Raw genomic sequence first — 57,671 nt, 5'->3', positions numbered from 1 at the left:
TGGAAAAGGTGTAATAATAGCTCAAAGTAAAGAAGAAGCTAAAAAAACAGTTGATGATATGTTAAGCGGAAGTAGTTTTGGAGAAGCTGGTGAAAAAGTTATTGTTGAAGAGTTTTTAGATGGTTATGAACTTTCAGTATTTGCAATTTGTGATGGTGAAAATTACAAAATACTTCCAGCTGCGCAAGATCACAAAAGAGTAGGAGATGGTGATACAGGACCAAATACTGGTGGAATGGGTGCTTATGCTCCAACTCCACTTATAAATGATGAGATTTATAAAAAACTTGAAGATAGAGTAATTAAACCTACGCTAAAAGGAATGCAAGAAGAAAATGCTCCTTTTGAGGGAGTTTTGTTTGTTGGAGTTATGGTTGTAAATGGTGAGCCAATAGTTCTTGAATATAATGTTAGATTTGGAGATCCTGAGTGTGAAATTTTAATGCCTCTTATTGAGTCAAAAGTTTCTGATTTATTCTATTATGGAGCAACAAAACAACTCGATAAACTTGATATTATAATAAAAAATGAATTTGCGGTTGGAGTTGTAATGGCTAGCGAAAACTATCCATATAGTGCTAGTGCTCACTCTATTATAACTATTGATAATATTGTGGATAGAGATTTACTTGATAACTCACATATCTCATTTGCTGGGGTTGAAGAAAAAGATGGAAAACTTTTGGCAACAGGAGGAAGAGTTTTGGTTTGTGTTGGAGTTGGAAAGAGTATAAAAGAAGCAAGAGATAGAGCTTATTTATTATCTTCGGAAGTTCATTTTGATGGAAAAAAATTTAGAAGTGATATTGCATATCAAGCTTTAAAGAACTAAAATGCAAGAGCAAAATAATACCTCAAACTTACAGTTAGCAACTCTTAGAAGTAGGGCATTGGCTTTTATTATAGATGATTTGATTGTAACTTTACTAATTTGTCTTATTTATTGGAATAGCATAGTTGCTGTAAGTGACAGTCAAGAGGCTTTAATAAATCTAATGCAAACAACTTTTGTAGTGCCTTTAATACTATTAAAGCTTATATATCATACTTTTTTTATTTGGTATTATGGGCAAACTTTAGGTAAAAAAATATTAAAAATTAGAGTAATAGATGCTAATTCTTGGGAAAGAGTTAGCTTTTTTTCATCTTTTTTAAGAAGTTTAGGAAGAGTTGTGTCTGAAATGTTTTTTTACATAGGATTTTTAATAGGATTTTTTACTGAAGGTAGAAGAACTTTTCATGATTTTACTGGTAAAACGTTGGTAGTAAATGCATAAAATAGTTATTTCATTAGCTTTAGCTTCATTTTTAATTCAAGTAAATGCACAAGAATTAAATATGGAAAAATTACAACTTGTTGCAAAAGATGTTGATACAAAAAATAACATTATAACTGCAATTGGTGATGTTGTTGCATACTCTGCAACATATTATTTAAGTTCTGATAAGATGGTTTATGATAAAGAAAAAGAGATTTTAGAACTTTTTGATAATGTATTAATTATCAAAGATAATAAAATTCAAACTCAAAGTAACTACGCTTATGTAGATATGAAAAATGATATTATAAATCAAGACCCAGTATTTTTAATGGATAATACTTCAAATATTTGGTCAAACTCAAAAGAGGCAAATAAGGATAAAGATGTAATAACTCTTGAAAACTCTATTTTATCTTCTTGTGATTGTATTGATCCAATTTGGAGCATTAGGTCATCAAGTAGTGATTATGATACTGAAGCTATGTGGATGAATACTTATAACCCTAGACTTTATGTAAAAAATGTCCCTGTTTTTTATCTTCCATATTTTGGTTTTCCAACAGATACAACTAGACGAACAGGGCTTTTACTTCCAACTATGGGATATTCAAGTAGTGAAGGTTTTTTATATTCACAACCAATATTTATAGCTCCTGCTGATGATTATGATATTGAGTTAATTCCTCAAATAAGAACACAAAGAGGATACGGAAGCTACGCAAATTTTAGATATGCCGATAGTCCTGATAGTATGCTTAATGTAAAAACAGGATATTTTAAAGAGTTTGATAACTATAGAAAAGAAGAAAAACTTGAAAATAGCGAACATTATGGTTTAGATATTGATTATGAGAGAAAAAATATTTTCGCAACAAAAAAAGAGCATCAAGATGGAGTTTTTACTTCAATTAGATACTTAAATGATATTGAATATATAACATTAAAAGAACAAGAGGATAATTTAGGGACTGATAAAAAAGTAGAGTCTAAAATAAACTATTTTTATAATACACCTGAATATTATGGTGGAGTTTATGGGAAATACTATGTAGATGCTTCAAGAAAAACAAATGATAATACTTTGCAAGAGTTGCCACAAATTCAGCTTCACTCATATAACAAAGAGTTGTTTTTAGAAAACCTTATATACTCTATAGATACAAAAGCACAAAATTTCACAAGAAAAGAGGGCTTAAATGCAAAAATCTATGATATAACTGTTCCTATTAGTTATACAAAAAATATTTTAGATGATTATATGTATTTAGGCGTTGAAAATAAAACTATCTTAACTCAGTATGATTATAGTAACTCTTTGTATAATAATTTAAGATATGAGAATGGAACTTTAATCCAAAATACAACCTCTTTTATTGTTGGGACAGACTTAATAAAGCCATATAATGACTATATTCATACTTTAAACTTAAATGCTAGTTATGATGTACCTGAAAATATAAGAAAAGATGGAGACTTGTACAATATAACAGTAAAAGAAAATCAGCCACTAAAATATGATGAATTAAGTGTTTTTCCAACTCTACAAAGTCAAAAAACAATAAAATTATCTTTAAATCAGTCAATTTATGATAAGGATAATTTAAAACAGTTTATAAATCATAAAATGTCGCAATCTATTTTATATAACAGTTTTGATGAACCAAAATTTCAAGATTTAGATAACTATGTAAAGATAAATCATGATTATGGTTCAATATCTGGAAAAGTTGTTTATAATATGAATGATAACAAAGTTGTTGAAGGAAGTTTTGATAACTCATTAAGTTACGAAGATTTAACTTTTAGTGCTGGTTATTATTATACTAAAAAAACAGATAATGAGTTTAACACAAGAGATGATTTAGAATCATATAGATTATCAACTTCTTATAAATTAGCGAAAGATTACTCTATAAAATATTATGAAAACTATGATTTACAAGAAAAAACAAGAAATAGACAAGGAATAGGGTTGAATATAGATGATAGTTGTTGGAATTTAGATTTACTACTTGAAAAAGAGATAACTCCTAGAAGTAGATATGTTGAAAGTACAAGAAGTTATGATAGTCATGAACAAACTATTGTATATGCAGTTTTAATGCTAAAACCAATTGGTGGAATAAGACAAAAATCTATAGTTAAAGATAGCGATAAGTAATAATGAGTAAAGATAATATATATTTTAAAAATAGAGAAGAAGCAGCTTATAAACTACTGGAAATATTACCAATAGATAGTATGAAGCTTGAAGAGTGGACAGTAATTGCTTGCTCATATGGTGGTTATGAAATTGCAAAAATATTAGCAGATAGTTTGGATGCAGAATTTGATATTATGTTTAATGAAAAAATTTATGCACCACAAAATGATGATTGTGAAATAGCAGTTGTAACAGAACTAGAAGAAGTTTTAATACATGAAGAGTTAGTTAAAGCTTTTAATATAAATCTTGATTCAATATATACTATGTCAAAAGAGATATATAAAAATAATATAAAACCAATAGCATATAGATTTAGAAATGGTGAGAAATTTCAAAATCTAGCTGGAAAAAATGTTTTAATTGTAGATGAAGATATAAATGTTGGTTTAGTTATGATGGCTTGTATAAAAACTATTATAACTCAAAAAGTAAAATCTATAAGTGTAGCAACTCCAATACTATCAACTGCTAGTATAAAAGCAATCGATAGTATTACAGATGATTTATACTATATAAAAAGTCTTGATCATTTTATTGAGGCAGAGTATTATTATGATACTTTTGAAGAGATAACGTATGAAGATATAAATAGAATTAAAAATGAAGGAAAAGAAAAAGAATGATAATAAAATGTGAATTAGAGCTAAATCAACAAAAAGAGATTTTTGAGTTTAATAAAATTGCTAAACAAGCAAATGGTGCAGTATTGGCAAAGATGGGTAATGCAGTTGTAATAGCTGCGGTTGCTAGTGAGTTTGATAATCCAGTAAGTGAAGATTTTACTCCGCTTACTGTGCAATATATTGAAAAAACATATGCTTCAGCAAAACTTCCTGGTGGATTTATCAAAAGAGAGGGAAAACCTAGCGATTTTGAAACATTAACTTCAAGAGTAATAGATAGAAGTTTAAGACCACTTTTTCCAAAAGGTTTTGTATATCCAACAACAATAACTGTAATGGTTGTAAGCGCTGATAAAAATGTAGATTTACAAACATTGGCACTAAATGCAGCAAATGCAGCACTTTATACTTCAAATTTACCTATTAAAAAATCTGTTTGCGGTGTAAGAGTTGGAAAAATTGATAATAAACTTGTAATAAATCCAACAAAAGATGACTTAGAAAATTCTACTTTAGATTTATATATAGCTGGTTCAAAAGATGAATTGCTTATGATTGAGATGAAAACTATTTCATCTTTAAATGATTCAATTCACTCTACTAATGAGATGGAAGAAGAAACTTTAATAGAAGCAATAGCTTTTGCTCAAGAAGCCTTAAAAAAAGCAAATATAGCTTATGAGACAAATTTTGAGAAAGCTTGTAAAATAAAAGCTAATGTAGAATTAGTTGAGTTTAAAATTGAAAAAGAAGTAATTGATTATGTAAGAAATAATTTCTCAAATGATATACAAGATGCTATCAAAAAACTAGCAAAAAGTGAAAGAGCAGTTGAGTTAAAAGAATTAGCAAAAAGTATATCAAAAAATGATTATTGCACTACAAATGAATTTGAATTTAAAATAATTTTTGAAGCTGTTAATATTGTAAAAAGAGAATTAGTTCGAGCTATGATAGTAAATGAAAAAATTAGAGCAGATGGAAGAGGTCTTAAAGATGTAAGACCAATAAGTATTGAAACAAATATTTTACCATCAGCACACTCTTCTTGTCTTTTTACTAGAGGTGAAACGCAAGCATTGGTTGTAGGAACTATTGCTGGAGCAAAAGATGGACAAATGTATGAAGTTTTAACAGATAAATCAACTTCTATGGAAAATCTTATGGTACATTATAATTTCCCTGGATTTAGTGTTGGTGAAGCAAAACCAATTTTTAATGTAGGAAGAAGAGAATTAGGTCATGGAAATCTAGCAAAAAAAGCACTAGAATCTACAATAAATAAAAACTTTAAAGATACTTTTAGAATAGTTTCAGAAATTTTAGAATCAAATGGTTCTTCTTCTATGGCAACTGTTTGTGGTGGTTCATTAGCACTTAAAGCTGCGAATATTCCAATTTCAGATCTTGTAGCAGGTGTTGCTATGGGAATGGTTGTTGAAGGTGATAAATACTCTGTTTTAACTGATATTATGGGACTTGAAGATCACGATGGAGATATGGATTTTAAAGTTGCTGGAACTTCAAAAGGTATTACAGCTTTACAAATGGATATAAAACTTGGTGGAATTGAGTTAAATGTTCTCAAAGAAGCTCTTTTACAAGCTCAAGAAGGTAGATTACATATTTTGAATATTATGGAAGAAGCTAGTACAAATATAGTTTCAAGTCCTGCTTTACCAAAAATTGAAGAGTTTGAAGTTGATAGTTCTAAAATGATGGTTATTATTGGAAAAGGTGGAGCTACAATTAAAGAGATTATTGAAAAATACTCTGTAAATATAGATTTAGATAGAGACAATGGGATTGTAAAGGTAAGTGGAGAAAATTCTTCTAAAATAACAGAAGCAAGTAATTTTATAAAAGAGTTGGTTAACAATGCAAGCTCATATAAATCACCAGCAAAAATCGATTTTGAAAAACTTTATAGTGTAGATGAAATTGTTTCTGGAAAAGTTGAAAGAATAGTTGATTTTGGTGCATTTATTCTTCTTGCAAAAGGCGGAGAAGGGCTTTTACATATATCTAAAATTTCAAAACAAAGAGTAGAAAAAGTAACTGATATTCTATGTGTTGGACAAGAAATAGATGTAAAAGTTCTAAAAATCCAAAAAGATAAAATAGAACTAGGTTTAAATTAATATTAATTAATTTTGTGTTACGATGGGAAAAATTTTAAAATGAATAAAATCAAGGGGCTCATATATGGCTAAACTTTTAATAGTAGATGATTCTACAATGCTCAGAGACATGTTAAACTATGCTTTAAATGAGGGTGGTTACACAGATGTGGTTGAAGCAGTTGATGGAGTAGATGGTCTAGCTAAGGCAAAAAATACAAATTTTGATTTAATTATTACAGATGTTAATATGCCAAATATGGATGGTTTAACCTTAATTGGTGAACTTAGAAAAATTCCTCAATATTTAAAAACACCAATTTTAGTTTTAACAACTGAAAGAAGTGATGAGATGAAAGCTAAAGGTAAATTTGCAGGAGCTACTGGTTGGATTGTTAAACCTTTTGTTCCAGATCAGCTTTTAAAAGCTGTAAATATAGTGCTAAGTAGATAAATCAAAAAGGGGAGACTTAAATTATGTCATTTGATATTTCAAAATATAGAGAAATGTTTTTAGAGGAAGCAGCAGAGCTTTTTGAGTCAGCTGATAATGTTTTGTTAGCTGCTGAAAACAATGGAAGTTTAACAGATGATGAAATGGGACAACTTTTTCGTGATGTTCATACATTAAAAGGTAGTGGTGCTTCTGTTGAATTAGCTTTTTTTGCTGAATTTACACATGATGTTGAAAACTTAATGGACAAATTAAGAAGTCATAAAATTGAATATAAACCAGAGATGGCTGAAACTTTAATAGATGGACTTGATGTAATGAAGGAAATTTTAGAATTAGAAGTATCAAACCAGATCAATAGAGAAAAATTTCAAGATCTAACAACTTCTTTACTAGAAGAGCTTAGGGCATATTCAAATGCTAGCATTACTACTAAAACAGTTGAATTAAAACAAGAACCAGCTCCTCAAAATGTTACAGTATTAGAAAAAACAAATAATCAAATTTCTGATCAAAAAGAACACTTTGGTTTCTTTAATGATGATTTAAATAATCAAAGAGATATGAAAGATATGCCTTTTGGTATTTTTGAAGATGATGATATTGATGATAAAAATATTGGCTTTTATGATGAAGAACTTGAAAATATATCAAATAATACAGATGATAATAAATTCAAAATTGATGAGAATAAAGAAAATTTTGGTTTCTTTGATGGTATGGAAAAAATTTCTCCAAATTCTGTTATGGAAACAAATGATATTGAATCTGAAATTTCTAATGATAATAAAATAGATACTCAAAATAGAAAAGAAGTAGCATCTGCACCAACTGCTAGAAGAGTTAAAGAAAATAGTGATGATGGTGAGAAAAAATCTATATCAAATAATAATAATAGTATCCGAGTAAATCTTGATAAAATTGATTTATTAATGAATAATGTTGGGGACTTAGTTATTACAAATGCTATGCTTACACAATTTTCATCAACTATCGAAGAGACTAAAACTAGAGGTTCTGTTTTAGAAAGACTAGAACTTCTTGAAAGACATATTAGAGATATGCAAGATAGTATTATGAGTATTAGAATGGTTCCTATGGATTCTATTTACTCAAAATTCCCAAAAGTAGTACGTGATATATCTAAAAAACTTGGTAAAAAAGTCGAATTTAAACATTATGGTGATAATGTTGAAATAGATAAAGCTATGATTGAAGGATTAACAGATCCTTTAATGCATATTATTAGAAACTCTTTAGACCATGGTATTGAAATGCCTGAAGATAGAGTAAAATCTGGCAAAAGTGATACAGGAACTATTAGTATTTCAGCAGAACAAGCAAATGGTCAAATGATAATTACAATTGAAGATGATGGAAAAGGTGTTGATAGTGAAAAAGTTGCTCAAAAAGCACTAGAAAAAGGTCAAATTGATGAAAATCAATTTGCTAGTATGTCTCACAATGATAAAGCTCTTTTGATTTTTGGAGCAGGGCTTTCAACAGCTGATCAAATAACTGATATTTCAGGTCGTGGTGTTGGAATGGATGTTGTAAAAACAAATATTCATAAATTAGGTGGAATAATTAAACTTGATACAGAATTAGGAAAAGGTACAGTTATTACAATTATGCTTCCTTTAACTCTTGCAATTCTTGATGGTCTTGATATAAGAGTTGGGGATCAAAAATATATCTTACCTCTTAGTTCTATTGTTGAATCACTTCAACCAACAGCTAATATGATTAAAAAAATTGGTGATGGAACTCAAGATTTGTTAATGTTGAGAGAAGAGTTTATTCCTGTAGTTAAACTTCATCAACTATTTGGGCTTAAAAAAAGTTTTGAAAAACTTGAAGATGGTATGTTAATAGTTGTAAAATCAGGAAATACTAAAGTTGCTCTATCTATTGATGAGTTTTTAAATCAACACCAAGTTGTTGTTAAACCTCTTGATAAAAACTTTAGAAGTGTTCAGGGAATTGGTGCGGCAACAGTTAGAGGAGATGGAAGTATTGGGCTTATTCTTGATGTTTTAGGAATAATAGATGCTCAAATTAAAATAGAAAAAGATATGAATGCAACAAAAAGAGCCTCTTAAGAAATAATTATGGCATATACAACACAAGATGTACATGAAAAAATAAAAAAACTTCTTTATTCTCTAACAGGAATTACTCTTACAGAGAATAAAGATATTATGATTTCAAATAGAATAGATAAACTAAAAAGAAATTGTAATAATTATGGTGATATTATGGAACTTTTAGAATCTGTTGAAAAAGGAATAAATGTTACAGAGTTTATCAATACTTTTACTACAAATAAAACTCATTTTTTTAGAGAAGAGTTTCATTTTGAAGATTTAAGAGATAGAGTTCTTCCTACTTTTTCAAAAAATAAAGAGAATATATCTATCTGGTGTTCAGCATCTTCAACAGGAGAAGAGCCTTATTCTATTGCTATGACTGTCTCAGAAGCAAATAAGGCACTATCTTCAAATATTAAAGCAAATATAATAGCAACAGATATCGATACTAGTGTTTTACAATATGGAGCTGATGGAATTTATAGATACTCGAAATCATCAAAAGAGTTCCCCTCTTGGATTAAACCTCAAAACTATTTTAAAAGAAGAGTACAGAAAAATTTATCAGGAGAAGAAGTTTTAATAAAAGTAAATGATGAGTTAAAAAGAATGATAACTTTTCATATAATGAATCTAAACAATGATAGTTATCCCTTTTCAAATCATCAATTTGATGTAATTTTTTGTAGAAATGTTTTAATATATTTTTCAGTAGAAGATCAAAATAATATTTTAAGAAAACTATTTAAACACCTCAAAATTGGTGGAACTTTATATCTAGGACACTCTGAAAATCCTCAAGATTTAATACATTATGTAAAAAGAGTAGGGCAAAATATTTTTGTTAAAGAGAAAGATTTAATATGATTACTATTGGTAGAAAAGATGGGAACATAGAAAAACTATCTTTATCAAAAATAACTCAAAAAACAAAAGGTTTTCCTACTCATACAGTTATTGGTGGTGAGTTTGCTGTAACTCCAGATAGTGATGATATTGCCTTAAAAACTCTTCTTGGTTCTTGTGTTGCCTTAATGTTTTATGATAGAAAAAAGAAGATAAAAGCAATGAATCACTTTTTACTACCTGATACAAATGATAATTCAAATGATATGAAGTATGGACTATATTCAGTTGAAGCTATGTTAAATGAGATGTATAAGTTAGGTTGCTCAAAATCTGATATTGTTGCTAAAATATCAGGTGGTGCTGATATTATGAATTTAAATCTAAAAAATTCAATAGGATCAAGAAATGTTGAATTTGCAAAAGAGTTTTGTCATAAAGAAGGTTTTAGGGTAATATCTGAGCATGTAAGAGGAGAGCATGGAAGATTGATACTTCTTGCTGATAACTTTGAAACTTTTATTAAAGTTACTCAAAAAACTGAAACAGATAGTAAAATTCTATCAAATGAGAAATCATTACAAATTGAAATCTCTAAAGCTCCAGTTATCAAAGAGTACACAGGTGCAGTTGAGCTATTTGGTACAAATAATAAGAAAATTGAACAAACTATGGAAATTGAACTTTTTTAAAAAATATTTTAGGATAAAAAATGTACACGGTATTAGTAATTGATGATTCTGCCTCTATGAGACGAATTTTAAAAGATATGATAAACTCTATTGATGAATTTGAAGTAGTTGCAGTTGCAAATGACGCTTACGAAGCTAGAGAAAAAATCAAAGAGTATGAACCTGATTTAGTTACTATTGATATAAATATGCCAAAAATGGATGGAGTTACATTTTTACGAAATTTAATGAGACTTCACTCTATGCCAGCAGTTGTAATTTCGGGAGAAAGCGTAAGGGGAAGCGATATTTTTGATGATGGTGCTGTTGGATTTATTCCTAAACCAAACTCTGGAGAGAGTATGGCATCTTTTGAATCAAGAATAAAAGATACTCTTTTAAGCCTTACTTTTTTACTAAAAAGATATACACTAAAAAAACCAGCTCCTTTAAAAAAAGATTATAAGCCAACACCAACACCCGATTATAAAGTTCATCCAGATGAAGTTATTCCTTTAAGAGCTGCAAAATTTGGAGGACAAAAACTAATAGCTATTGGTTCATCAACAGGTGGGGTTGAGAGTTTATTGAAAGTATTTAGTAGGCTACCATCTGATTTACCACCAATTGTTATGACACAGCATATTCCATATGGATTTTCAAACTCTTTTGCTTTAAGATTAAATGATCATTCAGCTGTTGAAGTTTGTGAAGCGAAAGATGGTCAAATTCTAGAATTTGGACATGCTTATTTGGCACCTGGAAATATGCATTTAACTATTGAAAAAGTAGGAAATGAGTTAAGAACAAAACTTCTTGATACAAAGAAAGTAAGTCAGCACAAACCAAGTGTTGATGTATTATTTAGATCTGTAAACAATAGTGTAGGGGGAAGTGCTATGGCTGTTATGATGACAGGAATGGGAGATGATGGAACAATTGCTATGAAAGAGCTTTTTGATAATGGAGCATATACTGTTGCACAAAATGAAGCTACTTGTGTTGTTTTTGGAATGCCTATGAAAGCAATACAAGCAGGAGCTGTAAAAGATATAGTTCCTTTAGATGAAATTGCTGATTATATAATAGCTTTTTCAAAAGGTAAAGTTAGATAAATTATTTAATATAGAACATTAACTTTAAGAGATGTTCTATTTTGAGTAAATCAAAAATATATTAGTATTGAAAACTATAATTTTCAAACTAATATTAATATCACTTTTGCTATACTCTCATATAAATTAATCCTAATATTTAGAAGGTTCTATATGAGATATGAATTAGATTTTAAGAACAGTTTTAAAGATAGTATGCTTTTTTGGATAGAGAGATTTATAAGATATAAATTAACAAGTCTATCAAATCGACAAGTATCAAATAAAGATAAACTAGCTTTTATTATTCAAAGTTTAGTAAAAGGTACAAAATCAATTGAAGAGCTTGATATTTTAGTAAAAGAAGCTAGAAATATTGGCTTAAATGGAATAAATACATATTTTAATCCTCTTTTAAAACTATATAACTATACAAATAATTTAGGTTTAGCTTCTCTTAAAGAGATTGATGAAGAGTTGTTAAGTGATTTTTTAGCTAGCCAAACTAGTTCACTATCAGATGCTTCTAAAAAAAACCATCGTATCGCCCTACTATCTTTATTTTCGTACATAGATAAACAAAATGAAAATCAAGATGGAAGCTCATATTTATTTAAAATAGAGTTAAAAAATTGGGGTGGATTAAGTGGAAAAAGTGGTTCAAAACTCCCCTCTTTTATGAATAAAGAGGAGATTGATAGATTTTTATCTGCTATTAATAATTTTGAATTTTCTGATAATACAGCTTATAGAAATCGACTTATAATAAAAATAATAATATATACTGGAATTAGAGTTAGTGAGATGTTAAATCTCAAATTAAAAGATATTTTTAATGAAAAAGATGTTTATATGCTTCAAATTCGTGGAAAAGGAAATAAACCAAGAGTTGTTATGATTAAAAAGTATATTATTGAACATGAACTACAAAACTGGCTAACTCAAAGAGTTTGCAACAGTGATATTTTGGTTTGTAATCAAAAAGGTGAACGATTAACTCAAGCTTATATTAGTCGTATTGTTGAAAGTATTTTAACAAGTGTTGGTATTAGAAAAGAGAAAAATGGAGCACATATGCTACGTCATAGCTTTGCAACTTTACTTTACTCAAAACACCATGATTTAATACTTGTTCAAGAAGCTTTAGGTCATGCAGATATAAATACAAGCAGGATTTATACTCACTTTGATAAAGAAAGACTAAGAAAGACTACAGATATTTTTTAACTTAATATTGTTTTATCAATAATTGGATAAAATAATAACTTTATTATAAAATTAACATATTTTTGGAGATTAAAATTGATTGAAATTGACTATTATGAGCTTTTAGAGATTGAAAAAACATCTGATAAAGCAACAATAAAAAAAGCATACAGAAAATTAGCTATGCAGTATCACCCTGATAAAAACCCAAATGACAAAGAAGCTGAAGAGAAATTTAAATCTATAAATGAAGCTTATCAAGTCTTAAGCGATGATGATAAAAGATCTTTATATGATAGATACGGAAAGTCTGGTTTAGAAGGTCATGGTGGACGAAGTTCTGGTTTTGGTGGTTTTGATGATTTAGGTTCTATTTTTGAAGAGATGTTCGGTTTTTCAAGAAATCATAGCAAAAAAGAGAGAAAAACTTATAACTATAATCTTGATACTGCCGTTGAAGTTAAATTAGAGTTTAATGAAGCAGTATTTGGTTGCAAAAAAGAGATAAACTATAAATATAAAACAGCTTGTAAGCCTTGTAATGGTACTGGTGCAAAAGATAGTAAGATTGAAAACTGTAAAACTTGTGGTGGAGTTGGACAAGTTCACACAAGACAAGGTTTTATGACATATGCACAAACATGTCCAACTTGTAGTGGTAGTGGACAATCAAAAGCAAACTCTTGTAAATCTTGTAATGGAAATGGTTTTGAAGAGATTAAAGGAAATTTCACTGTTGATATTCCAGAAGGTGTAAATGATGGAATGAGAATAAGAGTTTCAAATAAGGGAAATATAGCACCAAATGGACAAAGAGGAGATTTGTATCTTCAAACAAAAGTAAAAGAAGATAGTCACTTTGTAAGACATGATGATGATATATATTTTGAAGCCCCTATTTTCTTTACTCAAGTAGCTTTAGGAGCAAAAATAAAAATTCCTAGCCTAAAAGGTGAATTAGAGCTTGAAATACCGAAAAATGTAAAAGATAAACAACAATTTACTTTTAAAAATGAGGGTGTGAAAAGTGTTCAAGGATATGGAAAAGGAGATTTAATTGTTCAAATAAAAATAGAGTATCCAAAATCTTTAACAAATGAACAAAAAGAGCTTTTAGAAAAACTTCAAGATAGTTTTGGAGTAGAAAGTACTCCTTCTGAAATAAAATTTGAAGGAATGTTTGATAAAGTTAAGAAGTGGTTTTCATAAATTGTAAAATATACACAAGGAGCAAAAAATGAAATTTGAATATGTTGGATATAGACCTGTTATTAGCCACCATGGAATTACTTTTAAGCAAGGAAAAGATGATAAATTTATTTATTTACCTTATGTTTATGAAATATTAAATGCATTAAATCACGAATATACAACAAATAAAAATAAATATTCAAATAGTATAAATCTTGATAATTCAAATATTGACAAACTATATAAAGTTGTTGAAATATATTTTCCAAATATTGAAAAATCTATAGAAGATAAGCTAAAAAAATATAAAGAGCATTTAGAAGAAGAGAGAGAAAATATAATTTCAAGACCACACTTAAGTGATATAGAAAAAAATATATTTCTTTCAAATCTTGATTTAATGAAAAACTATAGAGTAAATAGAGCAAAAAATAAAATATTCTATTATTTTGCAATAGCAACTATTGCGGAAGTAATAAAAGAAAAAAGAATTAAAGAGCTAGACATTCCATACCATAATAAGTTTTGGCATGTTTTAAATACACTTCAAGGTGTTTTGAGTTCTGAAAAAATATCTAGTAATATAAAAGCTGTATATTTTGATACAAAACTAGAGCTTAAATTTACTACATCTTTATCTTAAAACTGTTTTATAATATCAAGATTTTTTTTATCTAAATCTTGATATTTTTCCATTATATTTTTATATTCTAATTCATAATTTTTATATAAAAAAGAGTATTTTTCCTCATTTTTATACTTATTTGAGCCTTTTTTTGAATTTGAATATAAAACACTTATAAAATCAAAAGAGTTTAATTCAAGTAAAATATCATCTAAATCTTCTTTTTTTATACTTGATTGGTTTGAACTATTTAATCTATATTCAATTGATTTATGAAGTAAATCAAATAAAGAGCTAGAACCAAAGCTATTTTTTGATTTTAAATAGTTATTTTTATCACTATATTTATTACTTAAATACTCAAATCCAATATCAAAAGTCTTTCCTAAAACTGTATCAAATAAAATATTTGCTAATTTTTAATCATTTGTAAAAAGTGTAGTTAATCGAAGGTTTTTTGCTAAATTTTTTTTCTCAACATCTTCAAAAAGCTCATCAATCTCTTTTAGTGTAATTCCATTTATATTTGAAAAAGTTAATGAGTCATCTCTTTTTTTATCTTTATTTAATATATTTTCAACACTATTTGAAAATATATTGTCTATATTTTTTTCTAAAATATTGTTTGCATTTGTTTTCAATATTAAAACATCGTAGTTTGAGCTTATCATTTATTAAAACCAAAATATAAAAAATGTTGCAATACTTGAAATCAAAATTGCAAAAAATATTGATATTTTTGTAGAGTTATTATTTATAAAAATAAACTTACTTGATAATTTATTTGTTACATAAATAGCAGGAGAGAGTGAAAATGCAATCAATGCCAAAATAAAAACAGAGTATATAACAACATCTATCATAAAAAAATATCCTTTATTGAAATATTATACAAAATATAACAAAAATAAAAATAAAATCCATTAATTTATATCAAGCTAAATACAATCATCTTTTTTTGATAAAAACTTAAGCTCTTCACAAGAAAATCCAGCCTCTTTTCTAGCACTAAAATTCAAATCCATTTTTCTTTTAGTACTACCTGGAAAAACCTTTTCTATAGCTTTAAAATAGGTAATTTCTGGATTGCACCCTACTTTTTCACACTCATATTTAAACCAAAAATCACCTTTTTTTACATGGCTTATCTCTTCTTCTAAAATTATTTTTAAAGCACCTATTAGCTTAATATTAAATTCATCTTTATTTGAGTTTAGTTTTTCCATAATTTTTGGATTTTGATCAAGACCATTCGCTTCTAAATACCTAGGGACACATGCCATACGGCTTAAAAAATCAGGAGTTTGTTGCATAGCTTCAAACAAATTTTTATGTACTTCAAACTCTCCATAAAAACCATTTAACTCTTCTAATAATTTTTCTAAAATCAAAAAATGTCTAATCTCATCACTAGCAACTTCTAACCAATCTTTATAGAATTCAAAAGGCATATTTTGGTATCTTAAAGCTGCATCTAAAGCTAAATCAACAGCACTATATTCAATGTGTAAAATAGTGTGTACTAAATATTTTTTTCCCTCTTTCGTTTTAAAGTTTTTTATTGGAGGAAGTTCTGTTGGTTTTACTATAGATAAAAAATCAGCATAAGATGGATTTTTTATCTCTAAAGCTATATAATTATGATTAAAAATAAGCTTATTTTCTAAAAAAAGTTTATAAAATTTATCAAACTTTATAAACTTTTCTTTTGGTAATTTTGTGAGTAAAATATCCTCTAAAATTATGAAATAATCCATGTAAATTAACCTTTTTTTAGATATAATCAGACAATTTTAGCAAATTAAGGTTTAAAATGGAAATTAAAGTTCATCCTATGGGTGATTATGCCACGAATTGTTATATTGTTACTATCGATAATAAAGATTTTATAATTGACCCCGGTGTAAATGCTACTGCTTGGATTAAACAAAATATCAAAAATCCTGTTGCTGTTTTAAATACACATGGACATTTTGATCATATTTGGTCAAATCAAGAGGTAAAAGAGCTTTTTAATATAAAGCTTTATACTCCAAAAGATGATGAATTTATGCTAACTTTAAACCCATACAATTTAGGCATGCCTCACTCAAAAGCAGATATTCTAGTAAACCCAGATGAAGAACTTGAAATTGAAGGTGTAAAAATTAAATTTCACCATTTTCCTGGACATACTCCAGGATGTAGTATGATTGAAATAAATAAAACATTTTTTAGTGGAGATTTTATTTTTAAAGGAACTATTGGAAGATTTGATTTTCCAAATTCAAGTGCAACTCAGATGAAAAAAAGTTTAAATAAAATTTTAAAATGGAAAAATAATTACAATATTTACCCAGGTCATGGTGATAAAACTACTCTTTTTAATGAAATTGATAATATTACTCTATGGGAAAAACATATAAAATGAGAAATTTCTATGAAACTATCACGCAATTATCTCATAAGCTATCAATAAGTGAAAAACAAGAGATTTTTGATGATATTTTTGAATTTCTACAGTTTAATTTTGATATAGACTCATTAAAAATTTATCTTAAAAAAAATGGTATTTCAAGTAGTGTATTTGATAATTCAAATGAAGAAAATTCAACATTTTTCTATACATATAAAACAAAACTTACAAATAGTCTTGAGCTTACTTTTGGAATTATTTTTAAAAATAAAAATAAGCTTGATGAATTAAAAAAAGACACTACAAATATTAATATTTCACTAGATATCTTATCTATGAATATCTATACAAAACATTTAGAAAATACTATCTCAGATATTTTGATTATAGATTTACTAACAGGGTGCTACAATAGAACCTATTTAAATCACTATATAAGATCAATTTTTAGTTTGGCTTTGAGAGAAGGAAAAAAAATAGCATTTTTAAAAGTTGGTGTTGATCACTTTAAAGCTGTTTTAGATGAATTTAACTATGAAATTGGTGATAGAGTAATAAAACAATTAGCACAAGTTTTACAAGCTGGAACTAGAGATTCTGATTTAGTAATAAGAGTATCAAATGATGCTTTTTTGGTTTTACTTCAAAATATACAAGAGGAAGAAAATGCTGTTTTTGTTGCAAATAAGCTAATAGATGCTTTTAAAAAAGAGAAGATAGTTATAAACCCTGATAATAATCAAATTTTGATGAAAACAATCTGTGTTGGAATCTCATTTTACCCAAAAGATGGAGAAGATTTAGATACAATAATAAAAAAGTCAGATATTGCAATTAGAGAAGCTAAAAATAAAAGTAGAGGTATTGCGTTTGTATTTAGTGAAGATGAAACAGCTAAGATTGAACTTTTTTAGGTAAGATTTATGAGAAATAGTATTATAGAGTTAATTAAACAATCTGCATTTGACAAGGTAGTATTTGAAACATTGGATAGTATTTTTAAGCTATATGAACAGCTTCAATACTCTTCAAATTTAAACCAACTTGCAAGTGATATTTTTTTATGGCTAGAAGAAGAGTTTGCTATAAAAAATATGGTATTTTCATTATTTGATATAAACAAAAATAATAAAACTGATATTTTAGCAAAAGGTGATAAATTTTATTTAGATGATGATTTATCACAATTTTTTATAATAAACACACATACAAATTTAAATGCAACTATATCTTTTTGTGCATCATCAGAAGAACACTCTTTATTTTTAGAAAATAAATATAACTCAATTGAAGCAACATTTTTTATTATTTCAACAATTGTTCAAAATGCTATTTTAAAGAAAAACTTTATTGACTCTTCTTCTCTTGATTCTGTTACAAATGTATTCTCAAGTCACTATTTTATTGAAAATCTATCTTCATACCTTAAGTTGTCAAATAACAAACAAAATGAGATTTTTTTACTTATGATAGGAATAGATAGATTTAAAGCCGTAGTTGATGAGTTTAATTATGAAATTGCAGATAAAGTTTTAATAGAATTAGCAAGAGTTATTCACTCAAATATAAATGAGTTTGATATTGTAGGAAGACTTGAGACAGATACTTTTTTAGTATCTATTTTAAGTAATGATGATGAAAATCAAGCTTGTGAAGTTGCAAAAAAAATTATTAGTGATTTCTCAAAAGCTAGAGTAATTGTAGATGAAGGAACTAGACAAACTCTACAAAAAACAGTTAGTATTGGTTTTGAAAAATTTGTCTTAAACTCAAATATGTCACTTGACGATGCTATAAAAAATGCTGATATTGCACTAGTTGAAGCAAAAAATAAAGGAAGAGGAGAGTTCTTGAAATTTTCAAAAATAAATAGTATTGATAATTTCAAGCTTTTTTAATTATATTTTTTAATTTTATAAAACTTTTTTAGCTTTTATATATACTCTTTTTGGAGCAGGATAACCTTCAACTGTTTTACTACTATCATTTGGATCTAAAAAATCTTCTAAACTCTCATCAAAACTCCAAGGAGTAGCTCTTTGTTCATCTTTTGTTGTAACAACTGTTGATAATACTTCAATATTTTCAAATCCAGCTCTTATTAACCAATTTTTTAAAGCAGGAATTGTAGGAATAAAATAGATATTTGGAATTTTAGAGTATCTTTGATTTGGAGTTAAACACATTTCATCATCTCCATCTATCATAAATGTATCTATTATAATTTCACCTTTACTATTTAATCCTTTATTTAATGCCTTTAAAGTTCCAACTGGATCAGCTCTATGATATAAAACTCCCAACATAAAAATAAAATCAAACTTATGATTATAAAATTCCAAATGCTCAACACCTAACATCTCATAAACAATATCAGACTTTACAAAAGAATTTACAAACTCAAACTGATGTAAAGTTAGAGGTGATGGATCAAAACCTACCAATCTTTTTGGTTTATCTTCAAGCATTCTAAACATATAGTATCCATTGTTACAGCCAATATCTGCAACAATTTTATCTTTTAGATTAAAGTGTGGTCTTATTAGATTATATTTTAGATTACTTTGCCACTCACTATCAATTTCAAGGTCAAAAATCTTAAAAGGTCCTTTTCTCCAAGGTATCAAAGCTTTTGCTGTTTTAACGATAGTTTCATAATCTTCATTGCTTAAATCATCTCGAGAACCAATAGTAAACCAATCTCCAAAATCAACTTTTAAATCTGTTTTTTCTATTTTTTGTGCATTTTGAAGTTCCCTATACCAAGGCTCTACATTTTTCCAAGTTCTGCACTCATTTTTTTTGTTTTTTAGTTTTTCAATATTCATAGGTGAAATTATAGATATTTAAACTTAAACTTTAAATCATATTTAAAAAACTTCAACTCTATCTCTTCCATTATTTTTAGCTTCATATAAAGCTTTGTCTGCATTTGAGATTATATCATCATAGTTTAAGTCCTTTAAACTACATGAAGCAACACCCACACTAATAGTTACACTATTTGGATAAGTACTAAATTTATGAAGCTTAATTGCCTTATTTAGTTTTATTGCTAAATCTTTTGCACCATCTTTTAAAGTTTCTGGACAAACTACTAAAAACTCCTCCCCACCCCATCTTCCTAAAGTATCGACATTTCTTATATTTTGACTTAAAATATTTGAACACTCTTTTAAAACATCATCTCCAACTTGATGTCCAAAATTATCATTTATCTTTTTAAAGAAATCTATATCTATAATAATCACAGAAAAAACATTCCCATATCTCAAAGATAGGCTCATATTCTCTTGTAATACATTGTCTAGTTTAACTCTGTTGTAAAGTCCTGTTAATTTATCTGTAATTGATAGCTTAAAAAGCTCTTCATTTTTAATATTTAACTCTTTTGTTCTTTGTTCTACTTTTTCTTCTAATGATTGTTGATACTCATAAATAGATTTTGACATATCCAAAAATGAATTTGATAAAATTGAAACTTCTAAAATAGAGCTATCCACTTTTGAAATAGAATCATATTTTCTATTTTTTATTTTTTTACTCTCTTGAACAAGTTTAAAAATAGGAGCTACAATAATTTTTGAAAAATATATTATCAAAGGTATCATAATAAGACAAACAATAAATAAACTCAATATTAAATTAAACGTTTGAGAAAAATAAGGCGCAACAGTCTTTTTATAATCTGCAAAAAGAATAATATAATCATCATTTTCTGAATTCTTCAGTTTTTCAATTTGTACAATATATTTTGTATCTTTTACATTTACAATATTTGCATTTTCAAATTTCTCTAAATCTTTATTTTCCTCAAAAAATTTAGCTAATAAATCCTCATCTTTTGTAATAGAAGAAATTATAGTTCCACCTTTTTTAAATAAAAACATATCCATAGTATCTTGATTTATATTATCTTTAAATGTATTTTTGAAATCTTCAATCAAAAAATCAACAGATACAACATTTTTGCTACCATTTAACTCTTTTGAAAAAGTAAGTCCAAAAGAGTCAATATGTGAAAATTTATATGGAGCTGTTTTTATAGCCCTATTTCCACTAGATATTGCCATCTCATACCATGGTCTTTTTGTAGGATTATAACTATTTTCTTCAACTCTTTTTGCAGTTTGATTTAAATTTTCATCATAAAGTGTTATCTCTTTTTTATTTATACTATTCCCATCTATTTTAATTAAAACCCATCTATCAAGTTCACTTGCTTTATATACTTCTTTCAATTTTTTATTAATATTTAAATTTATAAGCTCATAGAAACTTCCATCTTCATAACCTGTATAAACAGCATAAAAATTCTTTTGGATATTTAAAACTTGTACATATGCTTCAAAATTTTTATCTTGATCTACTTTATCTTTATGATTCATAATACTTAACATCTCAATCATTCTAAAGTTTTGATTATTGCTATTTTTGATTAATTCATTTAAATTATGTGAAAGATTTTTTAATTTTTCACTTATATCTCTTTTAGATTGACTGTTGTCAATATATATTAACTGAACACCAAAAATAATCAAAAGTAAAATCATAATAGATATAAAAAGAGAAAGTACCGTAGCTTTTAGTGATTTTTCCTTATTTAATACTTTTTTCATAAAATTATTATTTTTTTGCATAATACCCCAATTTTAAATATTTTAATCTATAAATTAATAGTTTCAAAAGCATAATTAAAATACCTATTTAACCTAATTATTTTAATATTAATATGGCTAAGAATACTTTTGATTTTTTAAAGCTTTTAGCATAAGCTTTTTTATAGAGTAAAATGATACCAAAAAATAACTTTTAAAAATATAAATTTTTTTGTATGATAATTTTATTTTAAAGAATATTCTTAATTAACTAAATGTTAATTTTATAATAATACAATTTCTCAAAAATGAATACAAAAAAAGGATATTTTTGAAGCTTTTAAACTTTCTGTTCTCTTTTAAAGCAACCTTGCTTTTGTTAGCTATTTTGGCAATTGGTGCTGGAGTTGCTACTTTTATTGAAAATGATTTTGGAACATCATCGGCTAGAGTTTTAGTCTACAACAACACTTGGTATGAGATAGTTTTAGTTTTAACTACAATAAACCTATCTGGAATAATCTATAAATTTAAAATGTGGAATAATCTTCCTAGGTTTTTGTTTCACTTCTCTTTTGTTGTGATACTTTTAGGAGCAATTATTACTAGATATATTGGATATGAAGGAATTATGCAAATACCACAAGGTACTACAACAAATCAGATGATTTCGCTAGAACCTTACTTACAAGTTACAGTAAAAGAAGGTGAAAAAGTTGTTGCATATAAAGAGTGGCAAAAAGAGTTTACATCTTTGCTTCCAGAATTAAACAATTTTTCTTACAAAGTTGATTTTGACAACAACAATTTAAGCATAGATTATAAAAGATTTCAGTTTGAAAAAAAAGAACAAGCAAAAATGGGCTTACTTACTGTTGACGTAACTTTAAACGATAAAAAAGAGACTATTAGATTGCCAGGTTTAAGTGGTCAATTAGGAGTTCCTAGAGATCTTGTTTTTGATAAATACACAGTTACTTTGGAGTATGGTTCTAAATTTATTGCTCTTCCTTTTTCTATTAGATTAAATGAATTTCAATTAGAAAGATACCCAGGAAGTATGGCTCCATCATCTTATGCTAGTGAAGTGACGGTTATAAAAGATGATAAAACTTATGATTATAGAATATTTATGAATAGAACTTTAAATGAAGGAAATTTCTTATTTTTCCAAAGCTCATATTTCCCAGATGAGAGTGGAACCGTACTATCAGTAAATAATGACCCTGGAAAATGGCCTACATATCTTGGATATTTTTTGCTAACTCTTGGACTATTTTTAAACTTTTTTGATAAAAAGTCAAGATTTAGAAAACTAACAAAATTTGTTGCAAACAAAAACTTAGCTATGTTTGTTTTAACTTTAGCTCTTCTTTCAACTCAAAATTTAAAAGCTAATGAGAGTGATAATGCATCAACTAAAATAGTTGATGATATAACTATGAGAATTGATTACTTAAATAAATTAAAAGATGAATCAAAAGTAACTGCAGATAAATTTGGACATCTAGTAGTTCAAAGTAGTGGTGGAAGAATGAAACCACTTGCAACTCTAAATAGAGAAATAGTTCAAAAATTAAGTGGAAAATCATCATTTATGGGAATGGATGCAAATCAGATTGTTTTAGGGATGATTACAAGACCTGATATTTGGAAAGATGTAAAGATAATAAAAATAAATACTCCAAAACTTAAAAAATTTCTAGGAGTACCTGAAAGTGAAAAATATATCTCTTTTTCAGAAGCATTTGGTGAAAAAAATGATTATTTACTTACAAAAGAGTCAGAAAAAGCTCTTCTAACAAAGCCAATTGAAAGAGGAACTTACGAAAAAGATATTATAAAAGTAGATGAGAAATTAAATATTATTTACAGTGTATTTAATGGTGCATTATTAAATATTTTCCCAAAAGTTTATGATGAACAAAGTGCAGATGATAACTTCAAATGGTACTCTCCTCTTGAAGCAATGCAAGAATTTTCAGGACAAAATCAAGCTGCTATTGGATCTGTTGTAAGAGGATTATTCAACTCAACGATGGATTTTGATTGGAACAGTGCAAATAATTATATTGATATGATAGCTTTATATCAAGACAAAGTAGGAACAGATATAAAACCTACTGCTTCAAAAGTAAATGCTGAAATAGTTTTCAATAAACTAGATATTTTCTTCAATCTAACTTTAGCTTATGTTCTTTTAGGTTTTGTAATGGTTGTTTTAGCTTTTATTGTTATTTTCAAACCAGAGTTTAAACCAGCAAAAACAACAAAAATTATACTTGCTATTTTATCTATACTTTTTGCTATACAAACTTTTGGTATGGGTTATAGATGGTATTTATCAGGGCATGCTCCTTGGAGTGATATTTATGAAACTTTAATTTATATATCTTGGTCTGCTATATTTGCTGGAGTTATATTTTTTAGAAACTCTTTATTAGCTTTGGGTGCAGCTACAATTATTGCTGGAATTTTTATGTTTACAGCTCACTTAACAGATGTTGATCCTCAAATTACAAGTTTAGTACCTGTTTTAAAATCTTATTGGCTTACAATCCATGTATCTATTTTGACTGCTTCATACGGATTCTTTGGACTTAGTGCGATATTAGGATTTTTAACTTTAATTATGTTTATTTTTAGAAAAAATAGACCACATTTGGATGATGTTGTTAGACATGTAAGTGCAATAAATGAGATTTCTCTAATTATTGGTTTAGCATGTATTACTATTGGAAATTTCCTTGGTGGAGTTTGGGCAAATGAGTCTTGGGGTAGATACTGGGGTTGGGATCCAAAAGAGACTTGGGCATATGTTTCAATAGTTGTTTATGCTTTAGTTCTACATCTTAGATTTGTAAAATCTTTAAATACACCATATGTTTTAGCAACTGCTTCATTACTAGCATTTAGCTCTATTATGATGACTTATCTAGGAGTAAACTTTTACTTATCTGGAATGCACTCTTATGCAACAGGTGATCCTGTACCTATACCAATGTGGGCTTACTTAACTGTTGCAACTGCTTTTGCTGCAATTATTTTAGCTTACAAAAATAGAGATTTAAAAAATATAGAGTAGATAAAAAGGGCTTCAAGCCCTTTTTTTATTTAAGACATAATTTTGTAAAAAAGCAAACATACTTTTTATGTAAATTGCTTTTTTTCAAGTTTTATAAAAGAGAGATAAATATGCCAAAAATTTTAGAAATATTTAAAGAGATTACAAAAATTCAAAGATGTAGTGGAAATCATAAAGCATTTATAGAATATATGAAAGAAATATCTAAAAAACTAGAATATCTTTGTCTAGTTGATGAAACAAATAATATTTTATGTAAAAAAGAGAACTCAAACGCAAATATAGTTTTTCAATCTCACTATGATATTGTTTGTTTAAATGATTTTTGTATTCCTAAAATTATTGAAGATGATACAACTTTAAAAGCAATAGATTCAACTTTGGGAGCCGATAATGGAATTGGTTGCTCATATATGATAGCTTTAATGTATGAAAATTTTGATGGTGAATTTTTATTTACAAGTGATGAAGAGATAGGACTTATAGGTGCAAATACTTTAAATCTTCCTATAAATTCTAAATATATGCTAAATCTTGATAGTGAAGAAGAAGGTAAAATTTGTATTGGTTGTGCAGGTGGAGTTGATATTATTGCAAAAAACTCAAATAAAAAAATAGTACCAAATATTGAAAATTTAGATTTATATGAGATTTCTATATCAAATCTAGCTGGTGGACATAGTGGTGTTGATATAGATAAAAACATTCCAAATGCTATAAAACTAATTGTAAAAGCTATAAAAGAGTGTGAAGGAAAACTATTGGATATAAATGGAGGTGAGAGAATAAACTCAATTCCTGCAAATGTAAAAGCTATAATTGCTTCAAAAAAGACTCCACAAAAAACTCATGATAATATGAAAATAGAGAGAATCAATACAAAATCTGAACATTTAAATATTTATGATGATGAAATTATTAATTTTTTATACAACTTTGAAAATGGTGTAAGAGATTTTAATAAAGAGTTAAATGTAGTTCAAGACTCTATAAATCTAGCATTAATTAAGACAAATATAGATGAAATTGTTATTGAATTTAGTGCTAGATCTATGAACAATGAGAACCTAAAAGAGTTAAAAGAGAAAACAAAAAAAGAGTTAATAAATAACAATTTTAGTGTAGAAACTTATGGAAAATATCCAGCTTGGAGTCCTGATATAAATGATTTCACATCAAAAGTTTTCAATATTTACAAAACTTTTAATACAAATGCATCTTTAGAAGCTATTCATGCTGGATTGGAGTGTGCTATTTTCAAAGATAAATTTCCAGATTTAAAAATAGCCTCTATTGGTCCAACTATAAAATTTCCTCACTCAAAAAAAGAGTTTGTATATAAGAAATCTGTTGAAAATGTTTTTGAAATAGTTAAAAAAATTGCAAATAGTATATAGTCTTTAAAAGTTGAGATTAATTCTCAACTTTTATTTTTTAAGAGTTTTAGAAATTTTCCCATTCATCAATATGTTTTGATGACTCTTTTTTTTCAATTTTTTCTATAGTTTGTGTTTTATTTGAAGTTGTAGCTATAGTAGATTTATGAAAATTTCTAGCTTTTGCACTATCTTTTCCTATAAACTCTTTTGAATTTGCCTCTTTTACAATCCCTTTTGCTATTTCATCTGTAACCAAAGCTATATCATGAGTTTGAGATGATACCATTGCATTTTGTTGAGTTTGACGATCAAGTTCGCTTACTGCATCATTTATCTGTTCTATTCCCATTAATTGCTCTTTAGAAGCATTTTCAATATCAGATATCAAATTCATTGTTTGAGTAATATTTTCACTTAAATCTTTGTACCCATATATCATACTTGAAGCTATTTGTTTTCCTTCATTTGCTTTTATAGTAGCTTCTTCAACAATATGTTTTATATCTTTTGCAGCTTCTGCACTTCTACTCGCAAGATTTCGCACCTCTTGAGCAACTACAGCAAATCCTTTTCCTGCTTCTCCTGCAGTTGCAGCTTCAACTGCTGCATTTAGACTTAGAATATTTGTTTGGAATGCTATTTGATCAATTACACTTATTGCTTCATTTACCATATTTACTTTTTTATTTATTTCATCCATAGCATTTGTTGTCTGATTTGCTAGATTTTCTCCATCTTTTGAAGAGCGAATAACACCATCTGATAATTTTGCCATTTTAGCAATACTTTCAGTATTGTTTCTAATATTTGAAGTAATTTGCTCTAAAGCAGCTGCTGTCTCTTCAAGACTTGCTGCTGCTTCATTAGAGCTAATATTTAATTTATTTACATTTTCTAATAAAATTTTTGAACTATCTTCTAATGTAAGTCCATTGATTTTATTTTCTAATAAAAGATGATTTATAGTATCTGCTAAAATATTTATCTCTTTTGCTACATCACCTGTTGAGTTATCTATTCTTGCTGTAAAGTCCATATCTTTATAATTAGATAAAACTTGATCTATTGAAACTAAATCATTGTTTACTTTTTTAGATATTATTTCTAGCATATCATTTAAAATATTTTTTAACTCTTCTAGGCTATCATTATCTGTCTTTGCAACAATTCTTTCTCTTAAATTTCCTTTATTTATTTGTGAAACAACCTCTTTTACATTATTAATTAAGGCTTCATCTTGTTTTAGTAGATTGTTTGTTCTTTCAATATTTTTATTTACTACTTTTGTCATTATTCCTATTTCATCTTCAGATTTTATCTCTATTTTATAAACATCTGAACTCTCTTTATTTAGATATTTAAAAAATGATAAAAGTCCACTTTCAAATCTTTCTAAAGGATATATAATCTCTTTTGTAATAAAAAATGAGATAAGGAAAATTAAAATAACCGAAACAACGATAGCAATAATAACTATTCCTAAAATAATAGAAGCAATTTTTTCTTTTGAGTTTTTGTGCATAATTTCAATATTTTTTTCAATATTATCAACATAAACTCCAGTTCCAATCATCCATTTCCACTCTTGAAGCCCATCTGCATACCCTATTTTGTCATATAAAGTCGGATCATCTTTACTTTTTGGAAAATCAAAAATTACTGTTCCTCCACCTTTTTTTGCAACTTCTATTAAATCTTTTATATAATAAATACCTTTTTGGCTTTTATTTTCAATTAGATTTTTTCCAATTAGTGATGGATTTATTGGATGCATTATATTTGTACCATCATAGTCATAAACAAAAAAATATCCATCTTGACCAAATCTAATTTTTGAAATTTCATTTAAAGCTTTTGCTTTTAACTCTTTTTCTTCATTGTCTATATAAACTCCTGTTCCAACAACCCAACCATAAGGTTCAAACAACCTTATATTAGATAATTTTGCTCTAGGTTCTTTACCTGGAATTACTTGTTCATAAGGTACAAAACCTTCACCTTTTTCAAAAGCAGTTTTTATAAATTCTAAAATATGTTTTCCATTGTTTTTACTACCTTCTCTCTCTGGAGTTAAAGGTAATTTTAGTATTGTAGAGTTTTTATCATATACAAAGAAGTAATCATTTTCTTCTCCATATCTAACAGAACCAATAGCTTCTAAAAGGATTTTTTTTAGTTCTGCTTCTGGCATTTTATTTTTTTGTTCATCATAAATTTTTAATATCATTGCAAACAAAAAATCAGTTTGTGATTTTAGATATGCACCTTTTCTTGCTTTTATATTTTCAATTTTTGCTTCTTCATAGGCACTTTTTGCAATATTTTGAGCAAATGCTGTATAGTTTTTTAACTCTTCTATACTTGAATTAAAAGCACTTTGCTTATATTCTTCAATAGTTTGATTTGTAAGATTATTAACCTCATAAATAGACTTTGTAGCTATTATAGTAGAAACTAATATAATAGTAATTATTACAATGCTTAGTAACTTAACTCGTATTGATAAATTTTTCATAAAAAACCCTTTTGTGTTTATTGAAAATCATTTTACCAAAAGAATTATAAGTTTGTTTGTAATTTTATATAGATTTTTATTAGATTTTAAAAAGGTAGATTATAAGCCGTGTTTTGTATTTGACAATAATTTATCTAGGTATTAAATCACTTTAATACTCCTGCGAAGACGAAAAATGTGAAGCTAAATACCATGTCTTCTTACTACAAGTTGGGTTTACAAAGCTGTTAAGATTACTCAAAACACTGGTAGGCTCTTACTCTACCGTTTCACCATCACCAAAAAATTGGCTGTATACTTTCTGTTGCACTATCCCTTAGATTACTCTAGCCATCCGTTAGATGGAACCTTGCTTCACTGCAGCACGGACTTTCCTCTTGAAATCAAGCTATTGTCTATCTACCTTTGGTCGAAATTGTACCTATTTTCTTATTAAATCATAATTACTAGGAGCTACAAATACAAAAATATTATCATCAATTGGTTCATCTTGAATTGAATTTGAGAAAATTATTTCAACATTATTGTCAAGAGTATCTTTATAAATTATTTTTTTTATTTTATTACTACTCATAGAGATTTGATATTTTGTACCATCTATTGTTGAAACATAGTTATTGTTATCAATCTTTTTAGCCTCTTTTAAAAGCTTTAATATGTTTATCTCATTTTCAAGTGTTGTAAAAATAGCTTGTTCTAACTCTGGTTCATCAACTATTGCCATATTATTGTCAATATAAACATTTTTAACGACTGGAGTTTTATATTTCCACAAAATTTGTCCACTACTTTTTATAAAAACTTCACCTTGATAAGTTATGATATCACTTGAACTTGATGTAATAGTTTGAGTAAATTTTGATTGAAAACTTTTCAGATTTTGAATATCACTTGAAGAAAAACTGAAGCTTGAAAAAATAAACAGAGTAAAGATAAGCTTATAAAACATTTTTTAACCTTTTTTTATATATAATAATTGCTTCATTATAACGAAAAGGAACTAATTTTATGTTAAATGTTTTTTCAAAAGTTTTTGGTACAAGAAATGATAGAGTTGTAAAAAAATATAAAAATATAGCAAACGAAATAACAAATTTGGAAGTGATATACTCAAAGCTAAGCGATGATGAGCTTAAAGCCAAATTTAATGAGTTTAAAAAAGAAGTACAAAACGATGAAAAATCATTGGATAGTGTTTTAAAAGATGTTTTTGCAATAACAAGAGAGGCTAGTGTTAGAAGTTTAGGTCTTAGACCTTATGATGTACAGTTAATTGGTGCTATGGTTTTAAATGATGGAAATATAGCAGAGATGAAAACAGGAGAAGGAAAAACTCTTGTTGGTGCTATTGCTGTTTGTTTAAATGCATTAAGCGGAAAAGGTGTGCATGTTGTAACTGTAAATGATTATCTAGCCTCTAGAGATGCAAATGAGCTAAAACCTCTATATGAGTTTTTAGGATACAGTGTTGGTGCTTTGAGTGATGCAGTAAGAGATGATGATACACGAAGAGAACAATATTATTGTGATATTACTTATGGAACAAATAGCTCTTATGGTTTTGATTTTTTAAGAGATAATATGGTTTATGATTTAAAAGACAAAGTTCAAAGAGGTCATCACTTTGTAATTGTAGATGAAGTTGACTCTATTTTAATAGATGAAGCTAGAACTCCTTTGATTATTAGTGGTCCAACAAATCACAAAAATTCAAACTATATAAAAGCAAATGAGATAGCATTAAAATTAGTTCGTGGAGAATTAATAGAACCAAAAAATGCTAGTGAAAAACCAACTACAACTGGACATTTTATTGTAGATGAAAAAAATAGAGCTGTAAGTTTAACAGAAGATGGTCATATAAAAGCAGAAGAGCTTTTTGGTGTTGAAAATCTTTACTCTATTGAAAATGCTATGCTATCACACTCTCTTGATCAAGCACTTAAAGCAAACTATATTTTCCAAAAAGATGTTGATTATGTTGTAAAAGATGATCAAATTATTATTGTAGATGAATTTACAGGAAGACTTAGTGAAGGAAGAAGATTTAGTGAAGGACTTCACCAAGCACTTGAAGCAAAAGAAAATGTTGCTATTCAAGATGAAAGTCAAACTTTAGCAGATACAACATATCAAAACTACTTTAGAATGTATAAAAAACTTTCAGGAATGACAGGAACAGCCCAAACAGAGGCAACAGAATTTGCACAAATTTACAATCTTGATGTTGTATCAATTCCTACAAATGTAGCTGTTAAAAGAGTTGATAAAAGTGATTTAATCTATAAAAGTGAAAGAGAAAAGTTTGAGGCAGTTTGTGAAAAAATAAAATATTATCACGAAAAAGGACAACCTGTACTTGTGGGAACTGCAAGTATTGAAAAGAGTGAAAAACTTCATAAAATTTTATCAGATAAAAAAATTCCTCATACTGTTTTAAATGCAAAACAACACGAAAAAGAGGGAAAAATAATTGCTGATGCTGGTCAAAAAGGTGCTGTTACTATTGCTACAAATATGGCTGGAAGAGGAGTTGATATTAAGTTAACACCTGAAATATTAGAACTTGGTGGATTAGCAATTATTGGAACAGAAAGACATGAAAGTAGAAGAATTGATAACCAACTTCGAGGAAGAAGTGGAAGACAAGGTGATGTTGGAGAGTCTCAATTTTATTTGAGTTTAGAAGATAATCTTTTAAGAATATTTGGAAGTGATAGAATAAAATCTATTATGGAAAGATTAGGAATAAAAGAAGGAGAGTTTATTGAATCAAAAATGGTTACAAGAGCTGTTGAAAACTCTCAAAAGAAAGTTGAAGCTATGCACTTTGAAAGTAGAAAACATCTTTTAGAGTATGATGATGTTGCAAATGAGCAAAGAAAAGTAATTTATGCATTTAGAAATGATCTTCTAAAAGAGGATTATGACATAACTTCTAAAATAGATGAAAATAGAGTTGAATATGTTCAAAATCTTTTGTCTGAATTAAATATTACTCAAGTATTAAATGAAGATGAGTTTGATTATGAACAACTAATAGCAAGACTTAAAGAGGAACTTCATTTTATAGTAAAAGTTGAAGATATAAAAAGTGAAGATTATGAAGATTTAGAAAATAGATTAGTTCAAATTTTAAAAGATGTTTATGAACAAAAAATGAGCCAAGCAGGAGAGAAACAAAAAGCTGAAATTGAAAGAATCTTATATCTTCAAATTTTAGACAATGCTTATAGAGAGCATCTTTACTCTATGGACACTCTTAAAACTGGAATTGGACTTAGAGGATATAACCAAAAAGATCCACTAGTTGAGTATAAAAAAGAGTCTTATAATATGTTTATAGATTTGGTTGCAAATATTAAACTAGAAATTATAAAAATTCTTTTTACAATCCAACTTCAAAGTAAAGAAGAGCAAGAAGCACTAGAAAAAATAAAAGCTACTATGGAAAAGTCAAATGAGCATATAACTACAAATCTTGCGCAAGAAGCTGTAAAAAGTAGTGAAAAAAAGATATCTCGAAATGAAGTTTGTCCTTGTGGAAGTGGATTGAAATACAAACAGTGTTGTGGGAAAAGTGGTCCTAAAAGAGGCTTGGTAGCAGGAATTTAATTTGAATAAAGAATTAATAAATTTTATAGTTAAAAAGTATCTAAAGTTTGATAAAAAGAATCCATTTATCTCTATTAGTGCTATTTTAGCTTTTATTGGAGTTGCTATTGGAGTTATGGTACTAATATTATCAATGGCAATTATGAATGGGACAGCAAAAGAGTTTGAAAGAAAACTTTTTACTATGAACTATCCACTAACTATCTACTCAAAAAGTGCAAATAGTGTAAATGAAGATTTACTCTTAGATCTTGAAGCGAATTTCAAAGATCTTAAATTTTCTCCATTTATATCAACTCAAGCTATTGTTCAAAACGCAAACAATATGAGTGGTGGAATGATTTTTGGAGTAATCCCAGAAAAAGAGGCAAAAATTAACCCTATTTTCAAAGAGGCTTTAAGAGATTTTAATTTTAGTAAATTTGACATAATAACAGGTGTTGGAATAAGCGACAAACTTCTTCTTACGCAAAATAGTAAATTAACTCTATATTTTACAGAGTTAAATCCAGCTGGTTTTTCACTTATGCCAAAAATGAAAAGGTTTGACTATATCTCATCATTTAACTCTGGTCTTAGTGCGTACGATAAGGCATATATGTACACAACTATTGAAGCTTTACAAACTCTTCTTCAAAAAGATATTGGCTCTTACGATGGTATTCATGTACACTCAGATGATGCTTTTGTTGATATTGAAAAACTAAGAACTTTTTTACAAGATAAAAGAGTTGGTGTTGTTGGTTGGTGGCAACAAAATGGAAACTTTTTTGCTGCTATGAAGATGGAAAAAACAGCTCTTTTTATAGTTTTAATGTTAATTATTTTAGTTGCTTCATTAAATATAATTTCATCTTTACTAATGACTGTAATGAGTAGAAGAAAAGAGATAGCACTTCTTTTATCAATGGGTACTAGTGCAAAAGAGATAAAATCTATTTTTCTTAAAGTTGGTATGGCTATTGGTTTTGGTGGTATTATTTTAGGTATTATTTTAGGGTTTATTGGATATTTTTTACTTGATACTTTTGATATAGTAAGCTTACCTGCTGATGTTTATGGGAGTGCTAAATTACCACTAGATTTAGCTGTTACAGATTTTATATATATTGTTGTTGGGTCTATTGTTATTGTATTATTATCATCTTTTTATCCAGCTAGTAGGGCTACAAAAATAGATGTTATTGATGTTTTAAGAAATGAATAAATAAAAACTATTTTTTAGGTCTAAAAGCTTTTATAACATCTTCTTTTGTCTCCAAATATGGACCTTCCATCAAATCTATACAGTATGGAATAGCTGGAAAAACTGCATCAAGACACTCTTTAATTGATTTTGGTTTTCCTGGAAGATTTACAATCAAAGAACTTCCTCTTAAACCTGCTGTTTGTCTTGAAAGAATAGCTGTTGGAACATATTGTAAGCTTACGCTTCTCATAAGCTCACCAAAACCTGGCATCATTCTATCACATACAGCTTCAGTTGCTTCTGGAGTTACATCTCTAAGTGAAGGTCCTGTTCCTCCTGTTGTTACGACTAAACAACAATGTTCAATATCAACTAACTCTTTTAAAGTCTCTTCAATAGTTGCCTTATCATCACTTATACATCTATAAACTTCTTGCCAAGGAGATTTTAAATAATCATTTAAAGTATCAATAATAGCTTTTCCTGATAAATCTTCATATATTCCAGCACTTGCTCTATCACTTGTAGTAACTATTCCAATTTTTGCTATTTTTTTTATCTCTTCACTCATAGTAAATGTCCTTTATCTTTAAAATAATAAACTGTTGCAAAATCTTTAAAAAAATCTTTTGCAACAGAACTATCAATTATTTTGTCATTTTCGCCTAAAAAAACTTCTATTTTCAAACCCTTAGACTTTAACTCTTCAAAATCTTCTTTTTTCCAAATAAACTCTAATAGTTCATCTAACTCTTCATATTTTCCTATGTTTAAATACTCTTTTATATCCTTGTTTTGCGGATATTTTACATTTTCTAAGAAATTATTTATATAAGTATCTTTATCTTTTTTGAAAAATAATTTTTGCATTTTTTTAAATTTTTCATCTTTATTTTGAAAAAAAGATGGTGAAAAGAGTTGAAGTTTATCCAATCTTGTTTTACTTTCTAAAGCCTGTTTAAAAGCTTTGATAGCTCCATATGAAAATCCAGAGATTATAAAATCCCCTATTTCCAAATAATCTTTGAAAAGTTTACACTCATTTTTAAAACAAAATCCACTATGAAAGTTATTGCAAATCATCAAGAGTTATTACCTCATTTTTAAGCATAATATCTTTTAAGTTGTTTATTTTATCAATGTTTTGCGAAAATTCAAGCTTTAGACTCTCTTTTGCATTAAAAATTATATCTTTGCTATCTTTTGCCATTTTATATTTTTCTACCATCAACACTGCAATATCTTCTGCTCTTTTTATATCATCTTCACCTATTGCAAATTTTTTATTTTTTATTAGCTCAAGTCCAACACTTCCTGATAATTCTCTTTTTATATTCTCTTGCAACTCTTCAAAAGATAAAAATACTTTGTTTATTTTTTTTACGCCCTCTTCTAGTAAATTTACTTTTGATTTTGTAATATACGCCTTACAAGTTTGATAAATTGCTAGAATCTCTTTTTGCTCACTATCAAGAATCTTAAGCTGTTTTTTACCAAACTCTAGCTTATTTTTTGCGATTTCAATATCATTTTCACTTAATACTTTATTATTATTTTTTATCATATTTAAAAGAGCTTCATTTACTAATGTTGCTAATGCAGCTGAACTAAAACCTGATGTTTCATTTGAAAGCTTAAGAATATTTATCTCATATTTAACATCTTTTAAATAAAGATCTAAAATATTTCTTCTATCTTCCATATTAGGTAATCCAACATACAATCTTCTATCAAATCTACCTGCTCTTAAAAGTGCATCATCTAAAACTTCTATCTTATTTGTTGCAGCAATTACTATTACACCACTTTCTCCATCAAATCCATCCATTTGAGTTAAAAGTTCATTTAAAGTAGATTCTCTCTCATCATTTGATTTTCCACTTCTCATCTTTCCAACTGCGTCTATTTCATCTATAAATACAATTGATGGCGCATTTATTTTTGCACTTGAGAAAAGTTCTCGTACTTTTTTTGCACCCATTCCAACATAAATATGAACAAAACTAGCTCCACTTTGATAAAAAAAAGGAACTTGAGCCTCTCCTGCAACTGCTCTTGCGATAAGAGTTTTTCCAACACCAGGAGGACCAACCAGTAAAACACCTTTTGGAAGTTTTACACCAAATTTTTGATACTTTTTAGGATTATTTAAAAAATCAACAATCTCTTCAAGCTCCTCTTTTATCTCTTTAATTCCAGCAATATCTTTAAAAGTAATATTTGAACTAACAGGTTTTATTGTAAAATCAATATTTTTAGAATCACTAGAAGCTAAGCTTTTTTCTTGAAGTTCTTTTTCAAAAGCAGAGTTTTCTTGCTTTAAGCCTCTTTTTTTAAGGAAATAATCTCTTATTTTATCTTGTTTAGCTCTTAATACAAATGATAAAATAAGTAAGATAAATAAAAAACCAACTCCAATATAATAACTTATTCCTTGAATATTTGTACTGCTTTTATAGATTGTATATGAAAATAAAACAACCAAAACTATGGCTGATAAAACCATTAACTTAAAGTTTTTATCTATATTTTTATTATTTAAATCTTGCTTCATTTTTATTAAACTCCACTTTGTAATCTTCTAAATTTAACCAATCTGATACCAAATCTTCATTTGAAATTATCTCAACTTGATTAAAAAACTGATCAAATCCTAAATACTTACCATTTTTTTCTTGCTCAACTAAAACTTCTAGTTTAACTTTATTTTTCTTTATATTTTGTCTAAACTCATAATTCTTTTGCTTAATTATCTCTACAAGTTCAATATATCTATCTTTTGCGATATCGCCTTTTACAATATTTTTCATAGAAGCACTTGGTGTTCCATCTCTTTTTGAATATGTAAAAGCATGAATATGAGTTAGTGGAAAATTATTTAAATTTTTCATAGCCTCACTCCAAAGTTCTTTCGTTTCTCCTGGATGACCAACTATAAAATCAGTTCCCAAAGCATATCCATTTGAACTTAAAAATTCAAAAAGTTCTAAATCACTTAAAACTTTATTTCGTCTATTCATAATTTTTAACATATCTTTTGAAGTGTGTTGAAGTGCTATATGAAGATGTTTTGCCATAAATGGCTCATTTATAAGCTCTTTAAACTCATCATCAATTTGAATAGGCTCTATACTTCCCATTCTTATTCGCTTAACACCTTTTATAAGTGCCATTTTTTTTAGAAGTTTTGCTAATGAAGTATGCATTTTTTTACCATAGCTTCCTACATTTGTACCTGTTAAAATAAACTCACTAAAACCATTATTTGCTAAAGTTTGCACTTGATTTAAAATAACACTCTCTTCATAACTTCTAGCGTCACCTCTTACATGAGGGATAATACAATATGAACATCTAAAATCACACCCTTCTTGTATTTTTATAAAAGCCCTACTTTTTCCAACAAACTCTTCAACAACAGTTGTATCAAGACTATTTAAATCACCAAGTTTATAGAATTTATCATCTAATTTTAAAAGTTCATTAATATTCTCTTTTTCACTTGAACCAAAAAGTCCATCAATTTTATTTTCTCCAAAAAGTTTCTCACCTTTTGTTCTTGTTCCACAACCTGTAAATATTACTTTTGGAGAGTTTTCAAGTTTTTTTAAACCATTTATATAGCTTCTAGCTGTTGTATCTGCACTATTTGTAACTGTACAAGAGTTTATTATAACAACATTTGCTTCTTTTTCGTTATTTGTTATATCAAAATCTTTTAGGTTACTAATCATTACTTGTGTATCAAAAATATTTGTTCTACAACCAAAAGTCTTAAAAAAAACCTTTGGTCTATGTTCACTAAAATTCATAAAATATTTATCCTAATTATCATGTACTTCAAACTCTTCTTTTGGCATTTTTGATGCTGGACCATAAGGATTTGAAGTTTTATTTATATTTATTTGTTGAGTTGGATAAGCTATATGTATATCATCCTCTTTCATTAAAGCTTCAAGTATTTCAGCACAAATAGTACTTCTTAAAACAAGAGCTGCAAAAGAGTTTGTAAGATACCAACCAGAAATAACCATTCCATATGGTTCTATTAGAGTAAATACTCGTGGTTCAACTCCAGTTGCTCTAAGTTGATATTTATTTCTCATTTTTGAAAGCTGTTTTCTTGTAATATCACTATAACCTTTTGAATAGTGTTTTAAGATGTCTCTAATAATCTTTTGAGCTTTTTTAAAATTTGAATCAAAAGTTAAAGTTATGTCAATTCCATCCCAAACTGTTTTTAATTCACTATGGCTATAATTTGCAATAAGTTCAGAAAAAATATAGTTATTTGGTACAAAGAAAATTCTTCCAGCTCTTCTATTTTTCATATATGAAACCAGTGTAACATCTTCTTTTATAGTAATTTTAAATAAAGAAATATCTAAAACATCTCCAACAGTTTCTACATCTCCTTTTGTAACACGAATTCTATCTCCAACTTGAATAAAACCAGAAGTTACAATAACCAACCAACCAAAAATAGACATAAACCAATCTTTTAAAGCAATAGCAATACCAGCAGATGCAAATCCTAAGATTGTTACAAGATATGAAACATTATCAATATAAGAGAAAAGGAGAAGCATTAAAACTAAAAAAGCCAATGTGAAATTTATAATTTTATTTACCATATAATAATTTTCATTCTGAGAAAAATATCTTTTTAGTGTTAATTTAACTAAAAATGAAACTATAAGCATAATTACAATAATGGCAAATATCAAAAGTATTTTTTGTACTTGTTGAGATATTTGATTTTTTATCTCTAAAATAACCTGCTCAATCTTTCTTCCATAAACCTCTTGCGTTGTACTTACAATGTCTAAAACAATCTCAAAATCTCTTTTTTGTTTATCTAAAAATACTATTTTTTCTTTATACTCATCTTTTGGCTCTAAAACATATAGATTTCTATAGCTATCAAGCTCTTCTTGAATATTTTTTGATAAAACTTCTAATTGTGCTTCTAAACTAGTAAATTGTTGTTTACTATCTTCCATCTTTTTTATACTTGATAAAGCATTAATTATTCCAAAAGGATTTGTAATTTTTTCAACTATTTCAATTTCTGGTGGATTTATCAAACTTCCTATTGGTGAACCTTTATATTCACTTATCAACTCTAGTTCATTCTCTTTTACTCTAATTTTATTTAAAAGTTGATACTCAAGCTCATCACTTAAATGGTTTTTTCTCTTTAAACTATCTTTTAGTTGCTCTAAATCAGCTGATATTTTACTATACGATAGATAATTTGAGTATCTTTTCAAAAGAATATTATCTTTAAATCCAGACTCTATCTTATTTATTTTCTCCAATAAGATATTTGCTTCAACCATATTTTCAATATCTAAAATATTTTCATCTTTTTTTTGACTATTTTTTGAAGAACCTTTTTTTTGATCTACTTTTTCTATTTTTGTATCATTTGTGTTCTCTTGATTTGCATTTAAAACTGTAGTACCAACTAGAAAAAGTATTAAAATAAATATCTTTTTAAACAATTAAAATCCTTTTAAAATTTCAATAACATCATCTTTTTTTATCTCATCTGTAATTTTACAATCACCAATTCCAAGAGGTAAAATAAATTTAATCTTACTATTACTAGACTTTTTGTCCAAGAAAAAATGCTCATAAAAATCTTCAACATCACTTATTTTAAAAGTTGTTGGAATATCATATTTTTTAAGTAAATTTTCTACTCTTTTTTCATCTTCCTTACTCATAAAACCAAGTTTAACAGCTAGAGAATTTGCCATACACATTCCAATTCCAACAGCTTCACCATGAAGATATGTTTTATAATTTGTAATATTTTCTATAACATGTCCAAAAGTGTGCCCATAATTTAATGCAGCTCTTAATCCTTGCTCTTTCTCATCAACACTTACCACATAAGCTTTTGTTTGTACTGATTTTTGTATAGCTACATCAATATTTTTTTCATCTCTTAAATCATTATTTTCAAGCCAACTAAAAAAATCTTTATTGAAACAAACAGCCATTTTTATAATTTCAGAAATTCCAGCTCCTAACTCTCTTTTTGGAAGAGTTTTTAAAAAGTATGAATCAATATAAACAGCTTTTGGCTGATGAAAAGTTCCTACTAGGTTTTTTCCATATTTGTTATTTATTCCTGTTTTTCCACCAACACTTGCATCTACTTGTGATAAAAGTGTAGTTGGAATTTGAATAAAATCAATTCCTCTTTGATAAATTGATGCAGCAAAACCAGTCATATCTCCAATTACACCGCCACCAAAGGCAATAAGAAGAGATTTTCTATCAAGTTTTGCTTCAAAGCATGAACTTAAAATATCTTCTAAAGTTTGCATATTTTTATACTCTTCACCATCTTTGATTGTGCAAACAAATAGCTCTTTTGCTGTTAATTTCGATTTTAAATACTCTAAATGAAAACCAGCAACCGTAGGATTGGTAACAACAACAACTTTTCTATCAAAGCTCAAAGCTTTTAATTTTTCGATATAAATTTCGTATGAATTATCATTTGTTAAGTCTATTTTTACAATCATAATTTATCTTTCATTTGATATAAGTAGAAATAGATATTAACCAAAAAAAGCTAAAAAAAGCCTTTTTTTGGTCAAATAGTAGTTTCTATAATTTTGACATAACAGCACCAGAAATTGCATTTATTCCTATCTCTTCTAAAGTTTTTATCTCTTCAATTTCATCAACACTTGTAGCAACAATTTTAATATCTAAAGACTGAGTAAGTATTTTTAACATATTTAAGCTCTGTCTTGATTCAAGCAAGAAGAATTTAGAAGCTTTAATATAAAGTGGTCTTAACTCTTTTAAATAGTTATAATCATCACTATTTGCAATAAAATTAAATATAGCAAAGTTAAAACCAAACTCTTTAAATAGTGAAATATACATCAAAGTACTATTGAAATTTTTATTAAATGCTTCTTCTTCAATTTCAAAAATAATATTTTTTGAGATATGTTTATATTTATTTAATAACTCTTTTAGATTTGCATAACTACTTAATTTTTCTATAAATAAAGTAGGAAGTTGTATTGATAAAAACTCATTTGCTTTATTTTGTTTGAAAACTTTTTCAATTATATGCAAATATACTTCATCTAATCTATTTTGTTCTAAAACAGAAGCTATAAATTCACCATATCTAATAGTCTCTCCTTTAAAATCAAGCTCAAAACTAATAGTTTTCAAATACTCTTCTTTTGAATTAATATCAACAATATCTCTATGAATAAGTCTAAAAAACTCCTCTTTTAAAGAGACATTTAATATATTTATCCACTCTTCTTTTGTTTTAATATTTTCCATATGAGTTACATAAAAATAATCTTTATCACTATTTACTTTTGCTTGAGAAAGTGTATAATCTATCTTAGTAAATAGAGTTCTTAAACTCTCTTCATTTTCATATTTACAAAGACCTATAAAAATATTATCTTCAAGCTCTACTATAGCTTTTAAATCAATTATTAGTTTTTCTAAAGAGTTTTTTATATCATCTTCTTTAGCATTTGGAACAAGTGCTAAAAACTCTGAGCCATTCATTCTAACAACAATATCATGATCTCCATCAAAACTATTTTTTATCTTTGAAGCTAATTTAAATAAAATCTCATTTGTTTTTATAAATCCATAAGTTTTGTTTATTACATCAAGCTTTATTGCAATAGATACTATAAAACCTTTGTTATTTGAGCTATCTTTATCTAAATACTCATTCGCTTTTAATATAAAATACTTTCTATTATTTATTTTTGTTGTTTCATCAAAATAAAGAAGCTCTTTATTTGTCTTTAATACTTCATTTGTATTTTGAAACATTTTCTCAAATTTAGAAATCATGCTATTTATACTAGTTGTTAGAGTTTTAAACTCATCTGTAAAAGGTTTTTCAGTTGAAAGTATAAACTCATTATTCATTACGGCTTTTGCTTGATTATTTATTGTTCTTAATGGCTTTAAAATAAAATTAAAAAATATAGATAAAATAATCATCAAAACAACAAAACTAAACGCCAAAGATTGTAAAAGTTTTATAAACATACTATATGTTTGATTATAGTAAATAGCTCTATCGGCATAAATTTCTAAAACTCCTAAAACATTCCATCCTTCTGAAATACTTGCTAGTGCTGAAATTTCACCAGTATCTACAATATTGATAAACCAATGCGGTATCTCATCACTTATTATTAAATCTTTTTTTAATTCATAAACTATCTCATCATTAATATTTTTAAACACAATTTTTTCATAATTTCCATTATCAAAAGCTGCATTCATAACTGTTTTTATAGTTCCTTCATCAACTCCTGCATTTGTTATTGATAAACTAGTACTTGTAACACTATTTTGTACATTTTCATACAAAGATTTTGCAGATGAATCTTTTATAATATTAAAAGATAGACCAATAATAGATACAAAAAGTATCAAAAAGATAAAACCAAGAACGATAGAAACTTGCTTTAATAAACTCATATTTTTTTTCCTTTATAATCTTTAATTAATGTATCCCACTTTCTGTGAGCAGCTGTTTTTTCACCTTTTAAAATATTTGGATTAAAGTTGAAAACTGGTATTAAATCATCTCGTTTTGAAGCTGGTTGTATAGTTTTTCTTATATTATCTAAAACTAATGGCTCAGAACTTGGTGTTTCAAAATATGTCAAAACCATATGTGCTTCATTTGAAGATTTAACTCTAACATAAGATAAAAACATTTTAGAAGTTGGAACTCCTAAATACTCAAGTGCGAGATATTTTGCAATTGCATAATCTTCACAGTCTCCTTTGTCTTTTGCTAAAAATTCATAAGGATTTGCCCAATAATCACTATTGCCATAAACAGTTTGATCGCTCGCATATTTTATACCATTGAAAAAATCATTTACCTTTTCTAGCTTTGTTCTTAAATCAGAGCTTTTGCTTTTTTCCAACATAGTATTTAATGCAATAAATCTATTTTTTGCAAATTTTCCATACTTTTCTTCAACTTTTACAATCAAAGAAGTATCAACAAAATCAGCATTTAGAGTAAAAAACAGTAGAAAAAATAGACTAATTAAAATTTTCATGTATTTATTATATCAAAAAAATAATATATTTTTTTCTTTTCTAAAATATATGCTAAAATCAGAAAAAAATTGAAGGATTTTATATGAAAGAGTTGATTTTAATAAGACATTCAAAATCTAGTTGGGATAATCCATTTTTAGAAGATTTTGATAGACCTTTAAATAAAAGAGGTGAAAAAAATGCACCTTTTATCGCAAAAATCCTAAAACAAAAAGGATTAACTCCTGATTTAATAATCTCTTCACCTTCAAAAAGAACAAAACAGACTTTGGATTTTTTTCTAAAAGAGTTTGATTTTAAAAATGAAATTATCTTTGAAGAGTCGATTTATGAAGCACCATTTGAAAATCTTTTAAAAGTTATAAAAAATATAGATGATAGATATAAAACTATTTTTTTATTTGGACATAATCCTGGACTTAATGATTTAGTAGCTTTTTTACTTGGAAGCTTTGAAGAGAATATTCCTACAAGTGGTGTATTAAAAATAAATTTTGATATAAAAAAGTGGGAAAACATTAAAGAAAAAATTGGAATTTTAGAGTTTTTTATATATCCAAAAATGTTTAATAAATCTTAATTAAAAAGTTTTATTTACGTATTAAAAGATATACAAAAAACGGAGCTCCAATAAAAGCAGTTACAACACCTATTGGTAAGCTTGAAGCGGTTGGTAAAACTCTTGAAATCAAATCACAAAAAACTAAAAAAGTTCCACCAAAAAATAGTGTTGGAAAAAATAGCTTAGTTGCGCTTTGCTTATAGATTAGTTTTACAATATGAGGAATTACAAGCCCTACAAAACCAATAGGTCCTGTAAAACTAATACAAATTCCAACACAAATAGTAATAAACAAAAGTAAAGTCAAAATAATTTTGTTTACATTTAAACCTTTTAAAAAAGCCATATCATTTGAAATAAGAAGTAAATTTATACTATTTTTCATTTTATAAATAAAAAGCAGAAGACAAAATGCCACAAAAGATACAACAAAAGGAGCAAGAAATCCAACTGTATCAAGACTTCCCAAAGTAAATCTTACTATTGAGTAGTTTTCTTGAAGATTACTAATAAAAAATATAAGCATAAGTGCTGAACTATAAAAATACGATAGTGCAATTCCTATTAAAAGCATTGAATTTGTAGAGCTTATAAGCCTTTTTGAGTTTATTTTTTTAGAAATTATAAATAGAATTAAAATAGTAACAAGTGATCCAAAAATACTAGAGAAAAATAGTGGTATCAATGGAAAAAAAACTATAGAAATAGCTGAAAACAGTGTTGTTCCACTTGCAATTCCTAAAGTATATGGAGTTATTAACTCATTTTTAAAAACTATTTGAAAAATTAAACCACCCAAAGCCAAAATTGAACCTACAAAAAATGCCAAAATAACTCTAGGAACTCTTAAATCCCAGAAAACAGTAGATAAACTATCATTCAAATAGAAAATATCTTTAATATTTATAGTAATTTCTCCTAAAAAAGGAGATATAAATATAATCAAAATAGCAAAAATATATAATATTTTTTTCATAAATCAAGTACCAAATGCGAATCTAAAAGTTTTAAATTTTCACCATAAAATCTATTTAAATTCTCTTGTATAAAAAATTCACTATGAGAACCAAAAAATTTCAAAGAACCTTTTTTCAAAAATAGTACTTTGAAATCTTTTAAAGCATAAGCAAAATCAAGGTTATGTGTAATTACTATTTTTTGAGATAGTAAGCTTGAATTTAAAATATCAAAAACATCTTTTACTCTATTTAAATCTAAATTTGCAGTTAATTCATCAAAAATTGTAATATTTGCATTGTGTAGTAAAGCACCAGCAAGAAGCAAAAGTTGCTGCTCTCCTGAACTTAAATTTACACAAGAGTTAAATTTTAGATTCTCAAGTTTTAGTAAAGATATAATTTTTTCTATATCTTCTATTTTTTTTTCTTCTATAATTGACAATTTTAAATACTCAAAAACAGTCAAATATTCATCAAATATCTCAAAACGACTAGGAATATAATTTATAGATTTTGCTCTTTGATATGAACTTAAATCTCTTGTATTTTTATTTTCAAAAAAAAGATTAGAAGATGGTAAAAGATTAGATAAAACTTTTGCCAAAGTAGATTTACCTGCTCCATTTTCCCCTAAAATAAGTAGATTTTGACTATTTTCTAAAATAAAAGAAATATCTTTTAAAATAAAATTACTGTAATTTTTTAGTTCTAACATCTTCTAAAATACCTTTAAAATCATCTATAAAATATTTTATTCTATGACTTGGAATACCTGAATATAATTTATCTATTATATAGACATTTTTCTTTTTACTTGCATTTATTGGTAGTTTTTCCCACATTTTTATATATTTTTCTTTAGATTTTTCATCATTTTCTAAAAATGGAGCCAATAAAATAATAATATCTGGATTTAAAGTGATTAATTTTTCACTATTTATTGAAGGTTGTGATTTTAAACTAGATTGATAAGCATTAACATTATTACTAGATTTTATAATATCTTCAAAATATATAAAATTTCCTGCTACAAAAATCTGATTAGATAGCGTGTTTTGTGGACTTATTACTATAAGAATTTTTTTATTTTCTATAATATTTTTCAAAGATTCTAAACTATTTTCTATCTGATTATTTAGATTTTTTGCTTCTTCCTTTTTATTAAAAACTTCACCTAAATCTTTTATTGTAAACTTAATATCTTCTAAACTATTTGTTTTATAAACCAAAGTTTTAAAATTTAAATCTTTTAAACTTTGGTTTAATTTTTTATCATAATCTTGATTTAATATAATAGTTGGATTTAAGTTCACAACCTTTTCTAAACTAACACTTCCATATCCTCCAACTTTTTGAATATTTTTTGACTCAATAGGAAAATCACAAAACTCTGTATTTGCAATAATTTTATTGCCTAAACCTAAGGCGAAAGCTATCTCATTTATTGCTGGACTTAAAGTGATAATTCTCTCATTTGCATCTAAAATATTTAAACAAAGTAGAAAATATAGTACTTTTTTCATCTTAGAAACTAGCCTTCAATCCAACAAATGCTGCTCTTTGGCTTGTTGCATAGCCATCAACTATTTGATAATCTTTATTTAAAATATTATCAAGCTTTAAATAAGTAGAGAAGTTTTTGCTAATATCATAATCAACAACAGCATTCCAAACTGTATAGTTTCCAGTTTTTACATCTGGTTTATTATAATCAAAATTAACACTCTGTCTTGTTCCTATATATTCACCATTTATATTAAAGTGAAAATCTTTTAAACCATAATAATCAACTCCAAAATTAAACTTATTGCTAGGTCTATTTTGAAGTTTTTTATCTTTTGAATCTTTTGCGCTAAGATTTGTATAGTTTAAATTTATAAAAACATCTTCAATTATAGAGTTTTTATAAGCAATTTCAGTTCCCTTAAATTTACTATCTCCTTCGATATTTTTATATTTCCAAGATGTACTTGCATTTGATACCATTAAATTATTAACTTTTGTATTAAAGTACGTTACAGAAAAACCTTTGTATTCAAACCCAACATCATAAGATTTTGTTTTTTCAGGATTTAAGTCTGGATTTCCACCCCAAGATGTTTTATATAATTGTATAAAAGAAGGCGTATTATATCCTGTACCATAGTTTGAACTAATATTTAACTCATCTATAATATATTGTTTAATTCCTATTTTTCCTGTTGTTTTATTATCAAAATCACTGTATTTGTCATATCTTAAAGCCTGTGAAAGTATTGTTTTATCGCTAAAAAACTTATTTGTATTTGTAAAATAAATAGCTTTACTATTATATTTTCTATTGATATCTTCTTTATCTTCAAAGTCTTTATACTCTGCTCCAACTGTAAGTGACGAAGAGTCTTCTAAGTATGGAATAGTTGATTTAATACCATATTCTTTTATATCTGTTTTATTTTTAGAATCATTAAATCCAACCTCAGTTTTAGTTTCATTTTTAAATCTTGAATAGTTTGTATAAATATTTGTAGTTGCAAAAATATTTTTATTTTCATAATTTAAACTTGCTATACTATTTCTAGTTTTTGTTTCAGCTTTTGAGTTTGCAGAAGCTATGATATCAGGGTTATAACTAGCATCTGAAAGCATATCATCAAACTTTGTTTTTGCATCAACTATTCCATAACTAGCACTTAATCTATTATTATCATCAAAGTTGTATCCTAATTTTAAATCTACTGTTGTATTTTTATATCCATCATCTTCATATTTTTTTGCTTCATTACTTTTTGGTGAAATGGCTGAAAATCCATCTGTATCAACTCTAGTTGCACTAAGTTTTGCATCAAAATTTTTATTTTTATGAGAAATTGTAGCCTTTGATATTTTTGAGTCATATCTTCCATATTCAGCGCTTGCATTTCCAAAAGTTCCATCTTTTGCTGATTTTGTAATAATATTTATAACTCCAGCACTAGCATCTGCACCCCAAACACTACTTTGAGCACCTTTTAGAACTTCTATTCTTTCAATATCATTTATCATTAAATGTGCAAAATCAACTGAACCATTATAAGGATTGTTATATCTTATTCCATCGATTAAAACTAAAGTATTTTCACTTTTCATTCCTCTTAAGTAAACTTGACTTAAAGTTCCAATTCCACCATTGCTTGAAATACTAACACCTGATAAACTATTTAAAGCCTCGATAACTGTTTTAAACTTTCTTGACTCAATATCTTCTGCTGTTATAACATCGACATTGGCTGTAACATTTTTTAATTTTTCTTCTGATTTTGTAGCACTTGAAATAGTAATTTCATCCAAAGAGTTTGTTTGTTGTGAGTATAAATTTGTTGCTATTAAAAAGCTTGCAACTAAGCTTATATTTATTTTTTGCATTTTTTTTCCTATATTTATTTATAAATTATTTGTTGAATATTGTTTGATTGGTTTTAGTTCAGTTTTTATTAAACTATTTTTTATGTCTGGTAGTTTTTCTAAATAGTTATCAAATTTTGCATAAAACATATTAAGTTTTGCATTTGATGTTGCCATTAAAATACCAAAAAAGCTAAAATATCTTTTCATTTTTTTCCTCCTTTTTAAATTTTTTTTCTAAATTTTAGATATGACAATTTAGTATTGATTTTGTAGGATCAATAATATATTCATAACCTTTGTACGCTATATATATTCCAAAAATAATTACTAAAATAGAGGCTATTTTTATAAAAATATCTCTTAAATTTGATTGTTTAAAAAATCCAACAAAAAATCCTAAGAAAAATAGTGCTGGAATAGTACTAAGACCAAAAATAAACATAACAACTGCACCCCAAAAAGCACTTCCTGTACTTGCAGCTGTAATTGCAAAAGCATATACAAAACCACAAGGTAAAAGCCCATTTAACATTCCTAGAAGATAGAAACTAAACAAAGAGTTAGATGTTAAAAGATTTTTGAATGTTTTTTGATAAAGTGGTGATTTTGAACAACTATGCTCCAAAATAGTTAAAAATTTTATTTTTCCTAGAAGTGAAAATCCTACAATAGTCATTAAAAAACCAGTTATTAATAAAAAAATTCCACTTGTAGTATTTGAAAAAGTTACAACACCACCAATAAAACCAAAAATAGCCCCCAAAATTGTATAAGTAGTAACTCTTCCAAAAGAGTATAAAAGATGAGCAAAACTTTGAATAGTTTTTGAATATTCACTTTTTATTTTTGTACTAGAATATGCTACAACTATTCCTCCACACATTCCAATGCAGTGTCCAAAAGAACCTAAAAGAGCTATTGATATAATTGAAATAAGGCTAAAAGTCTCCATTAATGTTTATGTTCTTTATGTTGCGGATTTGCCAAAGTCTGTTTTCTTAAAACTCTCAAACTCATCTCTTCAAAATCTATAAAACCATCTTGATTATTTTCATAAGCTCCAAAACCATATCTCATTGGAGTTATTTCATTTGTACTGTAAAAAGCAGCTTTTCCATCTATGTACCTATTTGTGTCTTTACTCTTAACAAAAATTTTAACACTATTTTTAAAATCTTTACTATTTAACCAATTTGCCATTCCACCATGGTCATGAAAAAACCAAGTTTTTCCATCTTTTGAAATTACTTGAGAAGCAAAAGTTAAATCTTGAATAATCATTCCACAATCACTATCTTGATATTTTCCTAAAACTATTTCAAGTGGAGTTTGAGAAATATTACCATCTTTTATTACTACCATTTTTTGCTCTTTCGCCATAGATATAAATATTATTACAATTATTGCAATTATTAAAACAACTGTTAATATTGGTAAAATTTTCTTCATATGTCTCCAAAATATAATAAATTAAGGTAAATTGTATCTTTTTTGGCATAAAAAAAAGCTTTGCAGAGGGAAAAACTGCAAAGCTTATATAATATAAATTCATTTCAAAAAAAGTATAGGATACTATAAAAAAATTGTATTTAATTGTAGGAGGATTCAATACAAATATCCTATAAAAGAATTATAATAGAAGAAATATTAAAATAAGATAAAATTTATCTTATTTAGTAAAAAATGTTTTTAACTTTTTACTAATTTAAAAACTATATAATGTTGAAGCCATTTTAAGGGGTTTTTATGAGAATGATTATTTTTGATATGGATGGAACGCTAATAAATAGTGGACATGCAATAGCAAATACAGTAAATTATGTAAGAGAAAATTTAGGTCTTGAAAAATTTGAACATAATTTTATATTAGAACATGTAAATGATATAAACATAAATAGTGCAGAATTTTTTTATAATCAAAAAGAGTTTACGCCTTTGGTAACAAATCTTTTTGAAGAGTATTACAATAAAAATTGTTTGAATGATTTAGTAATTTATGATGGAATTAAAAATATTCTTGATGATTTTAAAAATGATTTCAAATTTTGTATAGCAACAAATGCAAATTCAAATGCTGCTAAAAAAATGTTATCTCACCTTGAAATAGAGAGATATTTTTCTACAATTTTAGGATACAACGATGTTGCTAAACCAAAACCAAATCCAGATATGGTAAATGTTTTACTTAATAAATATAGTACAAAAAAAGAGAAAACAAAACTTATTGGTGACTCAAATAAAGATATTGCGGCAGCTATAGGTGCTGGAATTGAAGGTATCTTAGTAAATTGGGGGTTTTCAGACCACAAAGAAGATGCACTAAAAACTGTTTGTGAATTAAGAAAAAAAATTGAAAATGAGTTTTTAAAAGCTTAAAATTTAGAGTTAGAGTTATGATTTATATTCAATCACTCTAAACTCGCCCTCTTTCAAATCATCAACTCTAAAACCAGCAAATTCCAATCTATGAAGCTTTATTACTCTGTTTTTTGTATATGCAAACATTCTTTTAACTTGATGATATTTCCCTTCAACAATCTCTAAATGAACTAAATTATCATTTATAACTTTTAATTTTGCTGGTTTTAATGGCTTGTCTTCACCATTTAAAACTACTATTCCACTTTCAAAAATCTCTTTCTCATCACCTTTTAGTGAATTTTGTAAAGTTACTTCATATATCTTTTTTACATCTTTTTTTGGACTTGTGAGCTTGTGATTTAACTCTCCATCATCTGTTAATAAAATAGCTCCTGTTGTATCAATATCTAGCCTTCCAATAGTTGAAATTTTTGGATTTCTATTTTGATATCTTTGTGGTAAAAGTGAATAAATAAGCTTTCCAGAGTCATTGTGAGAACAAATAACATTAGAAGGTTTATTCATCAATATTGTTATTTTTTCACTATCAAGCTTTTCATCATTTACACTAATTTCATTATGTTTTGCTTTTAAACTTGGATTAAATACCCTATTTTCATTTATAAAAACACTATTCATTTTTAAAAATTTTCTAGCTTCACTTCTAGTACAATATCCCAAACTTGATAAATAAGCATCTACTCTTTTCATATTAAACCTCTTAAAAATTGGATATTAACATAATTTTAAATAAAATGCCAAAATGAAATTACTTGATAAAAAAGAAAAAATCTGGCTTTTAGATGATGAAAATTTCAATTTTCCAAAATTAGAACAAATGGGTGGTGATTTAGTTGCAATTGGTGGTGATTTTCATCCACAAAGATTGCTTAATGCCTATGAAAATGGTTTATTTCCTTGGTTTATTGATGATTACAATTATATAAATTGGTATAGCCCACAAAAAAGAATGATTTTGTATCCAAATGATTTAAAAGTATCAAAAAGCCTAAAAAAATCAATCAAAAATAGAGGTTTTGAAATAAAATCAAACACAAATTTTGAAAATGTTATAAGAAATTGTCAAAAAGTAAAAAGAAAGCACGAAAATGATACATGGATAGATGATAATTTTATACAAGCATATAACCTAATGCACAATTTAGAATTTGCAAATAGTATTGAAGTTTATCTAGAAGGAGAGCTTGTAGGTGGGCTTTATGGACTTATAATAAATAATATATTTTGTGGTGAAAGTATGTTTTCTCTTGTAAATGATGCTTCAAAAGTAGCTTTTTTTTATCTTTGTAATTGGGCAAAGGATAATAATATTAAAATTATTGATTGTCAGGTTTACAATAAACATTTGGAGAGTTTAGGAGCTTATGAGATAAGTAGAGAAGAGTATTTTAAAATCTTAAAATCTTAAAAATAGTAATTTTAGATTTTAGATTTCTTTTTCATCAAAAAAAGTACTACTCTTCTTAAAATAAACAAAATTTTATATAAAAAATTTGAAAAAACATTATCATATTTAAAGAAAAAATGTAGTTTTCCCAAAAATGTATCTTTATTTACAACACTATTTAAAAACTTCAAGGCTTTTGAGCCTTGGAAAAAATTATCTTTAAAATTTACTATAAATCCATTGTTAATATCAAATTTTGTATCTATATTTTTATCTTCTCTTACATTCTTTAAAATTAATTCATAGCTATCTTTTAACTTCAAATATCCAACATAACTATTACAAAATGGACACTCTTTATCATAATATATAGTTATTTTTTCCTTAATCATAAAATTTAATTTTGATTAATTATCCATAGCTATTTTAAGATATTTTTCCAACTCTTCTTTTGGTACATTTCCTACAAATTTATGTATAAATTTTCCACTTTTTGAAAATAAAAACATCTCTGGAACTTTTGTAACACCTAGCTCATCTGCTAATTTTTGGTTCTCTTCACCCATTGTAATTGGATAGTTAATTTGATACTCTTTAATAAATTCTTTCATCTGTTCAACTGTTTTTTCATCTTGAAAAAGTACTGAAACAATCTCTAAACTATCAGCATATCTACCTTTTAACTCTCTTAATTTTGGAATTGTTTCAATACAAGGAGGACACCAAGTTGCAAAAATATCTACAATAACTGCTTTTTTACCTTTAAACTCATCAAAATCAAGTCCCTCTTTTGTTGTTTTAAATCCAATAAATTTTTCATCTGTTGTTAATAAAACAAAAGGAGTTGGTTCAAATTCTTTTGTTTCAGCCTCTATTTTTGTTTTTGATAGTGATTTTGCATCAATACTTGAACTACTATCACAAGCTGTAAATAAAAAAACAAAACTACTTAAAACTATAATTAATACTTTTTTCATTCATTCTCCATTTTTGATAACTCTTCTAAAATAACTTTTATTTCATGCTTTTCAAAAAATATATTTCTCGATAGCTCATCATTTACTCTTTTTAGAAACTCTATTTTATTACTTCTTTGTAACTCTTTATTATTTTTTGAATCATTTAAAATTTTTAAAAGAGTAATTTTATATCGATTTATTATGTCTAATTTACTTTGTGTTTTTTTTAATATATTTTTATTTGTAAAATATATAAATAAAACAACTAAAATAATAGTTAAAACAGTTGTTCCTAAATACTCCATTATTTATAAATCTCTTTTTCTACTAAATCAAATAGAGCTTTTTGCGATAAAGAATTTAATAAAACTCCATTTACAAAAAGTGTTGGCGTTCCTCTTACTCCTAAAGCTGTTGCATCAGCCCTATCTTGCGCAATAATTTCATCGATTTTTTGATTATTCATATCAATTTTTAACTTTTCGATATCCAAATCTGGAATCTCTTTTAAAAATTGCCATAAAAGCTCTGGTTTATCAACAGAAGCATAGTGAGAAGCCCATAAAGAATGTTTTTCAAATATCATATTTAAAACATCTTCATATTTACCTTGAATTCTTGCTGCTTCTAACATTTGAATTGTAAGTCTAGAATTTTTATGATTATCCAAATATTTTACAACAATTTGAATATCTTTGTAATACTCTTTATATAACTTTTTTACAACTTCAGAATATATAGCACATGATTCACATTCAGGATCTAAAAACTCAACTACACTAATATTTTTTTGATTATCACCCATTTTATAAGAATAATCTCTTAAAAGTAGTTCATTTATATTTGGATTTGTAGCTACTTGCTCAACTTTTTGCTCACTTTTATAAAAAAATGAAAATCCAATAAAAAGTGCTAAAACCAAAACTAAAGAACCTAAAACCAATACCTTATTTTGCATATAATTTTCCTTCAAAAAATTTTATAAAACTCTAACTTAGAAAAGATAACAAAAGATTAAGAAACTCTTTTTTTATGAGCTATTAATAGGATAAAAATAGTCAAAAAAGCGACAAATGAAAGTAAAGGAATCGTAATAAATCCAAAATAGTTCAAATAATCAACACTGCAAGGTACACCATTAACACAAGGAGAGAGAGTTTCAGGAATTATTTTTAAAATCAATAAATTGTGATAAATTGAGATAAACAAACCAACAATCACAAGTGGAAAACTATATTTAAAAACTTTATCATCTGGATATAATAAATTAATTAAAAATATAAAAACTAATGGATACATAAAAATTCTTTGATACCAACACAAACTACAAGGAACAAAATGCATAATTTCAGAGAAAAAAAGACTTCCTAATGTAGCAAATAAAGAAATAATAAAAGCAAAAAATATGTAATTCAAAACAAAAATCCTTTTTAAATTCAAATAAGTTTTATTCTATCAAAATAATGTTAATATTCGCATATTTTTTGTAGAAGGATTTTATTTGAGATATATTATCTTAGGGCTTATTATGGCTGGACTTTTCCAAGTCTTTTTTTGGTTATCAAGAGATAACTTAGTAACACTAAATGAAAACTCGTTTGAAAAAATCGAATCATTGTCATATTCACCATTTGAAGGATATGATAAAAATTTACTTTCAAGCGAACAAATTGCTTATGATGTAAATTTATTTGAAAATTTTACGAACAAACTTAGAACTTATGGAACTTTGGAAGCTTATAAAATACTTAACTCTAGTAAAGATTCAAATCTTCCTATTGATTTAGGACTTTGGATAGGTGGTGATTTAGAAGAAAATAATCTTGAAATCCAAAGAGCATTAGAAATTTTAAAAGAGTATCCAAATAGAATTCAATCTGTAATAGTAGGAAATGAGGTACTTTTAAGAAAAGAACTTGAGCCTTTGGAGCTATATGCTTACATTGATTTTATGAAAACTCACACAAAAAAGCCTGTAACATCTGCAGAAACTTGGGATATATGGGAAAAACATCCAGAATTAGCTAGTCATGTTGATTTCTTAACTATTCATATTTTACCATATTGGGAAAAAGTTCCAATAGAAAGATACAATGAATTTATTATTGAAAAATATACACTAGTTGAAGATCTTTTTCCAAATAGAAAAATAGTGATTGGTGAGACAGGATGGCCTAGCCATGGATACAACAATAATAGTGCAATTCCTAGTATCAAAAATCAAGCACAAGCTATAAGAGGTTTTGTAAATCTAGCTCATGAAAAAGGTTGGCATTACAATATAATTGAAGCTTTAGATCAACCTTGGAAAGGTTATGATGAAGGAAATGTTGGACAATATTGGGGAATTTTTACAACTTCTAGAGCTTTAAAATTTCAATTAGCTGGTGAAGTTGAATTAAATCAATATTGGTTTTATCAAATGATTGCTGCGATTATTATTGGAGCATTATTGACACTTTTTGGGTTAAAAAATCAAAGAGTAAATATTAGCCATGCTTTTGCTTATGCAATTGCTGCCCAAGGTATGGCATTTGGTATTGTAATGGCTGCAATATACCCATTTGTAAACTATATGAATTTTGGAATGTGGATTATGTGGGGAATGGGAAGTTTTCTTATGATTCCTCTTGTAATCATAACTTTAGCAAAAGCAAATGAACTATTTAGAAGCTCTATTGGAGTTCAGCCATCAAGACTAGTTCCTCTTGATTTAAAATCACAAAATGCACCACTTGTATCTATTCATGTTCCTGCATACAAAGAACAACCTCATGTTTTGGCTGAAACTTTAGAGAGTTTATCAAAACTTACATATCCAAACTATGAAGTTTTGGTTATTATAAATAATACTCCTGAAGATTTTTATAAAACTCCAATAAAAGAGCTTTGTGAAAAATTGGGAGATAAGTTTAAATATCTTGATATTAAATGTACTGGATTTAAAGCTGGAGCTTTAAATACAGCACTTGAATACACTTCAAAAGATGCACAAATTATTGCAGTTATAGATGCTGATTATAAAGTTGAATCTCCTTGGCTTGTAGATTTAGTTCCACTATTTGATGACCCAAAAGTTGCAATTGTTCAAGCTCCACAAGATCATAGAGATGGTGATGAGAGTATTATCAAAAAAGCTATGAATGCAGAATATGCTGGTTTCTTTGATATTGGTATGGTTGATAGAAATGAAGAAAATGCTATCGTTGTTCATGGAACAATGGTTATGGTAAGACTTAGTGCTATGATGGAAGTTGGTGGTTGGGGAACTGACACTATTGTTGAAGATAGTGAATTAGGGCTTAGACTATTTGAAGCTGGATATATTGCGCACTATACAAATAGAAGATATGGATTTGGGCTTTTACCAGATACTGTTGAAGCATTTAAAACTCAAAGACATAGATGGGCTTATGGAGCTATTCAGATTCTTAAAAAACATTGGAGAGAGTTTAAACCTGGTTCAAAAAGATTAAGTCCTGCTCAAAAAAATAAATTTGTTACAGGTTGGTTTTTCTGGTTAAGTGATGCTATGGGTCCAATTATGGCTGTTATGAATATTATTTGGGTTCCTGTAATAATCTTTGTTGGTGTTACAATTCCTACAATTCCTCTTACTATTCCTATTATTACGGCATTTATAGTAAATATTTTGCATACATTTATACTTTATAGAACAAAAGTAAAAGCTAGCTTTAAAGATATTCTTCTTAGTTCTATAGCTTCAATGAGTTTACAATTAATAATATTTAAAGCTGTATTTGATGGATTTATCAAAGATGGATTACCATTTAAAAGAACAGAAAAAGGTGGAAAAGCTAAAAAAAGTGCAAATCCAATAAAATATGAAACTATTTTATGTATTTTACTTTTAACTGCATTTGTATCTTTAATATACACAAATAAATCTGGAATTACAGAGATTTATGTATTTGCAGCAACAATATTTATTCAAACTATTCCTTACATCTCTGCAATTATTATGAGAATATTGGAACTTTACTCTTTAAAAAACCAAAAAGCTTAATAGCTTTTTGGTTTTTATAAAATAAATCTTTTTTTAATCATATTTATGAAGTCTTAAATCACAACAATGAGTTGCCTCTTCTACTAATAATCTTCCAATTTCAGCATGTGCATGAACAAATTTTTTAATTTTTAAATCATTTAAAATATGTCTTTCTTCTAATGATTCATATTTTAAAATAATATTTGCATCTGGACAATATTTTAATATTGCATCACAAATAAGTATTTTTTCATGTGTTTCATTTATAGTTATTATAACACTTGAACTCTCTTCTACTTTTAAAGCTTCTAAAACTGATTTTTTATCTAAGTGTCCAAAATATGCTTTATACCCCATTTTTGTAGCAACTTGAATTTGTCTAAGGTCATTTGAAACAATAACAAAAGGCATATTTCTATCTGATAAATCTCTAGCAACAACTCTTCCTAAAATAGAAAAACCGCAAATAATAATATGATTAGTCTCTTCAATAGGCTCTAAATTATCTGATTGATAAATATCAGCTGAAATTAAATTTGATATTTTATAGATATTATTTAATAAAAATGGTGTCAAAATCATTGACATTACTGAAATTAAAACCAAAAAATTTGCAGTTTCAATTGGAACTACATTTTGACTTGAAGCAAGAGTTAAAATAGCAAAAGAGAATTCACCAACTTGACAAAGTGCAATTGCTGATTTTACAGATGTATTTTTATCTGATTTTCTTCTAATAATTAAAAATACAACCAAAGCTTTTATTATCATTACTAATAAAAATAGACCTATTACTATATGAATATTATTGAGAAAGTATAAAATATCTATTTTTGTTCCAACTGTAAAAAAGAATGTTCCTAAAAGTAAATCTTTGAAATTTGAAATATCTGATTCAACTTTTATTCTAAATTTTGTATCAGCAATAATCATTCCAGCTAAAAAAGCACCCAAAGAGTATGTAAATCCTAAATATTCAGCCAATAAAGATGCACCAATAACAATTGAGAAAACAGCTCCAATAAATAGCTCCTCAAGCCTTGTATTTGATGAAAATTGAAGTAACCAATCTATTATTCTTTTTCCAAAAAAGAACATAAATATTGTAATAACAGCAGCTGAAATAAAAGTATTCCAAATAACCTCTACAATAGATAAATTATCATTTGTTAGAAATGAAATCAAAAGTAAAATTGGAATGACTGCTAAATCTTGATAGATTAAAATAGCAGTTGTTCTTTCACCATAAGGAGTATAAATATCTTTTGAAGACTTTAAGTATGGCAAAACAATTGCAGTTGAAGATAGAGAAAATGCAAAAGCAATTATTATTGAAACCTCTATTGATAAATCAAAAATAAAGTGAGTAACGGCAAAAATAAGTAATGCACTAATATGTACTTGTAAAAAACCATTTAATAAAAGAATCTCTTTCATCTTTCTAATCTTATCAAAGCTTATTTCAAGCCCTATTGTAAACATTAGAAAAACTATTCCAAATTCTGCTATTGCATCTAATGATGCTATATTAGCACCTTTAAAATGAAATCCATAAGATATTATAATTCCAGTTAATATATAACCTATAATTTGTGAAATACCTAGTTTTTTTAAAATTATATTTAAGACAGTTGCTAGAAAAATTGCCATAAATAGAGTAAATAAGAAGTGTTCCATTGTGATTTCTTTCTTTAAAAATGTTGGATTATATCAGTTTTTTTTTAAAAAAATTAGATTTTTAAGAGCTTTTTCTTCACTTTCTACTAAAAATTCATCTACATTTT

At 26.8% G+C, this 57,671-nt stretch carries 54 protein-coding genes and 1 other RNA gene (2 of these 55 only partly in view); 24 read left to right on the top strand and 31 right to left on the bottom strand.

Features of this window, described 5'->3' with window-relative positions:
• From purD to ACRYA_RS04805, 13 genes are all read left to right on the top strand, one after another.
• On the top strand, window positions 1-832 hold the 3' portion of the coding sequence (gene purD, locus ACRYA_RS04865) for a phosphoribosylamine--glycine ligase (RefSeq protein WP_105917442.1). Its footprint begins 440 nt before the window's first position; only the last 832 of its 1,272 coding nucleotides appear in the window; its start codon lies beyond the left edge, outside the window; it ends in the stop codon at window positions 830-832.
• 1 nt (window position 833) lies between these two features.
• A complete protein-coding gene (locus ACRYA_RS04860) occupies window positions 834-1,277 on the top strand; it encodes an RDD family protein (protein ID WP_105917441.1) in 444 nt (147 codons plus the stop codon).
• The gene (locus tag ACRYA_RS04855; protein WP_105917440.1) at window positions 1,270-3,423 is read left to right on the top strand and encodes an LPS-assembly protein LptD; all 2,154 of its coding nucleotides are present in this window, start codon (window positions 1,270-1,272) and stop codon (window positions 3,421-3,423) included. The genes ACRYA_RS04860 and ACRYA_RS04855 overlap by 8 nt, the downstream gene beginning before the upstream one ends.
• 2 nt (window positions 3,424-3,425) lie before the next feature.
• Window positions 3,426-4,091, top strand: coding sequence for a phosphoribosyltransferase family protein (locus ACRYA_RS04850; RefSeq protein ID WP_105917439.1), 666 nt, complete (start codon window positions 3,426-3,428; stop codon window positions 4,089-4,091).
• A complete protein-coding gene (locus ACRYA_RS04845; protein WP_105917438.1) occupies window positions 4,088-6,232 on the top strand; it encodes a polyribonucleotide nucleotidyltransferase in 2,145 nt (714 codons plus the stop codon). Before ACRYA_RS04850 ends, ACRYA_RS04845 begins: the two co-directional genes overlap by 4 nt.
• 64 nt (window positions 6,233-6,296) lie before the next feature.
• On the top strand, window positions 6,297-6,665 hold the full coding sequence (locus ACRYA_RS04840; RefSeq protein ID WP_066223040.1) for a response regulator: 369 nt from the start codon (window positions 6,297-6,299) through the stop codon (window positions 6,663-6,665).
• A 23-nt stretch (window positions 6,666-6,688) separates the two neighbouring features.
• Window positions 6,689-8,767, top strand: a complete 2,079-nt coding sequence (locus tag ACRYA_RS04835; RefSeq protein WP_105917437.1) for a chemotaxis protein CheA — start codon at window positions 6,689-6,691, stop codon at window positions 8,765-8,767.
• A 9-nt stretch (window positions 8,768-8,776) separates the two neighbouring features.
• Window positions 8,777-9,622: a CheR family methyltransferase gene (locus tag ACRYA_RS04830; RefSeq protein ID WP_105917436.1), complete on the top strand. Its 846-nt coding sequence runs from the start codon at window positions 8,777-8,779 to the stop codon at window positions 9,620-9,622.
• Window positions 9,619-10,293 carry a chemotaxis protein CheD gene (locus ACRYA_RS04825; RefSeq protein ID WP_105917435.1) on the top strand — a complete coding sequence of 225 codons (675 nt, stop codon included), beginning with the start codon at window positions 9,619-9,621 and terminating at the stop codon, window positions 10,291-10,293. The genes ACRYA_RS04830 and ACRYA_RS04825 overlap by 4 nt, the downstream gene beginning before the upstream one ends.
• A gap of 20 nt (window positions 10,294-10,313) precedes the next feature.
• Window positions 10,314-11,387 carry a protein-glutamate methylesterase/protein-glutamine glutaminase gene (locus ACRYA_RS04820; protein ID WP_105917434.1) on the top strand — a complete coding sequence of 358 codons (1,074 nt, stop codon included), beginning with the start codon at window positions 10,314-10,316 and terminating at the stop codon, window positions 11,385-11,387.
• A 153-nt stretch (window positions 11,388-11,540) separates the two neighbouring features.
• Window positions 11,541-12,593 (top strand): tyrosine-type recombinase/integrase, encoded by a 1,053-nt coding sequence (locus ACRYA_RS04815; protein ID WP_105917433.1) that lies wholly within the window; start codon window positions 11,541-11,543, stop codon window positions 12,591-12,593.
• A gap of 75 nt (window positions 12,594-12,668) precedes the next feature.
• On the top strand, window positions 12,669-13,781 hold the full coding sequence (gene dnaJ, locus ACRYA_RS04810; protein WP_105917432.1) for a molecular chaperone DnaJ: 1,113 nt from the start codon (window positions 12,669-12,671) through the stop codon (window positions 13,779-13,781).
• Between the two features lie 28 nt (window positions 13,782-13,809).
• A complete protein-coding gene (locus ACRYA_RS04805) occupies window positions 13,810-14,406 on the top strand; it encodes a hypothetical protein (RefSeq protein WP_105917431.1) in 597 nt (198 codons plus the stop codon).
• A 401-nt stretch (window positions 14,407-14,807) separates the two neighbouring features.
• On the opposite strand, the gene ACRYA_RS04800 is transcribed toward ACRYA_RS04805, so the two are convergent.
• The 3 genes from ACRYA_RS04800 to ACRYA_RS04790 form a co-directional block, all read right to left on the bottom strand.
• Window positions 14,808-15,059, bottom strand: a complete 252-nt coding sequence (locus ACRYA_RS04800) for a hypothetical protein (RefSeq protein ID WP_105917430.1) — start codon at window positions 15,057-15,059, stop codon at window positions 14,808-14,810.
• Window positions 15,060-15,062: 3 nt separating this feature from the next.
• On the bottom strand, window positions 15,063-15,251 hold the full coding sequence (locus ACRYA_RS04795) for a hypothetical protein (RefSeq protein WP_105917429.1): 189 nt from the start codon (window positions 15,249-15,251) through the stop codon (window positions 15,063-15,065).
• A 75-nt stretch (window positions 15,252-15,326) separates the two neighbouring features.
• Window positions 15,327-16,145 carry a ferritin-like domain-containing protein gene (locus ACRYA_RS04790; RefSeq protein ID WP_105917428.1) on the bottom strand — a complete coding sequence of 273 codons (819 nt, stop codon included), beginning with the start codon at window positions 16,143-16,145 and terminating at the stop codon, window positions 15,327-15,329.
• Window positions 16,146-16,201: 56 nt separating this feature from the next.
• Here ACRYA_RS04790 and ACRYA_RS04785 point away from each other — a divergent pair, with 56 nt between their 5' ends.
• Genes ACRYA_RS04785 through ACRYA_RS04775 form a run of 3 tightly spaced genes read left to right on the top strand, consistent with a single transcriptional unit; the run spans window position 16,202 to window position 18,681 of the window.
• The gene (locus ACRYA_RS04785) at window positions 16,202-16,798 is read left to right on the top strand and encodes an MBL fold metallo-hydrolase (protein ID WP_105917427.1); all 597 of its coding nucleotides are present in this window, start codon (window positions 16,202-16,204) and stop codon (window positions 16,796-16,798) included.
• On the top strand, window positions 16,795-17,697 hold the full coding sequence (locus ACRYA_RS04780; RefSeq protein ID WP_165786082.1) for a GGDEF domain-containing protein: 903 nt from the start codon (window positions 16,795-16,797) through the stop codon (window positions 17,695-17,697). Before ACRYA_RS04785 ends, ACRYA_RS04780 begins: the two co-directional genes overlap by 4 nt.
• A 9-nt stretch (window positions 17,698-17,706) precedes the next feature.
• A complete protein-coding gene (locus tag ACRYA_RS04775) occupies window positions 17,707-18,681 on the top strand; it encodes a GGDEF domain-containing protein (protein ID WP_105917425.1) in 975 nt (324 codons plus the stop codon).
• Window positions 18,682-18,696: 15 nt separating this feature from the next.
• On the opposite strand, the gene cmoB is transcribed toward ACRYA_RS04775, so the two are convergent.
• Both cmoB and ACRYA_RS04765 read right to left on the bottom strand, forming a co-directional pair.
• A complete protein-coding gene (cmoB, locus tag ACRYA_RS04770; RefSeq protein ID WP_105917424.1) occupies window positions 18,697-19,611 on the bottom strand; it encodes a tRNA 5-methoxyuridine(34)/uridine 5-oxyacetic acid(34) synthase CmoB in 915 nt (304 codons plus the stop codon).
• A gap of 42 nt (window positions 19,612-19,653) precedes the next feature.
• Entirely contained in the window at window positions 19,654-21,423 is a 1,770-nt protein-coding gene (locus ACRYA_RS04765; protein WP_170144473.1) for a GGDEF domain-containing protein, read from the bottom strand.
• Window positions 21,424-21,712: 289 nt separating this feature from the next.
• Between ACRYA_RS04765 and ccsA the strand changes: the two genes are divergently transcribed.
• The gene (gene ccsA / locus ACRYA_RS04760; protein WP_105917423.1) at window positions 21,713-24,466 is read left to right on the top strand and encodes a cytochrome c biogenesis protein CcsA; all 2,754 of its coding nucleotides are present in this window, start codon (window positions 21,713-21,715) and stop codon (window positions 24,464-24,466) included.
• 110 nt (window positions 24,467-24,576) lie between these two features.
• A complete protein-coding gene (locus tag ACRYA_RS04755; protein WP_105917422.1) occupies window positions 24,577-25,863 on the top strand; it encodes a zinc-binding metallopeptidase family protein in 1,287 nt (428 codons plus the stop codon).
• 46 nt (window positions 25,864-25,909) lie between these two features.
• Here the strand turns inward: ACRYA_RS04755 and ACRYA_RS04750 are convergent, their stop codons facing one another.
• From ACRYA_RS04750 to lolA, 3 genes are all read right to left on the bottom strand, one after another.
• The gene (locus ACRYA_RS04750; protein ID WP_105917421.1) at window positions 25,910-28,360 is read right to left on the bottom strand and encodes a methyl-accepting chemotaxis protein; all 2,451 of its coding nucleotides are present in this window, start codon (window positions 28,358-28,360) and stop codon (window positions 25,910-25,912) included.
• Window positions 28,361-28,446: 86 nt separating this feature from the next.
• Window positions 28,447-28,767: RNase P RNA component class A (gene rnpB / locus ACRYA_RS04745), an RNA gene on the bottom strand.
• A 14-nt stretch (window positions 28,768-28,781) separates the two neighbouring features.
• A complete protein-coding gene (gene lolA, locus ACRYA_RS04740; RefSeq protein ID WP_105917420.1) occupies window positions 28,782-29,309 on the bottom strand; it encodes a LolA-like outer membrane lipoprotein chaperone in 528 nt (175 codons plus the stop codon).
• Window positions 29,310-29,368: 59 nt separating this feature from the next.
• Here lolA and secA point away from each other — a divergent pair, with 59 nt between their 5' ends.
• Both secA and ACRYA_RS04730 read left to right on the top strand, forming a co-directional pair.
• Window positions 29,369-31,975, top strand: coding sequence for a preprotein translocase subunit SecA (gene secA, locus ACRYA_RS04735; protein ID WP_105917419.1), 2,607 nt, complete (start codon window positions 29,369-29,371; stop codon window positions 31,973-31,975).
• 1 nt (window position 31,976) lies between these two features.
• Complete coding sequence (locus ACRYA_RS04730) at window positions 31,977-33,182, top strand: ABC transporter permease (RefSeq protein WP_105917418.1); 1,206 nt, start codon at window positions 31,977-31,979, stop codon at window positions 33,180-33,182.
• A gap of 7 nt (window positions 33,183-33,189) precedes the next feature.
• Here ACRYA_RS04730 and mog read toward each other — a convergent pair whose 3' ends face one another.
• The 8 genes from mog to ACRYA_RS04690 all read right to left on the bottom strand — a co-directional run bounded on the left by mog (window position 33,190) and on the right by ACRYA_RS04690 (window position 42,262).
• Window positions 33,190-33,735 (bottom strand): molybdopterin adenylyltransferase, encoded by a 546-nt coding sequence (gene mog, locus ACRYA_RS04725; RefSeq protein WP_105917417.1) that lies wholly within the window; start codon window positions 33,733-33,735, stop codon window positions 33,190-33,192.
• The gene (gene bioV / locus ACRYA_RS04720) at window positions 33,732-34,247 is read right to left on the bottom strand and encodes a pimelyl-ACP methyl ester esterase BioV (RefSeq protein ID WP_306303061.1); all 516 of its coding nucleotides are present in this window, start codon (window positions 34,245-34,247) and stop codon (window positions 33,732-33,734) included. Before bioV ends, mog begins: the two co-directional genes overlap by 4 nt.
• Window positions 34,234-35,718, bottom strand: coding sequence for an AAA family ATPase (locus ACRYA_RS04715; protein WP_105917415.1), 1,485 nt, complete (start codon window positions 35,716-35,718; stop codon window positions 34,234-34,236). Before ACRYA_RS04715 ends, bioV begins: the two co-directional genes overlap by 14 nt.
• Window positions 35,699-36,976, bottom strand: coding sequence for a tRNA (N(6)-L-threonylcarbamoyladenosine(37)-C(2))-methylthiotransferase MtaB (gene mtaB, locus ACRYA_RS04710; protein ID WP_105917414.1), 1,278 nt, complete (start codon window positions 36,974-36,976; stop codon window positions 35,699-35,701). The genes ACRYA_RS04715 and mtaB overlap by 20 nt, the downstream gene beginning before the upstream one ends.
• 12 nt (window positions 36,977-36,988) lie before the next feature.
• The gene (locus ACRYA_RS04705; RefSeq protein WP_228199788.1) at window positions 36,989-38,671 is read right to left on the bottom strand and encodes a mechanosensitive ion channel family protein; all 1,683 of its coding nucleotides are present in this window, start codon (window positions 38,669-38,671) and stop codon (window positions 36,989-36,991) included.
• The gene (aroB, locus tag ACRYA_RS04700; RefSeq protein WP_105917413.1) at window positions 38,672-39,706 is read right to left on the bottom strand and encodes a 3-dehydroquinate synthase; all 1,035 of its coding nucleotides are present in this window, start codon (window positions 39,704-39,706) and stop codon (window positions 38,672-38,674) included.
• Between the two features lie 85 nt (window positions 39,707-39,791).
• Window positions 39,792-41,666 carry a bifunctional diguanylate cyclase/phosphodiesterase gene (locus tag ACRYA_RS04695; protein ID WP_105917412.1) on the bottom strand — a complete coding sequence of 625 codons (1,875 nt, stop codon included), beginning with the start codon at window positions 41,664-41,666 and terminating at the stop codon, window positions 39,792-39,794.
• On the bottom strand, window positions 41,663-42,262 hold the full coding sequence (locus ACRYA_RS04690; RefSeq protein ID WP_105917411.1) for a transglutaminase-like cysteine peptidase: 600 nt from the start codon (window positions 42,260-42,262) through the stop codon (window positions 41,663-41,665). The genes ACRYA_RS04695 and ACRYA_RS04690 overlap by 4 nt, the downstream gene beginning before the upstream one ends.
• 83 nt (window positions 42,263-42,345) lie before the next feature.
• Here ACRYA_RS04690 and ACRYA_RS04685 point away from each other — a divergent pair, with 83 nt between their 5' ends.
• Window positions 42,346-42,843, top strand: a complete 498-nt coding sequence (locus tag ACRYA_RS04685; protein WP_105917410.1) for a SixA phosphatase family protein — start codon at window positions 42,346-42,348, stop codon at window positions 42,841-42,843.
• A 10-nt stretch (window positions 42,844-42,853) separates the two neighbouring features.
• Here the strand turns inward: ACRYA_RS04685 and ACRYA_RS04680 are convergent, their stop codons facing one another.
• From ACRYA_RS04680 to ACRYA_RS04655, 7 genes are read right to left on the bottom strand one after another with little or no spacing between them, the layout of a single operon-like run.
• Window positions 42,854-43,801 (bottom strand): FecCD family ABC transporter permease, encoded by a 948-nt coding sequence (locus ACRYA_RS04680; protein WP_105917409.1) that lies wholly within the window; start codon window positions 43,799-43,801, stop codon window positions 42,854-42,856.
• Window positions 43,798-44,499: an ATP-binding cassette domain-containing protein gene (locus ACRYA_RS04675; RefSeq protein ID WP_105917408.1), complete on the bottom strand. Its 702-nt coding sequence runs from the start codon at window positions 44,497-44,499 to the stop codon at window positions 43,798-43,800. Before ACRYA_RS04675 ends, ACRYA_RS04680 begins: the two co-directional genes overlap by 4 nt.
• Window positions 44,474-45,307: an ABC transporter substrate-binding protein gene (locus ACRYA_RS04670; protein WP_105917407.1), complete on the bottom strand. Its 834-nt coding sequence runs from the start codon at window positions 45,305-45,307 to the stop codon at window positions 44,474-44,476. The genes ACRYA_RS04675 and ACRYA_RS04670 overlap by 26 nt, the downstream gene beginning before the upstream one ends.
• 1 nt (window position 45,308) lies before the next feature.
• Complete coding sequence (locus ACRYA_RS04665) at window positions 45,309-47,168, bottom strand: TonB-dependent receptor plug domain-containing protein (protein WP_105917406.1); 1,860 nt, start codon at window positions 47,166-47,168, stop codon at window positions 45,309-45,311.
• 18 nt (window positions 47,169-47,186) lie between these two features.
• Complete coding sequence (locus ACRYA_RS10745; protein ID WP_165786081.1) at window positions 47,187-47,357, bottom strand: hypothetical protein; 171 nt, start codon at window positions 47,355-47,357, stop codon at window positions 47,187-47,189.
• Window positions 47,358-47,391: 34 nt separating this feature from the next.
• The gene (locus tag ACRYA_RS04660) at window positions 47,392-48,102 is read right to left on the bottom strand and encodes a sulfite exporter TauE/SafE family protein (protein ID WP_105917405.1); all 711 of its coding nucleotides are present in this window, start codon (window positions 48,100-48,102) and stop codon (window positions 47,392-47,394) included.
• Window positions 48,102-48,599: a hypothetical protein gene (locus tag ACRYA_RS04655; protein WP_105917404.1), complete on the bottom strand. Its 498-nt coding sequence runs from the start codon at window positions 48,597-48,599 to the stop codon at window positions 48,102-48,104. The genes ACRYA_RS04660 and ACRYA_RS04655 overlap by 1 nt, the downstream gene beginning before the upstream one ends.
• 297 nt (window positions 48,600-48,896) lie before the next feature.
• Here ACRYA_RS04655 and ACRYA_RS04650 point away from each other — a divergent pair, with 297 nt between their 5' ends.
• Window positions 48,897-49,526, top strand: a complete 630-nt coding sequence (locus ACRYA_RS04650) for an HAD family hydrolase (RefSeq protein WP_105917403.1) — start codon at window positions 48,897-48,899, stop codon at window positions 49,524-49,526.
• Window positions 49,527-49,541: 15 nt separating this feature from the next.
• Here ACRYA_RS04650 and ACRYA_RS04645 read toward each other — a convergent pair whose 3' ends face one another.
• The gene (locus ACRYA_RS04645; protein WP_105917402.1) at window positions 49,542-50,222 is read right to left on the bottom strand and encodes a pseudouridine synthase; all 681 of its coding nucleotides are present in this window, start codon (window positions 50,220-50,222) and stop codon (window positions 49,542-49,544) included.
• Between the two features lie 52 nt (window positions 50,223-50,274).
• On the opposite strand from ACRYA_RS04645, the gene aat reads away from it, so the two are divergent.
• The gene (aat, locus tag ACRYA_RS04640) at window positions 50,275-50,940 is read left to right on the top strand and encodes a leucyl/phenylalanyl-tRNA--protein transferase (protein ID WP_105917401.1); all 666 of its coding nucleotides are present in this window, start codon (window positions 50,275-50,277) and stop codon (window positions 50,938-50,940) included.
• 11 nt (window positions 50,941-50,951) lie between these two features.
• On the opposite strand, the gene ACRYA_RS04635 is transcribed toward aat, so the two are convergent.
• Genes ACRYA_RS04635 through ACRYA_RS04615 form a run of 5 tightly spaced genes read right to left on the bottom strand, consistent with a single transcriptional unit; the run spans window position 50,952 to window position 53,294 of the window.
• A complete protein-coding gene (locus ACRYA_RS04635) occupies window positions 50,952-51,311 on the bottom strand; it encodes a thiol-disulfide oxidoreductase DCC family protein (protein ID WP_105917400.1) in 360 nt (119 codons plus the stop codon).
• A gap of 15 nt (window positions 51,312-51,326) precedes the next feature.
• Entirely contained in the window at window positions 51,327-51,896 is a 570-nt protein-coding gene (locus tag ACRYA_RS04630; protein WP_105917399.1) for a TlpA family protein disulfide reductase, read from the bottom strand.
• Window positions 51,893-52,183 (bottom strand): hypothetical protein, encoded by a 291-nt coding sequence (locus tag ACRYA_RS04625; RefSeq protein ID WP_105917398.1) that lies wholly within the window; start codon window positions 52,181-52,183, stop codon window positions 51,893-51,895. The genes ACRYA_RS04630 and ACRYA_RS04625 overlap by 4 nt, the downstream gene beginning before the upstream one ends.
• The gene (locus ACRYA_RS04620; protein ID WP_105917397.1) at window positions 52,183-52,836 is read right to left on the bottom strand and encodes a DsbA family protein; all 654 of its coding nucleotides are present in this window, start codon (window positions 52,834-52,836) and stop codon (window positions 52,183-52,185) included. Before ACRYA_RS04620 ends, ACRYA_RS04625 begins: the two co-directional genes overlap by 1 nt.
• Before the next feature lie 56 nt (window positions 52,837-52,892).
• Window positions 52,893-53,294 carry a disulfide oxidoreductase gene (locus ACRYA_RS04615; protein ID WP_105917396.1) on the bottom strand — a complete coding sequence of 134 codons (402 nt, stop codon included), beginning with the start codon at window positions 53,292-53,294 and terminating at the stop codon, window positions 52,893-52,895.
• 85 nt (window positions 53,295-53,379) lie between these two features.
• On the opposite strand from ACRYA_RS04615, the gene ACRYA_RS04610 reads away from it, so the two are divergent.
• Complete coding sequence (locus tag ACRYA_RS04610) at window positions 53,380-55,905, top strand: glycosyltransferase family 2 protein (protein WP_105917395.1); 2,526 nt, start codon at window positions 53,380-53,382, stop codon at window positions 55,903-55,905.
• Between the two features lie 33 nt (window positions 55,906-55,938).
• Here the strand turns inward: ACRYA_RS04610 and ACRYA_RS04605 are convergent, their stop codons facing one another.
• Together ACRYA_RS04605 and ACRYA_RS04600 are read right to left on the bottom strand one after the other, a co-directional pair.
• Window positions 55,939-57,564: a cation:proton antiporter domain-containing protein gene (locus ACRYA_RS04605; RefSeq protein ID WP_105917394.1), complete on the bottom strand. Its 1,626-nt coding sequence runs from the start codon at window positions 57,562-57,564 to the stop codon at window positions 55,939-55,941.
• A 33-nt stretch (window positions 57,565-57,597) separates the two neighbouring features.
• Window positions 57,598-57,671, bottom strand: partial view of a class I SAM-dependent methyltransferase gene (locus tag ACRYA_RS04600; RefSeq protein ID WP_105917393.1) — the end only. It continues 835 nt past the right edge of the window; 74 of the gene's 909 nt are visible here — the last part of the coding sequence; its start codon lies off the right edge, out of view; it ends in the stop codon at window positions 57,598-57,600.

The sequence above is a fragment of the Aliarcobacter cryaerophilus ATCC 43158 genome, assembly GCF_003660105.1.
Lineage (GTDB): Bacteria > Campylobacterota > Campylobacteria > Campylobacterales > Arcobacteraceae > Aliarcobacter > Aliarcobacter cryaerophilus.
Note: the sequence above shows the minus strand (reverse complement) of the source record. Positions and strands in the feature narration are given on the sequence as shown.

Bases quoted from the DNA above. Each gene is read 5' to 3' on its own strand.
- ACRYA_RS04860 (WP_105917441.1), top strand. From the start codon at position 834: ATGCAAGAGCAAAATAATACCTCAAACTTACAGTTAGCAACTCTTAGA.
- ACRYA_RS04855 (WP_105917440.1), top strand. From the start codon at position 1,270: ATGCATAAAATAGTTATTTCATTAGCTTTAGCTTCATTTTTAATTCAA.
- ACRYA_RS04850 (WP_105917439.1), top strand. From the start codon at position 3,426: ATGAGTAAAGATAATATATATTTTAAAAATAGAGAAGAAGCAGCTTAT.
- ACRYA_RS04845 (WP_105917438.1), top strand. From the start codon at position 4,088: ATGATAATAAAATGTGAATTAGAGCTAAATCAACAAAAAGAGATTTTT.
- ACRYA_RS04840 (WP_066223040.1), top strand. From the start codon at position 6,297: ATGGCTAAACTTTTAATAGTAGATGATTCTACAATGCTCAGAGACATG.
- ACRYA_RS04835 (WP_105917437.1), top strand. From the start codon at position 6,689: ATGTCATTTGATATTTCAAAATATAGAGAAATGTTTTTAGAGGAAGCA.
- ACRYA_RS04830 (WP_105917436.1), top strand. From the start codon at position 8,777: ATGGCATATACAACACAAGATGTACATGAAAAAATAAAAAAACTTCTT.
- ACRYA_RS04825 (WP_105917435.1), top strand. From the start codon at position 9,619: ATGATTACTATTGGTAGAAAAGATGGGAACATAGAAAAACTATCTTTA.
- ACRYA_RS04820 (WP_105917434.1), top strand. From the start codon at position 10,314: ATGTACACGGTATTAGTAATTGATGATTCTGCCTCTATGAGACGAATT.
- ACRYA_RS04815 (WP_105917433.1), top strand. From the start codon at position 11,541: ATGAGATATGAATTAGATTTTAAGAACAGTTTTAAAGATAGTATGCTT.
- ACRYA_RS04805 (WP_105917431.1), top strand. From the start codon at position 13,810: ATGAAATTTGAATATGTTGGATATAGACCTGTTATTAGCCACCATGGA.
- ACRYA_RS04800 (WP_105917430.1), bottom strand. From the start codon at position 15,059: ATGATAAGCTCAAACTACGATGTTTTAATATTGAAAACAAATGCAAAC.
- ACRYA_RS04795 (WP_105917429.1), bottom strand. From the start codon at position 15,251: ATGATAGATGTTGTTATATACTCTGTTTTTATTTTGGCATTGATTGCA.
- ACRYA_RS04790 (WP_105917428.1), bottom strand. From the start codon at position 16,145: ATGGATTATTTCATAATTTTAGAGGATATTTTACTCACAAAATTACCA.
- ACRYA_RS04785 (WP_105917427.1), top strand. From the start codon at position 16,202: ATGGAAATTAAAGTTCATCCTATGGGTGATTATGCCACGAATTGTTAT.
- ACRYA_RS04780 (WP_165786082.1), top strand. From the start codon at position 16,795: ATGAGAAATTTCTATGAAACTATCACGCAATTATCTCATAAGCTATCA.
- ACRYA_RS04775 (WP_105917425.1), top strand. From the start codon at position 17,707: ATGAGAAATAGTATTATAGAGTTAATTAAACAATCTGCATTTGACAAG.
- cmoB (WP_105917424.1), bottom strand. From the start codon at position 19,611: ATGAATATTGAAAAACTAAAAAACAAAAAAAATGAGTGCAGAACTTGG.
- ACRYA_RS04765 (WP_170144473.1), bottom strand. From the start codon at position 21,423: ATGCAAAAAAATAATAATTTTATGAAAAAAGTATTAAATAAGGAAAAA.
- ACRYA_RS04755 (WP_105917422.1), top strand. From the start codon at position 24,577: ATGCCAAAAATTTTAGAAATATTTAAAGAGATTACAAAAATTCAAAGA.
- ACRYA_RS04750 (WP_105917421.1), bottom strand. From the start codon at position 28,360: ATGAAAAATTTATCAATACGAGTTAAGTTACTAAGCATTGTAATAATT.
- lolA (WP_105917420.1), bottom strand. From the start codon at position 29,309: ATGTTTTATAAGCTTATCTTTACTCTGTTTATTTTTTCAAGCTTCAGT.
- secA (WP_105917419.1), top strand. From the start codon at position 29,369: ATGTTAAATGTTTTTTCAAAAGTTTTTGGTACAAGAAATGATAGAGTT.
- mog (WP_105917417.1), bottom strand. From the start codon at position 33,735: ATGAGTGAAGAGATAAAAAAAATAGCAAAAATTGGAATAGTTACTACA.
- bioV (WP_306303061.1), bottom strand. From the start codon at position 34,247: ATGATTTGCAATAACTTTCATAGTGGATTTTGTTTTAAAAATGAGTGT.
- ACRYA_RS04715 (WP_105917415.1), bottom strand. From the start codon at position 35,718: ATGAAGCAAGATTTAAATAATAAAAATATAGATAAAAACTTTAAGTTA.
- mtaB (WP_105917414.1), bottom strand. From the start codon at position 36,976: ATGAATTTTAGTGAACATAGACCAAAGGTTTTTTTTAAGACTTTTGGT.
- aroB (WP_105917413.1), bottom strand. From the start codon at position 39,706: ATGATTGTAAAAATAGACTTAACAAATGATAATTCATACGAAATTTAT.
- ACRYA_RS04695 (WP_105917412.1), bottom strand. From the start codon at position 41,666: ATGAGTTTATTAAAGCAAGTTTCTATCGTTCTTGGTTTTATCTTTTTG.
- ACRYA_RS04690 (WP_105917411.1), bottom strand. From the start codon at position 42,262: ATGAAAATTTTAATTAGTCTATTTTTTCTACTGTTTTTTACTCTAAAT.
- ACRYA_RS04685 (WP_105917410.1), top strand. From the start codon at position 42,346: ATGAAAGAGTTGATTTTAATAAGACATTCAAAATCTAGTTGGGATAAT.
- ACRYA_RS04680 (WP_105917409.1), bottom strand. From the start codon at position 43,801: ATGAAAAAAATATTATATATTTTTGCTATTTTGATTATATTTATATCT.
- ACRYA_RS04675 (WP_105917408.1), bottom strand. From the start codon at position 44,499: ATGTTAGAACTAAAAAATTACAGTAATTTTATTTTAAAAGATATTTCT.
- ACRYA_RS04670 (WP_105917407.1), bottom strand. From the start codon at position 45,307: ATGAAAAAAGTACTATATTTTCTACTTTGTTTAAATATTTTAGATGCA.
- ACRYA_RS04665 (WP_105917406.1), bottom strand. From the start codon at position 47,168: ATGCAAAAAATAAATATAAGCTTAGTTGCAAGCTTTTTAATAGCAACA.
- ACRYA_RS10745 (WP_165786081.1), bottom strand. From the start codon at position 47,357: ATGAAAAGATATTTTAGCTTTTTTGGTATTTTAATGGCAACATCAAAT.
- ACRYA_RS04660 (WP_105917405.1), bottom strand. From the start codon at position 48,102: ATGGAGACTTTTAGCCTTATTTCAATTATATCAATAGCTCTTTTAGGT.
- ACRYA_RS04655 (WP_105917404.1), bottom strand. From the start codon at position 48,599: ATGAAGAAAATTTTACCAATATTAACAGTTGTTTTAATAATTGCAATA.
- ACRYA_RS04650 (WP_105917403.1), top strand. From the start codon at position 48,897: ATGAGAATGATTATTTTTGATATGGATGGAACGCTAATAAATAGTGGA.
- ACRYA_RS04645 (WP_105917402.1), bottom strand. From the start codon at position 50,222: ATGAAAAGAGTAGATGCTTATTTATCAAGTTTGGGATATTGTACTAGA.
- aat (WP_105917401.1), top strand. From the start codon at position 50,275: ATGAAATTACTTGATAAAAAAGAAAAAATCTGGCTTTTAGATGATGAA.
- ACRYA_RS04635 (WP_105917400.1), bottom strand. From the start codon at position 51,311: ATGATTAAGGAAAAAATAACTATATATTATGATAAAGAGTGTCCATTT.
- ACRYA_RS04630 (WP_105917399.1), bottom strand. From the start codon at position 51,896: ATGAAAAAAGTATTAATTATAGTTTTAAGTAGTTTTGTTTTTTTATTT.
- ACRYA_RS04625 (WP_105917398.1), bottom strand. From the start codon at position 52,183: ATGGAGTATTTAGGAACAACTGTTTTAACTATTATTTTAGTTGTTTTA.
- ACRYA_RS04620 (WP_105917397.1), bottom strand. From the start codon at position 52,836: ATGCAAAATAAGGTATTGGTTTTAGGTTCTTTAGTTTTGGTTTTAGCA.
- ACRYA_RS04605 (WP_105917394.1), bottom strand. From the start codon at position 57,564: ATGGAACACTTCTTATTTACTCTATTTATGGCAATTTTTCTAGCAACT.